General features: G+C 40.5%; 40 protein-coding genes, 1 other RNA gene and 1 other annotated feature. Of the genes, 38 read left to right on the forward strand and 3 right to left on the reverse strand.

Going from position 1 to position 42,551, the window contains the following annotated elements; genetic code table 11:
- Positions 1-17 precede the first annotated feature (17 nt).
- The 5 genes from M5A78_RS25045 to dtd all read left to right on the forward strand — a co-directional run bounded on the left by M5A78_RS25045 (position 18) and on the right by dtd (position 6,200).
- Positions 18-131: an IS3 family transposase gene (locus tag M5A78_RS25045; protein ID WP_406603730.1), complete on the forward strand. Its 114-nt coding sequence runs from the start codon at positions 18-20 to the stop codon at positions 129-131.
- 114 nt (positions 132-245) lie between these two features.
- On the forward strand, positions 246-2,609 hold the full coding sequence (recJ, locus tag M5A78_RS22030) for a single-stranded-DNA-specific exonuclease RecJ (RefSeq protein WP_248737434.1): 2,364 nt from the start codon (positions 246-248) through the stop codon (positions 2,607-2,609).
- The gene (locus M5A78_RS22035) at positions 2,600-3,112 is read left to right on the forward strand and encodes an adenine phosphoribosyltransferase (protein ID WP_248737435.1); all 513 of its coding nucleotides are present in this window, start codon (positions 2,600-2,602) and stop codon (positions 3,110-3,112) included. The genes recJ and M5A78_RS22035 overlap by 10 nt, the downstream gene beginning before the upstream one ends.
- Positions 3,113-3,549: 437 nt before the next feature.
- Complete coding sequence (locus M5A78_RS22040; RefSeq protein WP_248737436.1) at positions 3,550-5,745, forward strand: RelA/SpoT family protein; 2,196 nt, start codon at positions 3,550-3,552, stop codon at positions 5,743-5,745.
- Positions 5,746-5,756: 11 nt separating this feature from the next.
- Complete coding sequence (gene dtd, locus M5A78_RS22045) at positions 5,757-6,200, forward strand: D-aminoacyl-tRNA deacylase (protein WP_248737437.1); 444 nt, start codon at positions 5,757-5,759, stop codon at positions 6,198-6,200.
- Positions 6,201-6,441: 241 nt separating this feature from the next.
- On the opposite strand, the gene M5A78_RS22050 is transcribed toward dtd, so the two are convergent.
- A complete protein-coding gene (locus M5A78_RS22050; protein WP_248737438.1) occupies positions 6,442-8,208 on the reverse strand; it encodes an SH3 domain-containing protein in 1,767 nt (588 codons plus the stop codon).
- A 171-nt stretch (positions 8,209-8,379) separates the two neighbouring features.
- On the opposite strand from M5A78_RS22050, the gene M5A78_RS22055 reads away from it, so the two are divergent.
- The 7 genes from M5A78_RS22055 to M5A78_RS22085 all read left to right on the forward strand — a co-directional run bounded on the left by M5A78_RS22055 (position 8,380) and on the right by M5A78_RS22085 (position 15,443).
- Entirely contained in the window at positions 8,380-8,556 is a 177-nt protein-coding gene (locus M5A78_RS22055) for a hypothetical protein (protein WP_248737439.1), read from the forward strand.
- A 160-nt stretch (positions 8,557-8,716) separates the two neighbouring features.
- Positions 8,717-8,961: a binding site (T-box leader), on the forward strand.
- An 80-nt stretch (positions 8,962-9,041) separates the two neighbouring features.
- The gene (gene hisS / locus M5A78_RS22060; RefSeq protein WP_248737440.1) at positions 9,042-10,313 is read left to right on the forward strand and encodes a histidine--tRNA ligase; all 1,272 of its coding nucleotides are present in this window, start codon (positions 9,042-9,044) and stop codon (positions 10,311-10,313) included.
- Between the two features lie 12 nt (positions 10,314-10,325).
- Positions 10,326-12,095 (forward strand): aspartate--tRNA ligase, encoded by a 1,770-nt coding sequence (gene aspS, locus M5A78_RS22065; protein WP_248737441.1) that lies wholly within the window; start codon positions 10,326-10,328, stop codon positions 12,093-12,095.
- Between the two features lie 67 nt (positions 12,096-12,162).
- Positions 12,163-12,360, forward strand: a non-coding RNA gene (gene ssrS, locus M5A78_RS22070) — 6S RNA.
- Between the two features lie 161 nt (positions 12,361-12,521).
- Positions 12,522-13,289: a tRNA threonylcarbamoyladenosine dehydratase gene (locus M5A78_RS22075; protein WP_248737442.1), complete on the forward strand. Its 768-nt coding sequence runs from the start codon at positions 12,522-12,524 to the stop codon at positions 13,287-13,289.
- Positions 13,290-13,579: 290 nt separating this feature from the next.
- Positions 13,580-14,506: an ABC transporter ATP-binding protein gene (locus M5A78_RS22080; protein ID WP_248737443.1), complete on the forward strand. Its 927-nt coding sequence runs from the start codon at positions 13,580-13,582 to the stop codon at positions 14,504-14,506.
- Positions 14,499-15,443: an ABC transporter permease gene (locus M5A78_RS22085; protein ID WP_248737444.1), complete on the forward strand. Its 945-nt coding sequence runs from the start codon at positions 14,499-14,501 to the stop codon at positions 15,441-15,443. Before M5A78_RS22080 ends, M5A78_RS22085 begins: the two co-directional genes overlap by 8 nt.
- 70 nt (positions 15,444-15,513) lie before the next feature.
- On the opposite strand, the gene M5A78_RS22090 is transcribed toward M5A78_RS22085, so the two are convergent.
- Positions 15,514-16,788: a replication-associated recombination protein A gene (locus M5A78_RS22090; protein WP_248737445.1), complete on the reverse strand. Its 1,275-nt coding sequence runs from the start codon at positions 16,786-16,788 to the stop codon at positions 15,514-15,516.
- A gap of 146 nt (positions 16,789-16,934) precedes the next feature.
- Between M5A78_RS22090 and cymR the strand changes: the two genes are divergently transcribed.
- The 21 genes from cymR (at position 16,935) to M5A78_RS22195 (ending at position 37,955) form a co-directional block, all read left to right on the forward strand.
- Positions 16,935-17,354 (forward strand): cysteine metabolism transcriptional regulator CymR, encoded by a 420-nt coding sequence (gene cymR / locus M5A78_RS22095; RefSeq protein WP_248737446.1) that lies wholly within the window; start codon positions 16,935-16,937, stop codon positions 17,352-17,354.
- A gap of 45 nt (positions 17,355-17,399) precedes the next feature.
- Complete coding sequence (locus tag M5A78_RS22100) at positions 17,400-18,542, forward strand: cysteine desulfurase family protein (RefSeq protein ID WP_248737472.1); 1,143 nt, start codon at positions 17,400-17,402, stop codon at positions 18,540-18,542.
- 39 nt (positions 18,543-18,581) lie between these two features.
- Entirely contained in the window at positions 18,582-19,700 is a 1,119-nt protein-coding gene (mnmA, locus tag M5A78_RS22105) for a tRNA 2-thiouridine(34) synthase MnmA (RefSeq protein ID WP_248737447.1), read from the forward strand.
- Positions 19,701-19,993: 293 nt separating this feature from the next.
- A complete protein-coding gene (locus M5A78_RS22110) occupies positions 19,994-20,647 on the forward strand; it encodes a tetratricopeptide repeat protein (protein ID WP_248737448.1) in 654 nt (217 codons plus the stop codon).
- 33 nt (positions 20,648-20,680) lie between these two features.
- Positions 20,681-23,095, forward strand: a complete 2,415-nt coding sequence (gene recD2 / locus M5A78_RS22115) for an SF1B family DNA helicase RecD2 (RefSeq protein WP_248737449.1) — start codon at positions 20,681-20,683, stop codon at positions 23,093-23,095.
- Positions 23,096-23,127: 32 nt separating this feature from the next.
- Positions 23,128-23,640, forward strand: coding sequence for a PRC-barrel domain-containing protein (locus M5A78_RS22120; protein WP_248737450.1), 513 nt, complete (start codon positions 23,128-23,130; stop codon positions 23,638-23,640).
- Between the two features lie 78 nt (positions 23,641-23,718).
- Positions 23,719-23,910, forward strand: coding sequence for a hypothetical protein (locus M5A78_RS22125; protein WP_248737451.1), 192 nt, complete (start codon positions 23,719-23,721; stop codon positions 23,908-23,910).
- A 57-nt stretch (positions 23,911-23,967) separates the two neighbouring features.
- Positions 23,968-24,102, forward strand: a complete 135-nt coding sequence (locus M5A78_RS22130; RefSeq protein WP_248737452.1) for a YrzQ family protein — start codon at positions 23,968-23,970, stop codon at positions 24,100-24,102.
- A gap of 108 nt (positions 24,103-24,210) precedes the next feature.
- Positions 24,211-25,290, forward strand: a complete 1,080-nt coding sequence (locus M5A78_RS22135; RefSeq protein WP_248737453.1) for an AI-2E family transporter — start codon at positions 24,211-24,213, stop codon at positions 25,288-25,290.
- A gap of 336 nt (positions 25,291-25,626) precedes the next feature.
- The gene (gene alaS / locus M5A78_RS22140) at positions 25,627-28,263 is read left to right on the forward strand and encodes an alanine--tRNA ligase (protein WP_248737454.1); all 2,637 of its coding nucleotides are present in this window, start codon (positions 25,627-25,629) and stop codon (positions 28,261-28,263) included.
- Positions 28,264-28,338: 75 nt separating this feature from the next.
- Positions 28,339-28,605, forward strand: a complete 267-nt coding sequence (locus M5A78_RS22145) for an IreB family regulatory phosphoprotein (RefSeq protein WP_248737455.1) — start codon at positions 28,339-28,341, stop codon at positions 28,603-28,605.
- 3 nt (positions 28,606-28,608) lie between these two features.
- A complete protein-coding gene (gene ruvX / locus M5A78_RS22150; protein WP_248737456.1) occupies positions 28,609-29,025 on the forward strand; it encodes a Holliday junction resolvase RuvX in 417 nt (138 codons plus the stop codon).
- Between the two features lie 12 nt (positions 29,026-29,037).
- Positions 29,038-29,343: a DUF1292 domain-containing protein gene (locus M5A78_RS22155; protein ID WP_248737457.1), complete on the forward strand. Its 306-nt coding sequence runs from the start codon at positions 29,038-29,040 to the stop codon at positions 29,341-29,343.
- Positions 29,344-29,539: 196 nt separating this feature from the next.
- Positions 29,540-30,676, forward strand: coding sequence for an endolytic transglycosylase MltG (gene mltG, locus M5A78_RS22160; RefSeq protein WP_248737458.1), 1,137 nt, complete (start codon positions 29,540-29,542; stop codon positions 30,674-30,676).
- 416 nt (positions 30,677-31,092) lie between these two features.
- Positions 31,093-31,743, forward strand: a complete 651-nt coding sequence (locus M5A78_RS22165; RefSeq protein ID WP_248737459.1) for an O-methyltransferase — start codon at positions 31,093-31,095, stop codon at positions 31,741-31,743.
- Complete coding sequence (locus M5A78_RS22170) at positions 31,740-32,669, forward strand: peptidase U32 family protein (protein WP_248737460.1); 930 nt, start codon at positions 31,740-31,742, stop codon at positions 32,667-32,669. The genes M5A78_RS22165 and M5A78_RS22170 overlap by 4 nt, the downstream gene beginning before the upstream one ends.
- A 47-nt stretch (positions 32,670-32,716) precedes the next feature.
- Positions 32,717-33,958, forward strand: a complete 1,242-nt coding sequence (locus M5A78_RS22175; RefSeq protein ID WP_312474021.1) for a peptidase U32 family protein — start codon at positions 32,717-32,719, stop codon at positions 33,956-33,958.
- Between the two features lie 4 nt (positions 33,959-33,962).
- On the forward strand, positions 33,963-34,595 hold the full coding sequence (udk, locus tag M5A78_RS22180; protein WP_248737462.1) for a uridine kinase: 633 nt from the start codon (positions 33,963-33,965) through the stop codon (positions 34,593-34,595).
- A 156-nt stretch (positions 34,596-34,751) separates the two neighbouring features.
- The gene (greA, locus tag M5A78_RS22185) at positions 34,752-35,228 is read left to right on the forward strand and encodes a transcription elongation factor GreA (RefSeq protein ID WP_248737463.1); all 477 of its coding nucleotides are present in this window, start codon (positions 34,752-34,754) and stop codon (positions 35,226-35,228) included.
- Positions 35,229-35,304: 76 nt separating this feature from the next.
- Entirely contained in the window at positions 35,305-37,068 is a 1,764-nt protein-coding gene (locus M5A78_RS22190) for a peptidoglycan D,D-transpeptidase FtsI family protein (RefSeq protein ID WP_248737464.1), read from the forward strand.
- 206 nt (positions 37,069-37,274) lie between these two features.
- Positions 37,275-37,955, forward strand: coding sequence for a YrrS family protein (locus M5A78_RS22195; RefSeq protein ID WP_248737465.1), 681 nt, complete (start codon positions 37,275-37,277; stop codon positions 37,953-37,955).
- A gap of 102 nt (positions 37,956-38,057) precedes the next feature.
- On the opposite strand, the gene M5A78_RS22200 is transcribed toward M5A78_RS22195, so the two are convergent.
- Complete coding sequence (locus M5A78_RS22200; protein WP_248737466.1) at positions 38,058-38,261, reverse strand: DUF2536 family protein; 204 nt, start codon at positions 38,259-38,261, stop codon at positions 38,058-38,060.
- A gap of 151 nt (positions 38,262-38,412) precedes the next feature.
- Here M5A78_RS22200 and M5A78_RS22205 point away from each other — a divergent pair, with 151 nt between their 5' ends.
- The 5 genes from M5A78_RS22205 (at position 38,413) to M5A78_RS22225 (ending at position 42,421) form a co-directional block, all read left to right on the forward strand.
- On the forward strand, positions 38,413-39,051 hold the full coding sequence (locus tag M5A78_RS22205; protein WP_248737467.1) for a class I SAM-dependent DNA methyltransferase: 639 nt from the start codon (positions 38,413-38,415) through the stop codon (positions 39,049-39,051).
- Between the two features lie 202 nt (positions 39,052-39,253).
- Positions 39,254-39,949 carry a 5'-methylthioadenosine/S-adenosylhomocysteine nucleosidase gene (gene mtnN, locus M5A78_RS22210; RefSeq protein WP_248737468.1) on the forward strand — a complete coding sequence of 232 codons (696 nt, stop codon included), beginning with the start codon at positions 39,254-39,256 and terminating at the stop codon, positions 39,947-39,949.
- An 18-nt stretch (positions 39,950-39,967) separates the two neighbouring features.
- The gene (locus tag M5A78_RS22215) at positions 39,968-40,891 is read left to right on the forward strand and encodes a PLP-dependent cysteine synthase family protein (protein ID WP_248737469.1); all 924 of its coding nucleotides are present in this window, start codon (positions 39,968-39,970) and stop codon (positions 40,889-40,891) included.
- A 1-nt stretch (position 40,892) separates the two neighbouring features.
- Positions 40,893-42,026 (forward strand): bifunctional cystathionine gamma-lyase/homocysteine desulfhydrase, encoded by a 1,134-nt coding sequence (locus M5A78_RS22220; protein WP_248737470.1) that lies wholly within the window; start codon positions 40,893-40,895, stop codon positions 42,024-42,026.
- 134 nt (positions 42,027-42,160) lie between these two features.
- Positions 42,161-42,421, forward strand: coding sequence for a YrhC family protein (locus M5A78_RS22225; protein WP_248737471.1), 261 nt, complete (start codon positions 42,161-42,163; stop codon positions 42,419-42,421).
- The last annotated feature ends 130 nt before the right edge of the window (positions 42,422-42,551 follow it).

Below are 42,551 nucleotides of genomic sequence, written 5' to 3' on the forward strand. Positions count from 1 at the left end.
AACAGTGTAAATCAGAAGTGGAGATACGACAAGCGATTGAAGATTATATTTATCACTACAATTACAAACGTATTCAAAAGAAACTAAAACAACGCGCGCCGATTGAATATCGACACGCGTTAGCAGCTTAGCTTTTTTATGTTGTCTACTTGACAGGGATAAGACCAAACCTGCGGTTTTTTCTTTTGATTGAAAGACGTTTCACACTCCTGTATAATAAGAAGGTCTGAGGGGTGAACAAACAAATGCTAAAGTCAAAATCAAGATGGATTGTTCCCAGTTCTGATCACCATCTAGTGAAAATGCTGGAAAATGAATTGAAAATTACACCTCTAGTTGCGTCATTGCTTGTCAACCGTGGCTTAGATACCGTAGAATCTGCACGGTATTTTTTATTTGGAACGGATGAATTCCACGACCCCTATCTGTTAAAAGGGATGGATATTGCGGTAAAGAGAATTCGTGAAGCCATCGAAACGCAAGAACCGATTCTCATTTTTGGTGATTATGACGCTGATGGAGTAAGCAGCACCGCAGTGTTAATGATCACTTTGCTTGAACTGGGCGCAAATGTACAATTTTACATCCCTAATCGTTTTACAGAAGGCTATGGGCCGAATGAACCTGCCTTCCTTCAAGCAGCAGAAAATGGAATCAATTTGATAATAACGGTGGATACCGGAATATCCGCTATTCATGAAGCATCCGTTGCGAAAGAGCTCGGAATTGAACTAATCATTACAGACCATCATGAACCTGGGCCAATCTTACCGGAAGCACTTGCAATTATTCACCCGAAGCTTCCTGATAGCACCTATCCGTTTCGGGAACTGGCAGGAGTAGGAGTGGCCTTTAAACTTGCCCATGCCCTATATGGTGAAGTTCCTGAGCATTTACTTGAAATTGCCGTAATTGGAACGATTGCTGACTTAGTTTCATTAAAAGGTGAAAATCGTCTGATTGCCAAAAAAGGGCTTGAAAAGCTGAAAGTTACGAAAAATATTGGCCTTAAAGCCATTTTAAAATTGGCTGGAGTTGAACCGTTGTCAATTAATGAAGAAACCATTGGGTTTACCCTTGCACCCCGGATCAACGCTGTGGGTCGATTAAAAGATGCAGACCTTGCTGTAGAGCTTATCCTGACAGAAGACCCAGAGGAAGCCCTGCAATTAGCGGAAGAAATGGATGCATTAAATAAGACAAGGCAAGCGATAGTCAATTCAATTACTAACGAGGCAATCGAAGAAGTCGAAAAGAATTATCCCATTGCGACCAATAAGATTTTGGTTATTGGCAAGGAAGGATGGAATGCCGGTGTTATTGGCATCGTTGCTTCCAGACTTGTTGAGAAATACTATCGGCCAACAATCGTTTTAAATTTTGATCCAGAAAAAGGTGTGGCAAAGGGCTCTGCCCGGAGTATTGCCGGTTTTGACCTTTTTAAAAATTTATCGACCTGCCGGGACATACTGCCCCATTTCGGCGGTCATCCTATGGCTGCAGGGATGACCTTGAAGATTGAGGATGTTTCGGAGCTACGGACAAGATTAAATAAACTTTGTGAAGAACAACTAACGGATGAGGATTTGATTCCCGTTACCTATCTTGACGAGGAAATCCGTCTGGAAGACATCAGTTTATCGTCATTAGATGAAATGAGTCAGCTTTCTCCTTTTGGTATGGACAACCCTAAACCAAAGGTTTTAATAAATAATGTTGAAATTGCCAATATGAGAAAAATTGGCAGTGAGCAAAACCATCTCAAGGTTTTAGTAAATGAAGCTGGAACAAACCTTGATGGAATAGGTTTTGGGTTGGGACATTTAGTGGACCAGATTTCACCTGCATCAAAAATTTCATTCATTGGAGAATTATCTATAAATGAATGGAACAATATGCGGAAACCACAAATTTTTATCCAAGATATTGCGGTAGATTCATGGCAGTTATTTGACTATCGCGGGCAGAAACGAATTAACAGTATTGCTCAATCGGTACCTGTTGAAAACCAGAAATTCATTATTTTTAACGAAAACTATCTTGAAAAGTTTAACTCTGCAAATGGGTATGATACAGTTTTTATTCAAAATCTTGAAGAGGCAAAAGCATTCAATGGTTACCTAGAAAATATTGTTTTAGTTGATTTCCCGCCATCAAAGGAAATTCTTGAAGGTTTAATAAAGGGGAAACAGCCGGCTAGGGTTTATGCTTATTTTTATAAGGAATCCAGTGATTTCTTTAGCACCGTTCCAAACCGTGATCATTTTAAATGGTTCTATGCCTTTTTACTAAAAAAAGGTCCAATTGACCTTAAACGGTATGGAGAAGATATAGCCAAACATCGCGGCTGGTCACAGGAAACGATTAACTTTATGTCAAAGGTGTTTTCTGAACTGGATTTTGTTACAATAAACAATGGATTTATTACTTTGAATAATCAAGCGCAAAAGCGTGATTTAAGTGACTCTAGAACCTATCAAACCAAACAGAAGCAATATTCTCTTGAACGGGATTTATTGTTTTCGTCCTTTCAGGAATTAAAGGACTGGTTTGATCAAGTCATTCAAGAGTCGGTTGAAACTGAGGAGGCAATAACAGAATGGATTTAAAGCAATTTATTACAATCGTACCCGATTGGCCGAAGCCTGGAATTAAATTTAAAGATATTACCCCTTTAATGAATGATGGTGAAGCATACAAATATGCAACAGATCAAATCGTTTCTTATGCAAAAGAGAAACAAATTGATCTTATTGTTGGACCTGAGGCTCGTGGATTCATTATTGGCTGTCCCGTTGCTTATTCGCTTGGAGTGGGCTTTGCTCCTGTCCGTAAGGAAGGAAAGCTCCCACGTGAAACCATTAAAGTAGGATACGGCCTGGAATATGGAAAAGATGTTTTAACTATCCATAAGGATGCGATTAAACCGGGACAACGCGTTTTAGTTACTGATGATCTGTTAGCTACAGGCGGTACGATTGAAGCAACCATTCAATTAGTTGAACAACTTGGCGGTGTTGTCGCTGGTATCGCTTTCTTAGTTGAGTTAAGTTATTTAGAAGGCCGGAAAAAGCTTGACGGCTATGATATTTTAACACTAATGCACTATTAAATGATGCTAGAGGGCACTCCTGAAGAGTGCTCTCTTTATAATATTAGAAATATTATCTTTGGAATTTGAAAACTGTCTAGCTTCAGAGCCCAGCGGCTAGTGTACTTCGCCCTTTTCCCTACGATAAGTCAACATCGGTTCACTTCGTTTACCATGTTCCCTTTATCTCAGTCGGTTCAGTCCAGCCCTTACGTCGCTGAACAGGGCGCTTTTCTAATTTTTCGACACAAATTTCGTAATTTGCAGAAAAAACTTCATAATTACTTTACATCTGTGCTTTTTTTTTCGATAATAGTAACAATCATTCTAATTTAGGAACGATTTTTTTACGAATGACATTGTATATAGAAAACTCGGTGAAGGGCAAGGACCTTTATCGGTAGTTCATGGCAAAGTTTTTCTTGATAATAAAATGAGATGAAAATAAAGGTGATTTCATGGCGAATGATCAAGTGTTAACAGCCGACCAGGTCATCGACAAGACTCGGAGCTACTTAAATGAAGAGCATGTTGATTTAGTGAAAAAAGCGTATGAATTTGCTAAACATGCTCATCGTGAACAATATAGAAAATCGGGTGAGCCGTATATTATTCATCCTATCCAGGTGGCAGGGATACTAGCAGACCTTGAGATGGATCCGGCTACGGTTGCAGCTGGTTTTCTTCACGATGTCGTTGAAGATACGAATATATCCTTAAAGGATATAGAGTTAGCTTTTAACGATGAAGTGGCCATGCTTGTCGATGGGGTAACTAAACTAGGAAAATTTAAATATAAATCGCACGAGGAACAGCAGGCGGAGAACCACCGGAAAATGTTTGTGGCAATGGCACAGGACATCCGCGTTATTCTGATTAAGCTTGCTGATCGTTTGCATAATATGCGGACATTGAAACATCTGCCTATTGAAAAACAGCGCCGGATTTCAAATGAAACACTTGAAATTTTTGCCCCTTTAGCACATCGTCTTGGTATCTCAAAGATTAAATGGGAGCTAGAAGATACCGCATTAAGATATTTAAATCCGCAGCAATACTACAGGATTGTTAACTTAATGAAAAAGAAACGTGCGGAACGTGAGCAATATTTAGAGGATGTCATCGTAGAAGTTAAGAGTCGGATGAATGAGGTTTCCATTAAGGCTGAACTTTCAGGCCGTCCAAAGCATATCTACAGTATTTACCGGAAAATGGCGTTACAAAATAAGCAATTCAGTGAGATTTATGATTTACTAGCTGTCCGAATCGTGGTCAACAGTATTAAAGATTGCTATGCTGTTTTAGGAATAATTCACACTTGTTGGAAGCCGATGCCTGGCCGCTTCAAGGATTATATTGCGATGCCAAAGCCGAATATGTACCAATCTCTGCATACAACGGTTATTGGACCAAAGGGCGACCCGCTTGAGGTACAAATTAGAACCTATGAGATGCACCAGATTGCAGAATTCGGGGTCGCAGCCCACTGGGCATATAAAGAAGGAAAAGCCATTAGTGACAGCTCTTCTTTTGAACAAAAACTAACCTGGTTTAGAGAGATTCTTGAGTTCCAAAACGATACAGCTAATGCTGAAGAGTTTATGGAGTCATTGAAAATTGACCTGTTCTCAGATATGGTGTTTGTGTTTACGCCAAAAGGCGATGTGATTGAACTGCCGTCCGGTTCTGTCCCAATCGATTTTGCTTACCGAATCCATTCAGAGATCGGCAATAAAACAATCGGGGCCAAAGTGAACGGCAAAATGGTCACACTTGACTATCGTCTCAAAACTGGTGACATTATTGAAATCTTAACCTCCAAACATTCATATGGACCAAGTCAGGATTGGTTGAAGCTTGCACAAACATCCCAAGCGAAAAACAAGATTCGCGCCTTCTTTAAAAAGCAGCGCCGTGATGAGAATGTTGTTAAAGGGAAAGAGCTAGTCGAAAAAGAAATCCGTAATATGGAGTTCGAGCTTAAAGAAATTTTAACATTAGACAACCTGAAGAAGGTTGCGGATAAATTTAATTTTTCCAATGAAGAAGATATGTACGCCGCAGTTGGCTATAATGGTGTAACAGCCTTACAGGTTGCTAACCGCTTAACTGAGAAATGGCGTAAAAAGCGCGACCAAGAACAGTCAGCAAGCATTACCAATGTGATTTCGGATATAAAATCCTTTCCAGCAAATAAGAAGCGGGAATCTGGAGTCCGCGTTCAAGGAATTGATAACCTGTTAATTCGCTTATCCAGATGCTGTAATCCAGTTCCAGGCGATGAAATTGTCGGTTTTATTACGAAGGGGCGTGGTGTCTCTGTTCACCGATCTGATTGTACCAACATTGATTCGAATGATGCCCAGTCAAGATTGATTCCTGTCGAGTGGGAATCTTCCTTAAATGATCGGAAGGAATATAACGTCGATATCGAAATCAACGGTTATGATCGTCGAGGACTGCTAAATGAAGTTCTTCAAGCGGTAAATGAGACGAAAACAAATATTTCGGCCGTTACCGGAAAGTCTGACCGTAATAAAATGGCTACCATCAGCATGTCGATTGCGATTCACAATGTTAGCCATCTGCAAAAGGTCGTCGAACGAATTAAACAGATCCCAGATATTTATTCGGTTCGCCGGATTATGAATTAAGGAGCTTTAAGATGCGTGTAGTTGTTCAAAGGAGTAAAGGAGCCAAGGTTACCGTTAATGGTGAAGTAACAGGGCAAATTAGCAAAGGACTTGTTTTGCTTGTAGGTGTGACCCATGAAGACAAGGAAGAGGATGCCGCATACTTAGCGGATAAGATTGCTAATTTAAGGATTTTTGAAGATGCGGATGAAAAGATGAATTTATCTTTATTGGACGTTGGCGGAGAAATTCTATCTGTTTCCCAGTTTACCCTTTACGGTGATTGTCGAAAAGGGAGAAGACCTAACTTTATGGAAGCGGCTAAACCCGATAAGGCTCTGGAGCTTTACGAGGCTTTTAATAGGCTGCTTCGTGAGAAAGGCATCCAGGTTGAAACCGGTATTTTTGGCGCCATGATGGATGTTGAATTGACCAATGACGGTCCAGTTACGTTAATTTTGGAAAATAAAGTGTAAAAGGCTTGGCACTCGGATTTAAGTGCCAAGCCTTTTACTTTATGGCTCATTTCTGAAAGATGGTTGCTAACTTTGATCCGCTGATAAAACGCCAAAATCCGTTGATAAATCATTAAAAATCGCTGATAAAGTGTATTTTTATTTTAAGCTATAACTTTTTAAGCCTTTGAACTAAGTTAAAAACAAGTGCACCCTCGAAAAAAGAGCCCTAGAGGTTTGTAGAAACCTTCTAGAGCTCAACCTAGTTCTTTTTAAAATATCTTGCTAATCCATCAAACAAACCTGAAGCAGCATTTTCCTGGAACTGACCTGAATTTAGGGTCAGTTCTTCTTCTGGGTTACTCAAATAGCCAAGCTCCATCAAGACAGCTTTTTGACTATTTTCTCGAATCACGTGGAAATCCCCTAATCGCACTCCACGATTTTTTAATTTCGTCTGTCCTACCATTGAGGCATAAAGCGTTTCGGCAAGTGACTGCTGAAAGGAATGATAGTAATAGCCAGTCATACCACGAACAGACCGATCTACATTGCTGTCATAATGCAGGCTAATAAAGGCATCAGCACGGTAAGCAACTGCCGTATTTACTCGTAACGGAAGCGAAAGGTAAGAATCATTATTTCTAGTTAAGTAAACATTTGCACCGGCAGCTCTTAATTTATCATACAAAAGCAGGGCTGTTCGAAGTGTTAGATCTTTTTCTAATGTTCCGGAAGCGCCTGTTGTTCCGTTATCCCCGCCGCCATGTCCAGGGTCGAGAACAATGGTTTTATTTTTTAGATAGCCTTCAGCACCAGACTTCTCAATCTGCTGTTTAGCACCGTTAATCGAAACAATCCAGCCGGCTACCCAGCCTGATTTTCCATTCTTCAGGGTAATTTCATACCAGTCATTTGCTATACTTTTTACAGAAAAAGTATCTCCCTCATCAGCCAGTTGCGCGACATCTGACTGAACATTCGGTGCTTTTCGGATATTTGTTCCATTATGTAAGATGGTAACGGTATTTTTCTTTACGGCTTGTCCGGTGTTGGTCTGTGCAGTTGATTTATCAAGATACCAGCTTGCAACCCAGCCAAAACTACCAGTCTTAAATTCTATTTTTGCCCAACTATTATATTCTTCTAAAATGGTAAATCTTTGCCCTTTTGACACAGACCCGATGATGTTCGAATTCAGTGATGAGCTTGAACGGACACTTAGACTGCTCGCAGTTACCATTCCCTTTATATCGCTAGATTCTTTCTTTGAGGTGTCCTTTGATTGACTCGTCGATTCGTCGATAAACTTAGCACTCACCCAGCCTTTAAGATTTGAAAAACCAACCTCTAGCCAATTATTTTGTTTCGAATAAATCGTTACGGTTGTGCCCCTTGTCAGTTTTCCAATCACAGCGCCTGTTGTGGATGGCTCCTTTCTAAGATTTAAAGTATCACCATTCACTACGCCAGTACTTGCGGTATTCGTGGAAGGACCCGTTGGTTTGTTCTTCTGTTTACCAGTTTTCAACTCCAAAAAATCTCTGGCAACCCAACCGTCACCGAAGGTTGAACTGATTTTATACCAGTTTTCATTTTGCTCAACCACCATAACGTCTTGTCCTTTATTCAAGAAACCGACGATTCGAAAGCTTGTCCCAGGTCCGGATCGAACCCTTAATTGGTCGGTGTTAGCGGTGGCGATAGTGCTTTTTGCACCGGCAGATGTCGAGGCTTTGGCTGTTTTAGTCTCATTCTCTTTGGTGACCAGCCAATTGACCACCCAGCCTGTTTTGCCAGACGATAGCTGAATCTTGATCCACTCACCTTGTTCATTTACAATCGAATACTTTTCGCCACGATTAGCTACTTTTACAAGGGGATAGCTTAAGCCTGGACCGCCGCGAACGTTGATAGTATCGGTGGAAATGGTAATTGAACTAGTTGCTGCGATACTTTTCTTCTGCGGTAGGAAGGCTCCGAAAATAAGTATGATAGATAATAGCAGTAGAGTAAACTTTTTGCCCATTAACACCCTCCATTGTCATTTATCTACTATTTTAACGTAAAAGAAACTGAAAATCATTCCTAAATTACTAAAAATGACCAATAAATCAACGAAATCCTCATCTTCCATGCAAGTTTTTCACCATTGGGGGAAATAATAAGATTATCGAAGAAAGGGTTGAGGTGATTAAATATGAGATCGAGTGAAAAAGGAATGAACGTACAGTCAATGGATGGACGTTTATTTGGAGTTGATTTTCATGATTTTATTCAAAAAGAGCAGCAGGCAACATCATTGGAACTTGCATCTGAATTCGGCTTATCAATAGGGGATGTCAGAAAGTTAAAAAAACATTTGGAGAGATCGTAAAACACACTTGACAATAGCAGGGATGCTCCTTATTATTATATAAATGGAAACTTGCTGACTGGCCAGCACTAAATGGCAGTTCTCGAGGTTCAGTTGAATTTATGCGTTCAGAATTTTACGATAGTAAATACTGATTAGCGAAGTAAAATGTAATATACGGATATAACCATTTGATGGAGCATAGTAGTTAAGCTAACCCATGAAAAGAGAGGAGATGCCTAGGCTGAAAGCATTTCCACATGTGACTTAACGAATGAACACTCCGTAGGCTTCTCTCTGAAAAAGCTTCAGCTTTAGTAGGAGAAGAACGTAGCAGGCGTTAACTGTTAAAGAGGAATAGCTATTTTATTTTTTAGGCTATTCAACTAGGGTGGCACCGCGGGATTATTAACTCTCGTCCCTTGTATTATACAAGGGATGGGAGTTTTTTTATTTTCACTAAAAATCTATTTACATAAAAATATGAAAAAAAGGAGGTTTCCGCTATGTCTATTAGCATTCCGAGAGGCACACAGGATATATTGCCAGGAGAGGTAGAGAAGTGGCAGCTGATTGAAAAAAAAGCGAGAGAACTTTGTGAGAAATATCAATACCAGGAAATTCGCACCCCCATTTTTGAATCAACTGAACTATTTTCAAGAGGCGTTGGTGACACAACTGATATTGTTCAAAAAGAAATGTACACATTTGAAGACCGGGGGAAACGCAGTATTACGCTTAGACCTGAAGGAACTGCGGCGGTCGTTCGCTCATTTGTCGAGAAAAAAATGTTTGGTTACGCCAACCAGCCTGTAAAGCTTTATTATATGGGGCCGATGTTCCGTTATGAACGTCCGCAGGCAGGTCGTTTCCGCCAGTTTGTTCAATTTGGAGTCGAAGCTTTAGGCAGTAACGATCCAGCGATTGATGCGGAGGTTATCTCCCTAGCGATGAACCTGTACAGAGAAATGGGTCTTACCCAGCTTAAGTTGATTATTAATAGCCTTGGTGATAAGGAAAGCCGAAACGCTCACCGCGAGGCGTTGGTGAATCACTTTAAACCAAGAATCGGCGAGTTTTGTCATGATTGTCAGAACCGCTTGGAAAAGAATCCGTTGAGAATTTTGGATTGCAAACAGGATCGTGATCATGAATTAATGAAATCTGCACCGTCCATTCTAGAGTTTTTAAACGATTATTCAAAAACTTATTTTGAAAAATTACAGCAGTATTTAACCCAATTAGATATTCCCTTTGAAGTCGATGCCAACTTGGTGCGAGGCTTGGATTATTATAATCACACCGCCTTTGAGATCATGAGCAACGCAGAGGGATTTGGGGCCATCACCACATTATGCGGCGGCGGCCGTTATAATGGTTTAGCAGAAGAAATTGGCGGGCCGGAAACGCCTGGTATCGGCTTTGCTTTAAGTATTGAACGGTTTATTGCAGCCCTTAATGCAGAAGGTATCGAGCTTGATACGAGTCAAGGGATTGATTGTTATCTGGCCTCACTTGGGGAGGAAGCGAAGGATTACACCGTTGGCCTGTTGCAACAACTTCGGATGGCTGGTTTTTCAGCAGAAAGAGATTATCTAGATCGAAAAATTAAGGCGCAATTTAAAGCGGCTGACCGCTTAAAAGCAAAATATGTGGCCGTTCTCGGTGATGAAGAGCTTAAAAACAACCATATCAATGTGAAAAATATGGCTACAGGTGAACAAGTAGAAGTGGAGCTTGGTTCTTTGGTTCACTATTTTCAGGGGTTACGAGGATAAAGGAGGATTAACATGTTTGGCAGATCGTATTTTTGTGGTGAAGTACCAGAATCAGTAGTAGGGGAAAAGGTAACATTAAAAGGCTGGGTTCAAAAACGACGCGACCTTGGCGGATTAATCTTTATCGATTTGCGCGACCGTTCAGGAATAGTCCAAGTAGTATTTAATCCTGATTTATCAAAGGAAGCACTCAAAACTGCAGAAAAAATCCGCAACGAATTTGTTCTTGATGTTGTGGGAACTGTCGTTGCCCGTGAACCTGGAACCATTAATGAAAATCTAAAAACGGGTAAAATTGAGGTTCAAGCGGAAACCGTAACGATTATCAATGAAGCGAAAACTCCTCCGTTTACGATTTCTGATAAAACAGATGCTTCAGAAGATGTACGTTTGAAATATCGTTATTTAGATTTCCGTCGTCCGGTTATTTTTGAAACCTTAAAAATGCGTCATCAGGTGACGAAACAAATTAGGGATTTCCTTGACGGCGAAGGCTTCTTAGATATCGAAACACCAATTTTAACAAAAAGCACTCCTGAAGGGGCGCGTGATTATTTAGTCCCAAGCCGTGTCCACCCCGGTGAATTCTACGCGCTGCCACAATCGCCGCAGTTGTTTAAGCAATTGTTGATGGTGGGTGGAATAGAACGGTATTACCAAATTGCTCGCTGTTTCCGTGACGAGGACTTACGTGCAGACCGGCAGCCTGAATTCACGCAAATAGATATAGAAACAAGCTTCTTAAGTCAAAAGGACATTATGGGCATGATGGAAAAAATGATGTCACAGTTGATGAAGGAAGTAAAAGGTGTGGAAGTTCCTGAGGCTTTCCCGCAAATGACTTATGATGAAGCGATGAGCCGCTATGGTTCCGACAAACCGGATACTCGTTTTGGGCTAGAGCTTGTTGACCTCTCCGAAATCGTCAAGGAATCCGGCTTTAAGGTGTTTGCCGCCGCGGTTGCGAGTGGTGGTCAAGTTAAAGCGATAAACGTTAAAGGTGCTGCAGACAAGTACTCACGTAAAGATATCGATGCCTTAACTGAGTTTGTTGCCGTTTATGGTGCCAAGGGTCTTGCTTGGTTAAAAGTTGATTCTGAAGGCTTAAAGGGACCAATTGCGAAATTCTTCTCTGAAGAGGACGCACAGGCACTGAAAGTCACACTAGAGGCCAATGCAGGGGATTTGCTCCTATTTGTAGCTGATAAGAAAAGTGTAGTGGCTGATTCCCTTGGCGCACTAAGACTTAAGCTAGGAAAAGAATTGGGATTAATCGATCAAAGCTTGTTCCATTTCTTATGGGTGACAGACTGGCCGTTATTGGAATACGATGAAGAGGAAGGGCGTTATTACGCTGCTCACCATCCGTTTACAATGCCATTTAGGGAAGACCTTGAATATTTGGATTCTGATCCAGGGAAGGTGCGTGCCCAAGCCTATGACCTTGTTCTGAATGGATATGAGCTTGGCGGCGGTTCACTTCGGATTTTTGAGCGACCAATCCAAGAAAAAATGTTTAGTGTTCTTGGATTTTCACCAGAAGAAGCAAAGGAACAGTTTGGCTTCTTAATGAATGTTTTTGAATATGGGACTCCTCCACATGGCGGCATTGCTCTTGGACTAGACCGCTTGGTGATGCTACTTGCCGGAAGCACCAATCTAAGAGATACGATTGCATTTCCAAAAACAGCGAGTGCAAGCTGCTTGTTAACAAATGCACCAAGCGAAGTTTCTGAGGCGCAATTGTTAGAGCTAAGTTTGTCATTAAATGTTAAAAAATAACAAGAATTCGCTTTCATGAAACCTTGAATGAAGCATCATAATATGGTATTATAAAAGCAATTAAAGAAGAGTCCTGAAATGTACGTTGTGTGACCTGAAGTTTTGACCGAACATTATTTATTCGGGAGTCTGGAGTTTTCTGATTGCGTAAATGCCCCACCTATTGACAGGTAAGGGGACTTACAATACCGGGAACAGGACACCCCCCTGCTGAGTGCGGGATCAAAACTAAGGATGAAGAAGCAACGGCACCATTGGGACTCTTTTCCTTTTTACAAAAATCAACCTCTTGCTACGGCAAGAGGTTTTATTTTGCTGTTTATCTTCCTAATTCCTATAAAAATACTTGTTTTTATAAGCGGGTATGATATATTTTTATGGTGAAAAAATAATAGATAATTGAATTTAAATTTGGAGTGAATATAAATGCTACATCAATTTTCGCGAAATGAGCTTGCTATCGGTAAAGAAGGACTTAATATCATGAAAAATAGCACGGTCGCTGTTTTAGGAATTGGCGGTGTCGGTTCATTTGCTGCCGAGGCCCTTGCACGCTCTGGTGTTGGTCGGTTAATTTTAATCGACAAAGACGATGTTGATATTACAAACATTAACCGTCAACTAATTGCGCTTCTTTCAACCGTGGGTAGACCAAAAGTAGACATAATGCAGGAGCGGATTAAGGATATTAATCCTGATTGTGAAGTGATTGCACTGAAGATGTTTTACACAGAGGATACTTATGAGGAGATTTTTGGCTACAACTTAGATTTTGTCGTGGATGCCTCTGATACGATTATTTATAAAATTCATTTGATGAAAGAATGTTTAAAAAGAAAGATTCCGATTATTTCGAGCATGGGGGCTGCTAATAAAATGGACCCAACCCGGTTCCAAATTGCCGATATTTCGAAGACTCATACGGATCCAATTGCAAAAGTCATCCGCACGAAACTTCGTAAGGAAAGAATTCATAAGGGCATACCAGTTGTTTTTTCTGATGAAAGCCCGATTGTCATTCGTGAGGACATTAAAAAAGAGGTAGGAAATGAAAATGCCCCAATCCGTAAAGCTCAAATGCCGCCTGCGTCAAATGCCTTTGTCCCATCTGCAGCAGGTTTAATTATGGCAAGCTATGTTGTGAGAGAATTACTAAAAGATATCAAAATCCAACGTGTTTCAGATGAAAAATAATTGTTGAGCCCTAAACTTTTGGAGTTTAGGGTTTTTATTATTCTGTTTTCAAGGTTGGTAATACCGACTGGCTTTTAGAACCTGAAAAGTGGAAAAGTGTACAATTGAAAAAAAGGTTTGATATTTTGTTAACATGATTGATTATCAGCCTTTAGCCCTAGAATTGATTCCATCCACAGCCGTTATTAAGGAAAGGGTTTGTAAGGTTATAATATAAAAGGAATATTAGTTAGGAAAATTTTGCCGAAATAAGGTAAAATTGTGTGTGACTAATAGAGAGGAGAGAGAATTTGGAAACAATCGTTGAACTAAAAGACGTAACAAAAGTGATTAAAGGAAGAACGATTATTGATCATATCAGCTTCCAAGTGAATAAGGGTGAGGTATTTGGGTTTCTAGGTCCAAATGGTGCGGGGAAAACAACGACCATCCGGATGATTGTCGGCTTGATGGGGATTACTTCGGGAGACATTAGTATTGGCGGGGCAAGCATCAAAAGTGAGTTTGAAGATGCTGTAAGCCATGTTGGTGCCATTGTTGAGAATCCGGAGATGTATAAATTTTTGTCTGGATATCAAAATCTGGTTCATTATGCAAGAATGTCAAAAGGCATCACTAAGGAAAAGATTGCTGAAACCGTTGAACTCGTTGGCTTAACAGACCGAATCAATGACAAAGTGAAAACCTACTCACTTGGAATGAGACAGAGGTTGGGATTAGCACAGTGTCTTTTGCATGACCCAGATGTGTTGATTCTAGATGAGCCTACGAATGGCCTTGATCCCGCTGGAATAAGAGAAATTCGTGACTATGTCCGCCTCTTAGCACGTGAAAAAAATATGGCCGTTATCGTTTCCAGCCACTTGCTTTCTGAAATGGAAATGATGTGTGACAGAATCGGGATCATTCAAAAAGGCAAGTTGATCGATGTTCAGCTTGTCCAGGAATTTGTCCATGGCTCTGAAGTGACGTATGAGTTAGAGGTAGTTCCGAGTGATAAAGCTTTGTCACTAATAGAAACCAACTATCCAGATGTTAGAGCGAACAGCTCAAGAAATGGAATATCCGTTGAATTTTCTAAAGAGGAAATCCCGAATCTAGTTAAAAAGTTTGTTGCCGCAGATATTCAAGTTTTTGGGATAAAAGAAGTGGCGAAAACATTAGAAGATCGCTTCCTTGAAGTGACATCAGAAAAGGAGGCAGAAGCACGTGCTTAATTTAATCAAAAATGAATGGATGAAAATTTTTAAACGCCCAGGAACTTATGTCATGATTGCCATACTTATCGTTATTATCTCGATTGTCGGTACTTTTTCTAAGTATCAGGAAAAGGATTACAAAGTCGATAAAAAATGGGAGCAAACATTACAGGAGGAAAATAAAGCATTAAATCAACAGATGGCCCAAAGTCGTGCGAAGATGGAAAAGCAATTTTTAAAAAAAGAAATCGCCATTAATGACTATCGGATTAAGCATAATCTTCCACCAAATGAAAAATATAATGTTTGGTCATTTGTTAAGGATGCTTCACAACTTATCATCTTAGCGGGATTATTTACAATTATCATTTCTGCTGGGATTGTCGCGAGTGAATTTAACTGGGGAACCATTAAGCTGTTATTGATACGGCCAATCAATCGTACCAAAATCTTAGCATCGAAATATTTGACTGTGTTATTGTTTGGGCTGTTGATGCTGGCCATTCTGTTTGGTTTCTCAACCGTACTTGGTAGCATCCTTTTTGGAATGCCTGAACAAGCCGTTCCATACTTAAATTATTCTAATGGAGTCGTAACCGAGCAAAATATTGTAACTCACCTGTTGGTTTATTACGGGTATAGTTCAATCGACATGATTATGCTTGCGACTATGGCGTTCATGATTTCGTCCGTTTTCCGGAACAGCTCCATGGCAATCGGCTTATCACTGTTTTTATTGTTTACCGGGGCCCAATTTACTACCTTGTTGTCATTAAAATATAGCTGGGCAAAATATATCTTGTTTGCCAATACGAATTTATCACAATACTTTGAAGGTACGCCGATGGTAGAAGGAATGACAATGACATTTTCGGTCATCATGCTGCTGATTTACTTTGCCGTTTTCCAATTTTTCGCCTTCTACGTCTTCAAAAAACGAGACGTTGCCGCTTAACTGTTTCCATAAATTAAAAAAAGGTGTCAGGCACCATGTGAAATTTTCACATGGTGCCTGACACCTCTATTTATTTTTTCGAGCGAGTTAATTTTTCATAAACAATGGCAAGTGCCTGTTCAAATTTTCCGGTTTTCTTTGGTTGATAGTATTGTTTGTTTTTTAATTTGTTCGGTAAATATTGCTGCGGGACCCAGCCATTTTCAAAATCGTGAGGATATAGGTAGCCAATTCCTCTACCAAGCTCTTTTGCCCCTTTGTAGTGGGCATCACGTAAATGATCTGGTACTTCACCGACCATTCCTTTTTGAATATCATCAAGTGCTGCCTGAATGGCTAAGACGGCAGAATTGGACTTAGGCGAAAGGCATAATTCAATAACGGCATTGGCAAGTGGTATCCTTGCCTCTGGAAAGCCAATTCTCTCTGCGGTTTCAATCGCAGCCAACGTGCGAGCTCCAGCTTGTGGATTGGCAAGTCCAATATCTTCATAAGCGATCACAATCATACGACGGCTAATACTTGGCAGGTCTCCAGCTTCAATTAATCTTCCGAGATAGTGGAGAGCGGCATTGACGTCACTACCACGAATCGATTTTTGAAAAGCCGACAGGACATCGTAGTGCTCGTCTCCATCTTTATCGGCAACTAAACTTTTCTTTTGCAAACATTCCTCCGCTGTTTTCACATCGATTTGGATCATGTCATTGGCATCTTTATCCGTGGAAAGTACCGCTAATTCCAGGGCATTTAAGGAGCTTCGTACATCCCCGTTCGATCCTTGGGCAAAATGCTGTATAGCTTCCTCAGAAATCTCAATTTTCAGCCGTCCAAATCCCCGTTCTTCGTCTTCTAGGGCGCGAGTTAGAGTTTGTTTTACTTCATCAGGTGTTAACGGCTTCAATTCAAAAATTTGACAGCGACTACGAATCGCTGGATTAATGGCATGATAGGGATTACTTGTGGTGGCCCCAATTAATACAATCATCCCATTTTCTAAATAAGGCAGTAAAAAATCCTGCTTTGCTTTATCTAACCTATGGACTTCATCAAGAAGCAGAATTACTTTCCCAGACATTTTCGCCTCTGCAGCGACTATTTCCATATCTTTTTTATTGTTTGTAACGGCGTTAAGCGTCCGAAAGGCGTATTTTGTGCTCCCTGCAATTGCACTGGCAATCGAGGTTTTTCCAATGCCCGGTGGTCCATATAAAATCATGGATGTCAGCTGTTTTGCTTTTACCATTCTGGCAATTATCCTTCCATCACCAACCAGATGCTCTTGGCCTGCGACTTCTTCTATCGTTCTTGGGCGCATCCGAAAGGCTAAAGGCTTTTGCTGCATATTCATCTCTCCAAACAAAATTCGTTCTTTATCTTACAATATCATTTTCCTTACAAAAAGCATATTAAAGAAGAATGTGATATAATTCTAATGCCTATCAAATTACTGAGAATATTTTTATATAGATTAGAACAGAGGTGCAGGTTATGAAAATTTCTACTAAAGGACGATATGGTCTAACGATTATGATTGAGCTTGCCAAAAAACATGGTGAGGGTCCTACTTCATTAAAAGCGATTGCCCAGGCAAATGACCTATCTGAACATTATTTAGAGCAATTGATTGCCCCATTACGGAATGCTGGATTAGTTAAAAGCATTCGAGGAGCATACGGAGGGTATATTCTGACTAATGAACCATCCAAAATTACCGCAGGCGATGTAATTCGTGTCCTTGAAGGCCCGATTACTCCTGTTGAAGGAATAGAAGATGAAGAGCCAGCAAAGCGCGAGCTGTGGATTCGCATTCGCGATGCCATCAAGGATGTTCTCGACAATACGACACTAGAAGATTTAGCTAGTCATAGTGAAGACAATGAGCATGAGGGTTATATGTTTTATATTTAATGTAAAAGGTAATAAAAGCGAATTATTTTGATTGAAGGTGTAATGATGGAACGAATCTATCTTGACCATGCAGCGACGACTCCGATGCATCCAAGGGTAATTGAAAAAATGATGGAAGTCATGAGTTTATCTTTTGGAAACCCTTCGAGTATCCATTCATATGGGAGGGAAGCTCGTCATCGTATTGATTTAGCCCGTGCAGAATTAGCTAGGAGTATTGGCGCAAAGGAAAACGAGATTATTTTTACAAGCGGGGGAACAGAAGCGGATAATCTGGCTTTATTTGGGGCTGCCGAAAGCTATCAGCATCAAGGCAAACACATTATTACCACTCAAATTGAACATCATGCAGTGCTTCATGCTTGCAAAAAATTAGAAAAATTAGGTTTTGAGGTCACCTATTTGCCTGTTGATGAAACGGGGCTAATTTCTCTTTCAGAGTTAAATGAGGCTTTACGAGAGGATACTATTTTAGTTTCTATCATGTATGGAAATAACGAGGTTGGCACCATTCAACAAATTACGGAAATTGGGCAGCTGTTAAAAAATCATCAAGCCGTTTTCCATACCGATGCTGTTCAGGCCTATGGAGCTGAAAAAATAGACGTCAATGAGAGCTTCATCGATTTATTATCGGTAACCGCTCATAAAATTAATGGCCCGAAAGGAACTGGCTTTCTCTATGCCCGGTCAACTGTGAAGCTTGCACCACGTTCCTTCGGTGGTGATCAAGAAAGAAAAAGGCGGGCAGGGACTGAGAATGTTGCATCGATTGCGGGATTCCATCAAGCAGTAATAATTGCCAATGAAGAGCGTTCTGCAAAAAGAGAAAAATTCTTTGAATATAAAGAAATTTTTCAAGAAAAGCTACGTGAACGAGAAGTTGATTTCAAGGTAAACGGAACGCTTGAATATTCACTGCCACATGTATTAAACTTAAGCTTTCCGGGGACAAGTGTGGAGGCGATGCTCGTAAATCTTGATTTGGCAGGAATTGCTGTTTCGAGCGGATCGGCCTGTACTGCAGGTTCAATTGAGCCTTCCCACGTCCTTGTGGCTATGTTTGGTAAACAATCAGAGCGATTGATAAATTCGATACGTTTTAGTTTCGGTTTTAACACGACAAAAGAAGAAATCATAAAGGCAGCCGAAGAAACGGCAAGGATTGTTTCGCGTCTGAAAAAATAAATGCTTGAAGAAGTTTTAGCAAGAGAGAGGTGAATATCAATGGAAAGAAAAGATCCACAAAACACACGTGTTGTTGTTGGGATGTCAGGCGGTGTAGATTCATCTGTAGCTGCGCTTTTATTAAAACAGCAAGGCTATGATGTCATCGGAATTTTTATGAAAAATTGGGATGATACCGATGATAATGGTTTTTGTACGGCGACGGAAGACTATGAGGATGTCATTCGTGTCTGCAATCAAATTGGTATTCCCTATTATGCGGTTAATTTTGAAAAACAATATTGGGACAAGGTGTTTACCTATTTCCTTGAGGAATATAAAGCGGGCAGGACTCCTAATCCTGATGTCATGTGCAATAAAGAAATTAAATTCAAGGCGTTTTTGGAGCATGCCGTGAATCTGGGAGCAGATTATTTAGCGACTGGTCACTATGCACAAGTTGAGTACCGTGACGGAGAATACAAAATGCTTCGCGGTTTAGATGAAAATAAGGACCAAACGTATTTCTTAAATCAATTGACACAGGAACAGTTAAGTAAGGTCATGTTCCCAATTGGAGATCTTGAAAAATCAAGAGTTCGGGAAATTGCCCGGGAAGCGGAGCTTGCCACCGCGACGAAAAAGGACAGTACTGGAATTTGCTTTATTGGGGAACGGAATTTTAAAGAGTTCTTAGGTCAATACCTACCTGCGCAACCAGGAAACATGGAGACATTTGATGGCGAGGTAAAAGGCAAGCATGAAGGCTTAATGTATCATACGATTGGCCAACGCCACGGTCTTGGAATCGGTGGTTCTGGTGAACCTTGGTTTGCCATCGGTAAGGATTTAAAAAGGAACGTCCTTTATGTCGGACAAGGCTTTCACCATGAAAAACTATATTCTGACTCGATTACCGCTGTTGGGGTGAGCTGGGTTTCCAATCAGGAAAAGCCAAAGGAATTTGAATGTACGGCTAAATTCCGCTACCGTCAAGAAGATCATAAAGTAACCGTTCGTCTTTTAGATGGAGATAAAGTTGAGGTTGTTTTCCACGATCCGATGCGTGCCATCACTCCTGGACAAGCTGCTGTTTTTTATAATGGCGACGAATGTCTAGGTGGTGGAACTATCGACGAAGTTTATAAAAATGGTGAGCGTCTAACGTATGTAGGTTAATATTTGACCCTGATTCCAGTTCTGGAGTCAGGTTTTTTTTGAAGAAATTGCTGTTTAGCGAAAAAAAGCAAGAAATTGGATGAATTTCCCAGCTAGTGAAGTAAGTAATTGCTGTTTGGTGGAATAAATCGGGAAGTTGGCGGAATTCTTACTCAGTTTGGCGGAATCCATCTAAAGTTTGCGGAATTCCCCTAAGAACGGCAACCCCAAACTGTGCTGAAACCTAATCAAGCTCTTAAAGTAATTTTAAAATAAAATATGGTATACTTTTTCTTAGGATTGGAGTGGAAACAATGGATAAAAACCAATTAGGTGTTAAATACATGCAAGATGGTAAATGGGAAGAGGCAGCAAAGCTTTTTAATGAAGTAATTGAAGAAATTCCCCAAGATCCTATTGCCTATATTAACTTTGGAAATGTACTTTCTGCTGTCGGAGACGACGAAAAAGCATTGAAATTTTATGAAAAAGCTATTCAATTGGATGAAAAGGCAGCTGCTGCTTACTATAGTGCAGGAAATATCTATTTCAGTAATGATCAATTTGATCAAGCAAAAGCAATGTTTGAAACAGCTATGAAAAATGGGCTCAACACAAGCGACAATTATTTTATGTTGGGCCTCACACTAGTACAGCTTAATCAAGGGCGATTTGCCCTTCCCTATTTACAACGAAGCGTTGAACTGAACGAAAATGATCCGGAAGCACGCTTTCAATTTGGATTATGTCTGGCACAGCTCGAACTTATCGATCAAGCAATCCTTCAATTAGAAAAATGTATCGAGCTAGACCGAACCCATTCGGATGCTTATTATAATCTCGGTGTTTCCTATTCATTTAAAGAAAATTCTCAAAAGGCAGTTGAAATGTTTAATAAAGCCCTCGACATTCAACCGGACCATCTGCTTGCAGGTCACGCGAAAAAACTCATTGAGAATAATCATTAATAACATTTTTTAGCCGAAAGGAGGGAGGACAAAATGGAAAAACAGGACTCACTTGATTTATTTGCCGAGCAGGGAAAGTTCGTCAAAGGACGGCCGATTGTGACGATTTTTCATAATGAACAGAATCTATACACGGTATTGAGGATTCGCGTTGATGAAACAAATGATCAATACGATGACAAGGAAGCAGTTATTACCGGTTATTTTCCAAAAATTCATGAACAGGAAACCTATGTCTTTTTCGGGGAGTTTAAGGATCATCCAAAGTTTGGCGTTCAATTTCACACGAATCATTTCCGAAAGGACATGCCACAAACAAAACAAGGCGTTGTTGCCTATTTATCAGGTGAAATGTTTAAGGGGATTGGAAAGAAAACCGCAGAGAACATCGTGGAAACTTTAGGTGAGAACGCCATCTCCAAAATTCTGAATCAACCGTCGTTGCTGGATTCCATTCCCAAGCTTCCTCCTGAAAAGGCAAAAATGCTTTACGATACACTGATGGAGCATCAAGGGCTCGAGCAGGTAATGGTGGCCCTAAATCAATATGGCTTTGGACCGCAAATTTCGATGCGGATTTATCAAGCCTATAAAGAGGAAACACTCAATACTATTCAAAAAAACCCTTATAAGCTTGTTGAGGATATCCAAGGAATCGGTTTTGGTCGGGCCGATGAGCTGGGCTACCAGTTAGGGATCTCTGGAAGCCATCCTGACCGGGTAAAAGCAGCCCTACTTTACACACTGGAAAACGAAAGTATGCAGACGGGTCATGTTTACATAAACGCTGAGGACTTACTTGAGCAGGTAAAGGTACTTCTCGAAGAAAACAAACGCGATCAAATTGACTACGATGACATATCCAATGAAGTCATTAAACTTGAAGAAGAGGGAAAAATAATTGGTGAAGAAAAACGCGTTTATTTGCCTTCCTTATTTTTCGCGGAAAAAGGCCTAGTTACGAGCATTAATCGAATAGTCAAACAAACGGAATACAAGGACCAATTTCCAGAGTCTGAATTTTTATTGGCATTAGGAAGTTTAGAGGACCGGCTAGGTGTACATTATGCTCCAACACAAAAAGAAGCGATTCAAACAGCGCTAATGTCACCAATGCTTATTTTAACCGGTGGCCCTGGAACTGGGAAAACAACGGTCATTAAAGGGATTGTTGAATTATATGCGGAATTGCACGGTTGTTCATTAGAACTGAAGGATTATCATAAAAAGGATGAGCCTTTTCCATTTTTGCTGGCGGCACCAACAGGGAGAGCAGCCAAAAGGATGAGCGAATCGACAGGCCTTCCGGCGGTGACCATTCACCGGCTCCTCGGATTTAACGGAACGGAAGGATTTGACCGAGACGATGCAAGTCCATTAGAGGGAAAAATTTTAATTGTGGATGAGACATCGATGCTCGATATCTGGCTTGCCAATCAATTGTTTAAAGCACTTCCGGAAAATATTCAAGTCATCTTTGTTGGGGATGAGGATCAGCTTCCGTCCGTTGGCCCTGGGCAGGTTTTAAAGGATTTGCTTCAATCTGAACGGATTCCGACCGTTCGATTAACAGATATATATCGCCAGGCAGAAGGTTCTTCCATCATTGAACTGGCCCATGATATAAAAAAGGGGTATCTGCCTCCAGATGTTACCACGAAGCAAGCTGACCGTTCATTTATCAAATGTTCAACCACACAGGTTGCTCAAGTGGTCGAAAAAGTGGCCTTAAATGCAAAAAATAAAGGCTATTCGGCAAAGGATATTCAAGTGCTGGCGCCGATGTACAGAGGTCCTGCCGGGATTGACCGCCTCAATGTGTTGCTGCAGGAAATCTTTAATCCGAACCCTGACGGCAAGCGCAAGGAAATTGCTTTTGGTGATGTGAAATACCGCATCGGTGATAAGGTCCTTCAACTCGTCAACCAACCGGAAAGCAATGTCTTTAACGGGGATATTGGAGAAATTATCTCAATCATTTATGCAAAAGAAAATACTGAAAAGCAAGACATGATTTATATTTCCTTTGAAGGAAATGAAGTGGAGTATACAAAGCAGGACTTAAATCAAATCACCCATGCATATTGCTGTTCTGTTCATAAATCTCAGGGCAGCGAATTTCCGATTGTTATTCTTCCAATTACAAGAAGTTACTACCGGATGTTACAGCGAAATTTAATTTATACGGCCATTACGAGAAGTAAACAATCGTTAATCATATGTGGGGAAGAAGAGGCGCTCAGAATGGGTGTCCAACGAGCGGACGAGCTCTCGAGACAGACGACTCTTTGTCAAAAACTTCAGGAAAGTATTTTGATTAATGTCATTAGTTCTGCAGCTCCTGAAATTTCGGCAAATGGATTGTCCTATGAGGATGAATTCATGCAAGTCCATCCACTGGTAGGAATGGAAAACGTTTCACCTTATGATTTTATGGTAAATGACTGAAACTATAAATGTTCGAGGAGGTGGGACACTCTTTGCGAACATTTTCTTTATTGAAAGGACAACCTATTTTTGAAACGAGAAATGGGACTAAAATCGGTGAGATAAGTGACCTATGTATTTCAAGCAATGGTCAGGTAAAAGGTCTCTTGGTTAAAAAAGGCGTTTTCTTCAAACAATCATTCTTTCTGGATATACAAAAAGTGACTTCTTTTGGCTGGGATGGGGTTATGATTGAGAATCCCTTATGCTTGGAAAAGCTGAAAGAGCATTCGGAATATACGCTTAAGCATCAACATTCCATAGACGGGATGTTGATGCTCTCGAAGAATGGGAAAGCTCTTGGTTTACTAAAAGATGTATATTTTCATGAAGAAGTGGGCACAATCGTAGGGTACGAAATCACGGATGGCTTCTTTTCGGATATCACGGAAGGTAAACAAGTCATTCAATCCGAGAAGCCCTTAGCGATCGGAAAGGATGCCATTATCGTAGATGTAAATGAAAACTCGCCGACTGGCCGAGAGCCCTTAAAGGGTAGGTCTTAAGGTGCGGTTGAATTTATGCGTATCAGAATTTATCAAGATAAATTCTGTATTGCTAAATGATACGTGAGGTGTCCTTTCATGTTTAAGTGTCCCAATTGTCAAAGCAAGGATATCGGCAAAATTGGTATCAACCAATATTATTGCTGGAACTGTTTTATTGAGCTCTCAGTTTGTGAAGGAATAATCAACACCCATCAAGTCGAAGAAGACGGGTCACTTAGTTCATTAGATGATTTGTTTGAAGAAGAAGAGCGTCGTTACACCCTATAGATTAAAAGAGCGGCCGCACGTGCTAGCGCTTGACAATTTAAATAAGAGGTGAGACGTATGAATAAATTGATGACGTCGATGATTGTTTTGGGTGCAGGGATGGCAGCATATAATATTGCCCAGCGAAATAATATGATGTCTGCCCGCAATATGAGAAGAATACAACGAAAAGTAAAACGAGCGATAATGTAAATAATGCCTGAATCCCCCTCATGATCCGAGGGGGATTTTGAATTGAAATCGGTCAAAATGTATAAATCCACCAACTGTCTCCAAAACTAATCAAAAGGAGGCGTGGACGTGGATATTCGAATGAAATGGTATTACCGAATCGGTTTTTTGCTCCTTTTATTGATCGCAATTTATGTTTTTCTGAAAATCAATTTCGTGTGGATGCCAATCCTCCGAGTAGCTGTGATCATTATCCTCCCGTTTATCATTGGTGGATTTATTACTTATTTGCTTCATCCGATTGTTGAAAAATTACATGAAAAAGGGCTTCATCGTGGACTTGCCATCATTCTCATTTATGTTATTTTTTTTGGCGGAATTGGTTTCGCTCTTTACAAAGGAATACCGGCAATGATTGACCAATTAAAAGATCTGTCTGAAAGTGCGCCTTTTTTTGCCGAGCAATACCGGGAATGGATTGATAAGCTGCAGTCCCAGACAAGAGCATGGCCTGATGGTCTTCAAGGAAGATTAGATGAAGGAATAGACACTTTTGAAAAAAAGCTGGACTCTCTATTAACGATCCTCGTGAACATTCTAATGAAATTTTTTAATTCGGCGTTAATCATGATGATTATCCCATTTATTGCTTTCTATATGTTAAAGGACTTTCAACTGATTAAACGGGCTGCCTGGTACATAACCCCAAAAAAATGGCGTAAAAAGGGGACACTCTTTCTTAAGGATGTAGATGAATCCCTTGGGAGTTATATAAGGGGGCAGCTATTAATATGTATCATTATCGGCAGTATTTCAGCCATGCTATTTTGGGTTTTTCACTTAAGATATCCTTTACTATTAGGTTTGATTGTTGGGGCAACAAATGTAATCCCCTATTTTGGACCGATCATCGGGGCGGTGCCAGCCGTAATCATCGCTGCAACATCATCTGTTAAACTGGTCATCATTACCTTAGTGATTGTTTTTGGCCTGCAATTTCTAGAAGGGAATATATTATCCCCGTATATCGTAGGAAAAAGTCTTCATATGCACCCATTAATCATTATGATTGCGTTAACAGCTGGTGGAGAGATTGGCGGGATTTTAGGGTTGATAGTGGCTGTCCCAGTCCTTGTTATACTTAAAGTAGCGATCCTCCATGCAAAAAATCATTTCATGAACGGGAAATCTAATGAATCATCACCATAAGAAATTGACAAACGTTTTTTTGGTAGCTATAATTCCTCATATAGAATATTTGGATCACGAAGAAGGATTGAGTATGTTATAGTCCATCTGAATCGCGCTAAGCGAAAAAGAGAGGAGCTTTCATGGCTGAAAGAAGCTCTAGATGAAGGATGACAGAAAGCTAATCCGGAGTGCAGCTAACCACTGCCGTTTGCCAGCGTTAAGGGCATTTTTGAGAGATGGATACAGTTTTTTGTTTCCATAATCAGGGTGGTACCGCGAGACAAGCTCTCGTCCCTGCTATAGGGATGAGGGCTTTTTTGTATGCTTTTTTACAATTAAAGGAGGGTCTAAACGATGAAAAACTTAACTGGGTCACAAATTCGCAAGATGTTTTTACAGTTTTTTAATGAAGAAAAAGGACACACGATTGAACCAAGTGCACCACTGGTCCCGCATGATGATCCATCGTTATTGTGGATTAACAGTGGAGTGGCAACCTTAAAGAAATATTTTGATGGCCGTGTCGTTCCTGACAATCCAAGAATCACCAATGCGCAAAAATCAATCAGAACGAATGATATCGAGAATGTCGGCAAAACAGCGCGCCATCATACATTTTTTGAGATGCTTGGTAACTTTTCCATCGGAGAATATTTCAAAAAAGAAGCGATTGAGTGGGCATGGGAGTTTTTAACCGCTGAAAAGTGGATTGGCTGGGATCCAGAGCGTTTGTCCGTTACCGTCCACCCAGAGGATCATGAAGCCTATGAAATTTGGCATCAAACCATTGGTCTTCCAGAGGAACGGATTATCCGTCTTGAAGGAAACTTCTGGGATATTGGTGAAGGTCCAAGCGGCCCAAATACTGAAATTTTCTACGACCGCGGTCCGGAGTATGGGGATGATTCATCAGATCCTGAACTATACCCAGGCGGTGAAAACGAGCGTTACCTGGAAGTGTGGAACCTTGTATTTTCACAATTTAACCATAACCCTGATGGCACCTATACACCGCTGCCTAAGAAGAATATTGATACGGGAATGGGATTAGAGCGGATGGCGTCTGTCGTTCAAAATGTTCCCACCAATTTTGATACCGATTTATTTATCCCGATCATTCGGGCAACAGAAGAAATTTCCGGAGAAAAATATGGCACCAATAAAGAATTCGATGTAGCCTTCAAAGTCATTGCCGACCATATTCGTACGGTAGCCTTTGCAGTCGGCGACGGGGCGTTGCCATCAAATGAAGGCCGTGGCTATGTATTGCGCCGCTTGTTGCGCCGTGCTGTCCGTTACGCCAAACAAATTAATATCAATCGTCCGTTTATGTTTGAACTCGTTCCTGTCGTAGGAGGAATCATGAATGACTTCTATCCAGAAGTAAAGGACAAAACTGATTTTATTCAAAAGGTTATTAAGAATGAAGAAGAGCGTTTCCATGAAACCCTTCATGAAGGCTTAGCTATTTTAGCAAGTGTTATCAAGAAGGAAAAAGAAAAAGCCAGTAATACCATCACTGGTGCCGATGTGTTCCGTCTTTATGACACCTATGGTTTCCCAGTAGAATTAACCGAAGAATATGCAGAAGAAGAGGGCATGAAGGTTGATAATAAAGGCTTCGAAGTAGAAATGGAGCAGCAACGTGAACGAGCACGAAGAGCCCGGCAAGATGTCGATTCGATGCAGGTTCAAGGCGGTGTTCTGCGCGATGTGACTGTTGAAAGTAAGTTTGTCGGCTACGATCAACTTGTGACAAGCTCTACCGTTTTAGCGATCATTAAAAACGGTGGACTAATTGATGAAGCTTCAATTGGTGACGAAGTCCAATTAATTCTTGATGTGACACCATTTTATGCTGAGAGTGGTGGACAAATTGCTGACTTCGGTGTTATCGAAGGCGAAGGTACAAGCATAGCTGTTAAAGATGTCCAAAAGGCACCAAATGGCCAGAATCTTCATCAAGTGGTTGTGCTGAGCGGCAATTTGAAAACAAACCAACAGGTAACAGCAAAGGTCGACGCTACCAATCGGGTGAAGATAATCAAAAACCATACAGCTACCCATTTGCTCCATCAAGCACTTAAAGACGTTCTTGGCGAGCACGTTAACCAAGCAGGATCTCTTGTCGAGCCTGATCGACTTCGTTTTGATTTTTCGCATTTTGGTCAAATAAGTCCAGAAGAACTTGAACAAATCGAAAGAATCGTTAATGAAAAAATCTGGAGAAACATTGAAGTGGACATTAGCTTAAAACCAATTGCTGAAGCAAAAGCACTAGGGGCCATGGCGCTTTTCGGTGAAAAATATGGTGATATTGTCCGTGTTGTAAGGGTTGGCGATTACAGCCTCGAGCTTTGCGGCGGCTGTCACGTTCCAAATACATCCGTGATTGGTTTATTTAAAATTGTTTCTGAGGGTGGAATCGGTGCTGGGACGAGAAGGATTGAAGCAGTAACAGGTGAATCAGCGTACATGTCATTAAATGAGCAAGTAGGTTTGTTAAAGGATGCTGCTGAAAAACTAAAATCGAATCCAAAAGATATCGGTAGCCGTATCGAAAGTTTACTTGTTGAAATGAAACAGCTGCAACGGGAAAATGAATCCCTTGCTTCAAAGCTTGGAAATATTGAAGCTGGGAGCCTCGTTTCTAAAGCAAAGGAAATTGATGGCGTAACCGTCTTAGCAGCGAAGGTTCAAGCTGCCGATATGAATAACTTAAGAAATATGGCTGATGATTTAAAGCAAAAGCTTGGTTCTGTTGTGCTTGTATTGGGTAGCTCCCATGAAGGAAAAGTGAATTTAATTGCAGCAGTGACGAAGGATTTAATCGAAAAAGGCTATCATGCTGGGAAGTTAATAAAAGAAGTAGCCTCTCGATGCGGCGGTGGAGGCGGTGGTCGTCCTGACATGGCCCAAGCTGGCGGGAAAGATCCTGAAAAACTTGATTCAGCACTTCAATTTGTTGAGGATTGGGTAAAATCGGTTTGATAATAGGATAGATTAGTGTAAAATGTAGGTAACGATAACAATTCTCTCCTCTAATAGAAAAGCGAGGTGCGTGAAATGAGTTCATTTGACAAAACGATGCGATTTAATTTTCCTGAAGAGCCTTTTGAACATGATGTAAATGACGTTCTTCTTCAAGTTTATGAAGCACTGCAGGAAAAAGGGTATAATCCGATAAATCAAATAGTCGGCTACCTATTATCTGGAGATCCTGCCTATATTCCACGTCACCGCGATGCTCGTAACATTATTCGTAAGTTGGAGCGCGATGAGATCATTGAGGAATTAGTCAAATCCTATTTAAAAAAGCAGCGAGAGGGTTAAGGAATGCGAGTAATGGGTTTAGATGTAGGCTCAAAGACTGTTGGAGTTGCCGTAAGTGATGAACTTGGGTGGACAGCCCAGGGCCTAAAAACCCTCAAAATCAACGAAGAGAAGAATGAGTTTGGTTTTGAGGAAATTGGTCAATTAATAAAAGAGTATACGGTCGATACGGTGGTCATCGGTCTTCCCAAAAATATGAACGGGACGATTGGTCCACGCGGTGAGGCAAGTCAACAATTTGCAGCTGAAATTGAAAGTAAATTTGCTGTACCTACTGTTTTATGGGACGAGCGGTTAACAACGATGGCAGCAGAACGCGTTTTACTTGAGGCTGATGTAAGCCGAAAAAAGCGTAAGAAGGTTATTGATAAAATGGCAGCAATGATGATTCTCCAAGGTTATCTTGATAGTAAAAATTAATGAGGTGAAGAAATGACACACGAGCACGAACATGATCATGAGGAACGCTATATTACACTTATCGATGAAAACGGCGATGAACAATTATTTGAAATTCTTTTTACATTTGACTCAGATGAGTTTGAAAAGTCCTATGTATTCTTTTATCCAGTAGGAGCGAATGAAGACGAAGAAGAGGAAATTGACATTCTAACGTATGCCTATATTCCTACAGAGGACGGCGGATTCGGTGAGTTAATGGAAATTGAAACCGACGAAGAATGGGACATGGTTGAAGAAGTCTTTAATACCTTCAATGAGGACCAAGAGGAAGAATAGAAGTAAGGGGAACCGGCTATTATGAGGCTGGTTCCTTTTTTTGTGGAGGAATAAATTGACATATTCATGGTTAAATTGACATTTTTCTCACTATATGCTGAAATAATTACGATGTCTAATTTCGCTAACTAGTTAATTTTTTGGAAAAATTAGTGAAAAATATCGTGTTACATTGGTCAGAGGGAAGGGGAAGAAGATGACAACTGACGAAAAAGGCGCAAAAAAAGCTGTAATCCGGCAAAAAATGCTTGAACATCAAAGTGAAGCAAAAATTGTCAGGAAGATTGTTTTAATTATTTCGATTTTAATGCTATTATTCATAGTCGTTATTGGCGGCGGAGGTTATCTCTACATACAATCAGCACTTAAACCACTTGATTCAAAAAGTAAGAGTCAGAAAACAGTTGACATTCCGATTGGCTCAACAGTGACGGGAATTGCTGAAACTTTAGCACAAAACGGAATTATAAAAAATGCAAAGGTGTTTAAATATTATGTAAAGCTTAAAAATGAAGGCGGGTTTATGGCAGGGGAATATCAGCTTAGTCCATCCATGGATGTTCCTGAAATTGTCAGTCGCTTAAAAACGGGCAAGGTTCTCGCAAAGGCTAGTTTAAAAATCACGATTCCAGAAGGGAAGCAGATTAGGGAAATTGCCGCCATCATGGCAAAGGCTACAAATCAAAAGGAAGATGATGTGTTAAATAAATTAAATGATAAAGAGTTTATTAAAACATTAATGATTAAATATCCTGATGTGTTAACCGACGAAATCTTGAATGGTTCCATAAAATATCCACTAGAAGGGTATCTATATCCGGCAACATATCCATTTTACAAGCCGAACCCATCGGTCGAAGAGATGGTCACGGTAATGCTTGACAAAACCCGGACGGTATTAGCGGATTACTCCGAAGTAAGCAAAGATAAAAAGCTGTCAGTCCATCAGTTGTTAACCATGGCTTCTTTAATTGAAGAGGAAGCAACCGTAAAGGCAGACCGTAAAAAAATTGCCAGCGTTTTCTATAATCGTATAAAGAAGGGAATGCCGCTGCAAACGGACCCAACCGTCCTTTATGCGCAAGGAAAGCATAAAGAAAAGGTTCTATATAAGGATTTAGAAGTGAGCTCCCCTTATAATACTTATCAACATACCGGTCTTCCTCCAGGACCGATTGCCAACGCTGGAAAGATTTCTATAGAAGCGGCACTAAATCCTGAGGAAACAGATTATTATTACTTCCTGGCAACAGCTGAAGGTGAGGTTATTTTTACCAAAACATTAGAGGAACATAATCAGGAAAAAGCAAAGCATATTTCCAATAAAAAATAAAACATAAATAAGGGGGGAAAGTTCGCATTCCCCGCTTATTTATGATAAAATGGTACAAGTGTTTTAAAGGTAATCTATAGCGTAACTCACAGTAAGGTAATTTGCGGCATCGTCTGCTCGAAACGTACCCGAGTCGAAATTCATTCAGCTCGTAACGTCCGTATCTGTGAACGCTATTTTTTCATGTCTAAAGAGCATTTTTTGTATGGAAAAGAGGCGGAGCGCCGCAAAAACGAATCAGAATAGCCAAAATGAGTGATAAATATACGTTTTTTACTCTGAATAGATGAAGCTAAAGCCTTGCACACACCGCCTTTATTTAGGTTGGCCCTTCGGATAAGATTTCCAATATCGATGGTGGAACGCTATTTCCGTTTTTTTGATAGATGCTTCTAAAGGATTGAGGTGACGGCAGCTTGTTAAATGAGAAGCTGCATTTTTATATTGAAGGTTTAATTCCAGCTCGAAATCCATTGTTTATGGAAATGGAGAGCTATGCAAAAAAGCATAATGTCCCGATCATGGAGCTTGCAGGAATTGAAACAATGCTGCAATTACTGCGCATTCACCGTTCAAAAAAAATTCTTGAGGTTGGAACCGCGATTGGTTATTCAGCTTTAAGGATGGCAAGTGCAATTCCAGAAACGCATATCGTTACAATTGAGCGTGACGAGGAACGAATGAACCTTGCCAAAGAATTTATCCAACGTTCCGGGAATGGTGAGCAAATTGCCTTAATCGAAGGGGATGCGCTAGAGGTTGAAGAAACAGTAAGTGGATATGCCCCGTATGATGCAATCTTTATTGATGCAGCTAAAGGTCAATATAAAAAGTTCTTTGAAATATATGCTAAATATCTTACTGAAGACGGAATGATTATTACCGACAATGTTTTGTTTAAAGGACTTGTTGCCGAAACAGAAATTGAATCAAAGAGAACCCGAAATCTAGTGAAGAAAATTGATGGATTTAACCGCTGGTTAATGAATCATCCGGACTATGATTCCGTGATTCTTCCTGTTGGGGACGGGGTTGCAATCAGCAAAAGAAGAGGTGGGAGGAAATGAAGAAGCCTGAAATACTTGTTACACCATTGACAGTAAATGATATTTTACCTTTAGCAGAAGCGGGAGCAGATGCGTTTGTCATTGGTGAGCAGAGATATGGTTTACGGCTTGCAGGGGAATTTAACCGCGTAGATGTCCAAAAGTCGGTTGAACTGGCCCATTCCAAAGGAAAAAAAGTTTATCTCGCCATGAACGCGATTTTTCATAATGAGAAAATTGCTGAATTGAGTGAGTATATTCAATTTGCAGCGGCGGCTTCAGTGGATGCCATCATTTTTGGCGATCCGGCTGTATTAATGATAGCAAAAGAAGTGGCTCCTGATATGAAGCTTCATTGGAGTACTGAGACAACCGGAACGAACTGGTACACTTGCAACTATTGGGGCAGAAAAGGGGCAAAAAGAGCGGTTCTAGCACGTGAAATTAATATGGATGCAATTGTGGAAATAAAGGAAAATGCAGAAGTAGAAATTGAAGTGCTCGTTCACGGTATGAGCTGTATGTTCCAATCAAAGCGTTCATTGCTTGGTAACTATTATGAGTACCAAGGAAAAGTCATGGAAGTCGAAAATCGCAAGATGCAAAAAAATATGTTCTTACACGATAAAGAACGTGAAAACAAATATCCGATTTTTGAAGATGAAAATGGCACCCATATTATGAGTCCGAATGATATTTGTATCATTGATGAGCTGCAAGATATGTTAGAAGCCGGGGTTGATTCTTTTAAAATTGATGGGATTTTAAAGAGCCCGGAATATATTTTAGCTGTGACAAAAGCGTATCGGGAGGCCATTGATTTATTTTTTGAAGATGCAGACGCTTATGATGATAAAAAAGGCGAACTGTTAGCGACCATCGAGGAAATTCAGCCAGCTAATCGCTCGTTGGATACGGGATTCTTTTTCAAAGAAACAGTATATTAAGAGGGAGGAGTTCAATCGTGAATACAGTAAAAGATAAAATTTCTGAGATGATCGACGGAAAACGTGTCATTGTCAAGAAGCCTGAACTCCTTGCTCCAGCAGGCAATCTTGAAAAATTGAAAATCGCTGTTCAATATGGTGCAGATGCCGTATTTATTGGCGGCCAAGAATATGGCCTTCGTTCAAATGCTGATAACTTTACATTTGAAGAAATGAAAGAAGGTGCACGGTTCGCCAAAGATTACGGTGCAAGGATTTATGTTACAACCAACATTTTTGCCCATAATGAAAATATCGAAGGCTTAGAGGAATATATCCTTGGTTTAAAGGAGACGGGGATAGCGGGAATTATTGTCGCAGACCCGCTTATTATTGAAACTTGTCGCCGCCTCGCACCAGAGATTGAAATCCATATAAGTACACAGCAATCACTGTCAAACTGGAAAGCTGCTCAATTTTGGAAAGAGGATGGGGCAGAACGTGTGGTTCTAGCACGTGAGGTTAGTGCAGAAGAAATCAGAGAAATGAAAGAAAAGGTGGATATAGAAATTGAAACCTTTATTCATGGCGCTATGTGTATTGCCTATTCTGGTCGCTGTACCTTGAGTAATCATATGACTGCCAGGGACTCAAACCGAGGCGGTTGTTGCCAGTCGTGCCGATGGGATTATGATCTCTACCAATTAGAAGGTAGCGAAAAGGAAGTAGCTCTTCACGATGAAAAGGATGATCCATTCGCGATGAGTCCAAAGGACCTCAATTTAATTAAGGCAATTCCGCAAATGATTGAGCTTGGCATTGACAGTTTAAAAATTGAAGGCCGAATGAAATCGATTCATTACATCGCAACGGTCGTAAGTGTTTATCGTAAAGTGATTGACACCTATTGTGCGGATCCAGAGAATTTTGTGATTAAGCAAGAATGGTTAGAGGAACTTGATAAATGTGCCAACCGGGAAACAGCACCGGCATTTTTTGAAGGGGTTCCAGGGTATAAAGAGCAAATGTTTGGTAATCATAGCAAGAAGACAAAGTTTGAATTTGTCGGTCTTGTCTTGGATTATAACGAGGAAACACAAATGGTAACACTGCAGCAGCGAAACCATTTTAAACCAGGAGAAGAAGTGGAATTCTTCGGACCGGAAATTCAAAACTTTACTCATGTGATTGATAAAATTTGGGATGAAAAAGGTAATGAACTGGATGCAGCTAGACATCCACTTCAAATTGTACAATTTAAATTGGACAAACCGGTATACCCTAACAACATGATGCGAAAGGAGAACTAGAAAGATGCGCAAACCAGTTGTTATAGGTGTAACGGGCGGCTCAGGCTCCGGAAAAACCAGTGTAACAAACGCTATTTATGAAAGTTTGAAAGATCATTCCATTTTGGTGCTTGAGCAGGATTATTATTATAAGGATCAGCATGATGTGCCCTTCGAGGAACGATTGAAAACAAATTATGATCACCCACTTGCATTTGACAATGATTTACTCATTGAACATATTGAGAAGCTTTTACGTTATGAAGCAATTGACAAACCGGTTTATGATTATGCCATCCATACCCGTTCAGACAAAGTCATTCCGATAGAACCGCAGGATGTAATTATTTTAGAAGGAATCTTAGTACTCGAGGACGAGCGTCTCCGCAATTTAATGGACATTAAATTGTACGTCGATACCGACGCCGATTTAAGAATCATCCGTCGCATGACGCGTGACATAAGCGAACGCGGTCGGACGTTTGATTCCGTTATCGACCAATATCTAAATGTGGTCCGTCCAATGCATAATCAGTTTATTGAACCAACGAAGCGTTATGCTGATGTGATTATTCCAGAAGGCGGCCAAAACCATGTTGCCATCGATATAATGGTCACAAAAATTCAAACAATTCTTGAACAAAAATCATTTTTGTGACACAATAGCAAAGAAAAGCTTATTTAATATTATTTTATTGCGCGCCCTGATTCAAGGACGCGCTGCTATGTATTTATGTTAAATGACATTAATACCTACATATACTACATACACAAGTCTATTCGAGGATTGTGAAGACTAGAAGGAGTGAGGATTTTGGCTACAGAGAAAGTATTTCCAATGACACAAGCAGGAAAAGACAAATTAGTCCAAGAGCTTGAGTATTTAAAATCAGTGAAACGTAAAGAAGTGGTGGAAAGAATTAAAATCGCGCGAAGCTTCGGTGACTTATCTGAAAACTCTGAGTATGATTCCGCGAAAGAAGAGCAGGCATTTGTAGAAGGCCGAATTACAACTTTAGAAAATATGGTTCGCAATGCCAAAATTATTGCTGAAAGCGAAATTGTCGGTGACTCTGTTATTTTAGGTAGATCCGTTACCTTTGTTGAACTTCCAGATGGTGATGAAGAAACGTATACGATCGTTGGGAGTGCCGAGGCAGATCCATTTGAAGGAAAGATTTCAAATGACTCGCCGATTGCCAAGAGCCTGTTAGGAAAAAAAGTAGGCGATCAAGTCTCTGTTCAAACGCCTGGCGGTGAAATGAGCGTTCGAATCGTTAATATTAAATAATTGTCTTTATAACTTTCATTTGAATCATTGTTTGAAATTAGCAAACCTCGTCAAAACTTTTGACGAGGTGTTTTTTATGTGGAGAAGACGGGCGATTGCATGGTTATTTATTTGTATAACAGGTTTGCTATTGCTTTTAATACGTTTAATGCAAATCCAATTGATTGAGACAGAGACCTTTTCTAAGCATAATGTGAATTTACTCGAGGAAAGTGTCAAACAAAGAACCCAAGAGCTGGTAATTGATAATGGCAGGGGGAATTTCCTTGATCGAAACGGGGACATGCTGACGTACAAGAGGGTGTCTGTCCTTGTCCTGTTTCCATTTTTAAAAAAAATCGATTGGGAGATCAAGAAGGTGTCTGAAATTTCCGGGATACCGGCTCATGCACTTCAAATGGCTGTAGAAACGACAAAGAAGCCGTTTGCTTTTGGTGATCCTGACCCTCGTGAACTGACCACATCACAAATGGAAAGAATCAATGCCTTGAAAATACCTGGTGTGTTTGCGATTGAAAAAAAGTTTGAACGTGCCGAGGTACCGGCGGAGCAGTTACTCGGCTTGACAGGAGAAAACCCGGGGGAATTAAAGAAACGCTATCCGAATAAAGAACTTTCGGAGAAAACGCTTCTGGGTGTCTCTGGGCTTGAAGAAAGCTTTGATGAATTCTTGCTTCCTGAAGGGAAATCCAAGCTTGTTTACCATGTAGATGGCTCTGGTGCACCACTATTCGGAATCAACGTTAAGTATATTGACCCAGCCAATCCATTTTATCCTGTGAATGTTCGGACAACGATAGATAAAACTATACAGCAAAAAGCAGAGGATTTAGTTGATCAGTATCAAATTAAAAAAGGCGGGCTAGTACTCCTTGATATTGAGAACAATAGTGTGCTGGCGATAGTTTCACGGCCAGCGATTAATAAGAAGGATCCATACAGTGGGTCAGGAATTACAAATAAAATGTTGAAACAGCAAATCATGGGCTCGGTTTTTAAAACCGTAGTTGCCGCTGCTGCTATCGATCATAATCTTGACAGCCCTACTCGACTTTTTGATTGCAGTAAAAAAATTAACGGGAAACCAGAATTAAGATACGATTATGGGATGCTAGATTTTACGAATAGCTTTGCGAGAAGTTGCAATCGTACATTTGGGGAGCTGGCTAAAGAGATACAAAGAATTGACCTTCACCTTTTAGAGGATTATGCCGCCAAATTATCTTTGACCGGCACTAATGGCTGGCAGGGGGATGTCTATCATACAAGCCATTTCAAGCAACTTGCTGATGAAGATAAGGGCAGAGTATTTTTATCTGATGAGGCGAGAAAGGATGCGAATTTTGTGGCGATGTCCGGAATTGGCCAGAATGAAGTTCGGGCTACTCCTTTAGCTGTCGCCAATATGATGGCGACGATTGCGAGAGGAGGTAAAAAGGAAATGGTCAGAGCGGTAGGGAAAATTGAGTATAAAAACGGTACAACGATGGTTGATTTCCCCAAGCAAAGCTTAAAGGGTGAGACCATTTCTCCTTATACCGCAATGAAACTGCAGAAATTGCTGCGTGAAGTCGTGCTAAACCCCAATGGCACGGGTAGATGGTTTAAGGATTTACCATACGAGGTGGCAGGGAAATCTGGTACAGCAGAAACGGGAAAATATGAAGATGGCAAGCAATTGCATAATAAATGGTTTGCTGGTTATTTTCCTTATCAACATCCTAAATATGCTTTGGTGGCTGTTAATTTGGATGTGTTAGATTCGGAGGGTGGAGTTAATTTGCTGTTTGCCGATATAGTTAATATGCTGTATGAAAACAATCATACGAATGAACAGTGAAAAGGGTTTTCCCTTCAAGTTCTCAGAAAATCATGGTAGAATATTGAGAGCATTATTTATTGTCTAGCGCAAGTAGCCATGAAGCTTGGACTCATAAGCCAATCGGCTTCGGAAGGCAAAAAGCACGCCTTCTATCAGCACTTGTCTGATACTGGTAGCCCCTGAACAAGGCGCTTCCACATTTCTAGTTAGGGAGGAATATAAAATTGAGTAATGATTTTAATTCTAGTTCTCGTTCCGGATACCGTGCGAAAAGGAAAAAAACGAATATCTTCTTAAATAGTTTAATCGTTATTGTGCTGCTATTAATTATTTTTGTCGCATACAATATTTTTGCTTCAGGCAGTGATGAAAAGGCAGCACCAAAGAAACAAGAGCCTAAAACAGAGCAAAAGAAAACGGTACAAAAAGAGGATCAGGATAAGAAAAAAAATGATGACGTCAAAAATGATGACGTCAAAAAGGATGACAACGCTTCAGATGCTGCAACTTCGGGAGACCAATCAAGTGAAGAAGCTTCCACTCCTGAAAAGGCCGACGATTCACAGGCAATGGTGTCAACTGGAGGCAGCTCTTCGAATGTGTTAAAAACCATCGAAAATCCGAGCTGGAAGCCTGTTGGTACTACTCAAACTGGTGATCATACTCCTGTTTATAATGGAGTCGATTGGAATGAGATGCTGAATGCCATTTCCTATGCAACCGGACTTGACCAAGGAAATATGTCGGTTTTTTGGTTGGGCAGTGACAAATCTACGACGAATGCAGCTATTGGAACAGTCTTCTCTAAAGATAAACAGCAAAAGTATAAAGTCTATATCAAATGGGTGGATGGCCAAGGCTGGATGCCTACGAAAGTGGAAGAACTAGCAGAACTTCAAAAATAAATGAGAGGATGGGTCAGAGATGGCCCATCCTCATATTTTTTTTAAGTGGGATTTCATGCCATTGATAAGTGAATCAATAGATCCCCCCTGGTCAAAGTGATCCTATTTCTTTTTAAAATGAACAACAGCCGTAAAGTAAGTTTGTCCATTTTCATTAACATGCATTTGGTGAGATACGGAATGGACTCCAAGCAAGATCGCTCTGTTCTCATCAATTTGAGTTTCAATCTTTTTTTGTAATGCTTTAAGATTATTGGCCTCGAAGAACTCCACTTTATCCTCAATCAAATCAAATTGAAAATTCATCTAATATCATCCTTTCCATAATTCCATTTTAGTTATTTCCTTCTATACTAGCAACGGATTTGAATAAAAGTGTGAACTATGATAACATAATTTCGGACTTATTCATAGTATACTTATAGGAATTATATACTTAGGTTTGAGGAGTGAAATTATGGGAAGGGAATTTCTTGAAATCTTTGAAGAGTGGGCTGATTCATATGATGAGACCGTCGTTGGTCATGATATCGAATATAAAGAAGTATTTTCAAATTATCAGCAAATATTAGAGGCGGTAGCAGCCAGGTCAATTGGTCATGTGGTTGAATTTGGTGTTGGTACGGGAAACCTAACGAATAAGCTGATAGCAAACGGCTTAAGGGTTACTGGAATTGAGCCTTCTCCTTCAATGAGAAAAATTGCCGAAGAAAAGCTTGGCGGTAAAGCAGTGCTTCTTGATGGTGACTTTCTTCTTTTTCCACAAGTAAAAAATATAGAAACCTTTGTCAGTACGTATGCTTTCCACCATTTAACCGATGATGAAAAAGCGGACGCAATTACTTGCTATAGCAAGCACCTTTTAAAAGGTGGTAAAATAGTGTTTGCGGATACGATGTTTGAATCCGCGGAAGATTATAAACAGCAAATCGTAAAAGCAAAACTTGAAGGCTTTCATAACCTGGCAAAAGATTTGGAAACTGAATATTATACAACGATTCCATTTTTAAGAAATACTTTGGAAGAAAACAGTTTTAGTGTTACCTTTACTCGCTTCAACGATTTTGTCTGGTTAATGGAAGGCGTAAAACAGTAAGAAAAGCGAAAGCGACCGTTTAAGGCACGACAGGAGTGGACCGCTCTGCATGTGATAAAGGAAACACGAAGTGCGCAAGCGAATCGATGTTGACTTATTGTAAGGAGGAGAGGACCAATACACTAGTCGCTGGGAGCTGAAGCAAGACAGTCATCGAAGTTTAATGATTAAATTATTAAATTAGTAGAAAGAGGTCAAATCAATGAAAATCGCTATCATCGGAGCAATGGAAGAAGAAGTTACTTTACTAAGAAACAATATCGAGGACAGAACTCAAGAAGAAGTGGCAGGCTGCGAATTTACGTTTGGAAAAATGCATGGAGCGGATGTAATTCTGCTGCGTTCAGGGATTGGTAAAGTTAACGCGGCCATGTCTACCACGATTCTGCTTGAGAAATATAAACCTGATTACATCATTAATACCGGATCAGCGGGAGGTTTTAATCCATCACTTAATGTAGGGGATGCCGTTATTTCAACTGAGGTGCGCCATCATGACGTAGATGTTACCGCATTTGGTTATGAGTATGGTCAAGTACCACAGCTTCCGGCTGCGTTTTTAGCTGATGAAAAATTAATGGCAGTTGCAGAAACAGCTTCAAACGAACTAGAAAACTTCCAAATTGTGAAGGGTTTAATTGTTACGGGAGATTCTTTCATGGAAGACCCAGTCCGTGTCGATTTTGTTCGGTCGAAATTTAAAGATTTACAGGCAGTTGAAATGGAAGCTGCTGCTATCGCGCAAGTGGCTCATCGCTTTGGAGTTCCTTTTGTCATTATTCGTTCGCTTTCTGACATCGCTGGAAAAGAATCAGAAATTTCGTTTGATCAATTTATTGACAAAGCAGCCACAAATTCAGCTACTTTAGTTATGAAAATGGTGGCAGCGATACGTTAGGTTAACAGGGGTGGAGAAATGAAGGTCTACAAGAATGTTCATGAATTAATTGGGTACACACCAATCGTTGAATTGACGCAGTTTCCCTTGCCCATGGGGGTTCGTATTTTTGCAAAACTGGAGTTCATGAATCCTGGGGGAAGTGTTAAAGACAGGCTTGGAATGGAACTGTTACGTGAGGCATTTTCGAGTGGGAAACTTCGACCTGGCGGGACGGTCATTGAGCCTACTGCCGGAAATACTGGGATTGGTTTAGCGCTTGCTGCGATAAATAAAGGTGTTCAGGTGATTTTCTGTGTGCCTGAAAAGTTCAGCATGGAAAAGCAGGAAATCATGAAAGCACTTGGGGCGAAAATTGTTCATACACCAACGGAGCAAGGAATTAAGGGAGCGATTGCTAAAGCAGAGGAACTGCTTAAAGAAATTCCCGCTTCCTATTGTCCACAGCAATTTGCCAACCCCACTAATCCTGCTACCTATTATAAAACACTAGGACCAGAACTCTGGGATCAACTAGATGGCGACATAGATGTTTTTGTTGCAGGGGCAGGTTCAGGCGGTACGTTCATGGGAACTGCCCGTTATTTGAAAGAACAAAAGAAACAGCTAAAAACAGTCATTGTTGAGCCTGAAGGATCTATTTTAAATGGCGGTGCATCAGGTCCCCATAAAACAGAAGGGATCGGAATGGAATTTTTGCCACCGTTTATGGAACCTGACTACTTTGATGCCATTCACACCATTGCGGATGATGATGCCTTTCACCTCGTTAAAGAGTTAGCCGCTAAAGAGGGGTTGCTTGTCGGCAGTTCTTCTGGTGCAGCTTTTTATGCGGCCCTCAAAGAGGCTGAAACAGCAACGGCAGGTACAAACATCGTAGTTATTTTTCCAGATGGCAGTGAACGTTATTTAAGCAAAAAAATCTTTGAGGGGGGTGTTTAGGATGAAAAGAAAGACGAAATTGATTCATGGCGGCATTAGTGAAGATCCAGCAACAGGTGCTGTGTCTTTCCCTATTTATCAAGTAAGTACGTATAAACAGGAGGGTGTCGGTGGCCATAAAGGTTTCGAATATTCTCGCACTGGTAATCCAACAAGACATGCACTTGAGGAGCTTATTAAGGACATTGAGGGCGGTAAAGCTGGATTTGCCTTTGGCTCGGGGATGGCGGCGATTACCGCTGTTATTATGCTATTTAACAGTGGCGATCACGTGATCTTAACTGATGATGTTTACGGTGGAACATTCCGAGTCATGACTAAGGTGTTGAATCGTTTCGGAATTGATTCAACATTTGTTGATACAAGCAATTTGGACAAAATTAAGAGTGAAATCAGACCAAATACAAAAGCGATTTATTTAGAAACACCGACAAATCCACTTTTAAAAATTACTGATATTGAAGCGGTGGCCAAACTTGCTAAAGAACATGAGCTTTTAACCATTGTCGATAACACGTTCTCGACTCCATACTGGCAAAATCCGCTTGAGTTAGGTGCCGATATCGTCCTACATAGTGCGACGAAATACATCGGCGGTCATAGTGATGTTGTGGCGGGATTAGTTGTTGTCAACAGCGACAAGTTAGCCGAGGACCTTCATTTCGTGCAAAACTCGACTGGAGGAGTTTTAGGGCCGCAGGATTCGTGGTTACTCATCAGGGGTATTAAGACATTAGGTATTCGAATGGAAGAAACGGAAGCTAATACTAAGGCAATTGTTGAATTTTTACAAGGTCATGATCAGGTGAAAAAGGTATTTTACCCTGGTATTGAATCACATCCTAATCATTCCATTGCTAAGAAACAAGCGAGAGGCTTTGGCGGTATGGTTTCGTTCGATGTTGGAAGTGCCGAAAATACAGACCGATTACTAAGTAAAGTAAAATATTTTACTTTAGCTGAAAGCCTTGGTGCAGTAGAAAGCTTGATTTCTGTTCCGGCAAGAATGACCCATGCTTCGATTCCGGCAGAACGACGGGCAGAATTAGGCATCACAGACGGCTTGGTTCGTATATCCGTTGGACTTGAGGACATCGAAGATTTAATTGAGGACTTAACCCAGGCATTAAAATAGTGGGAAACGGTGTCAGGCACCATGTGAATTTTTCACATGGTGCCTGACACCTTTTCTAATATTTACATACTGTTTACCGCTCTTTTCTGTAGTAAACTAGTTTAGTAGTCTAAAAGAAAAGCGGGTGATAAGAAGTGAAGCAACAAACGAAAGTGCTGTTTGAAAAAATGGTTGATTATAAACGTTTCGGAACTGTCTTATTGTCTGTCGGTATCGTTTTCTTTCTAGGTATAATCATTCCATTTGAAGCGAAAAGTGAAATGGATGTAAATATTATGATTCTTTCCTCGATGTCCTTCTTAGCTGTATCGATATTATTGTTTATTCAGTCAAAGCAATCCCAGCTCAAGCTACAAGAAATGGAAGTTGACGAGGATTTTTTCATGAAGAAATAGGTGATCCCCAAAAAACTATCATGAGCCTCAACTCCCAACCCAACCATGGAAATAAATTTAGAGAACAAGCCGTAGTCACCTAATAAAGGCGGTGAGAGCAGAGCTAGACTTCACATCTTTCGTCTAGTGA

This window comes from Neobacillus rhizosphaerae, from assembly GCF_937468385.1.
Classification (GTDB): Bacteria; Bacillota; Bacilli; order Bacillales; family Cytobacillaceae; genus Neobacillus; species Neobacillus rhizosphaerae.

Bases quoted from the DNA above. Each gene is read 5' to 3' on its own strand.
- recJ (WP_248737434.1), top strand. From the start codon at position 246: ATGCTAAAGTCAAAATCAAGATGGATTGTTCCCAGTTCTGATCACCAT.
- M5A78_RS22035 (WP_248737435.1), top strand. From the start codon at position 2,600: ATGGATTTAAAGCAATTTATTACAATCGTACCCGATTGGCCGAAGCCT.
- M5A78_RS22040 (WP_248737436.1), top strand. From the start codon at position 3,550: ATGGCGAATGATCAAGTGTTAACAGCCGACCAGGTCATCGACAAGACT.
- dtd (WP_248737437.1), top strand. From the start codon at position 5,757: ATGCGTGTAGTTGTTCAAAGGAGTAAAGGAGCCAAGGTTACCGTTAAT.
- M5A78_RS22050 (WP_248737438.1), bottom strand. From the start codon at position 8,208: ATGGGCAAAAAGTTTACTCTACTGCTATTATCTATCATACTTATTTTC.
- M5A78_RS22055 (WP_248737439.1), top strand. From the start codon at position 8,380: ATGAGATCGAGTGAAAAAGGAATGAACGTACAGTCAATGGATGGACGT.
- hisS (WP_248737440.1), top strand. From the start codon at position 9,042: ATGTCTATTAGCATTCCGAGAGGCACACAGGATATATTGCCAGGAGAG.
- aspS (WP_248737441.1), top strand. From the start codon at position 10,326: ATGTTTGGCAGATCGTATTTTTGTGGTGAAGTACCAGAATCAGTAGTA.
- M5A78_RS22075 (WP_248737442.1), top strand. From the start codon at position 12,522: ATGCTACATCAATTTTCGCGAAATGAGCTTGCTATCGGTAAAGAAGGA.
- M5A78_RS22090 (WP_248737445.1), bottom strand. From the start codon at position 16,788: ATGCAGCAAAAGCCTTTAGCCTTTCGGATGCGCCCAAGAACGATAGAA.
- cymR (WP_248737446.1), top strand. From the start codon at position 16,935: ATGAAAATTTCTACTAAAGGACGATATGGTCTAACGATTATGATTGAG.
- M5A78_RS22100 (WP_248737472.1), top strand. From the start codon at position 17,400: ATGGAACGAATCTATCTTGACCATGCAGCGACGACTCCGATGCATCCA.
- mnmA (WP_248737447.1), top strand. From the start codon at position 18,582: ATGGAAAGAAAAGATCCACAAAACACACGTGTTGTTGTTGGGATGTCA.
- M5A78_RS22110 (WP_248737448.1), top strand. From the start codon at position 19,994: ATGGATAAAAACCAATTAGGTGTTAAATACATGCAAGATGGTAAATGG.
- recD2 (WP_248737449.1), top strand. From the start codon at position 20,681: ATGGAAAAACAGGACTCACTTGATTTATTTGCCGAGCAGGGAAAGTTC.
- M5A78_RS22125 (WP_248737451.1), top strand. From the start codon at position 23,719: ATGTTTAAGTGTCCCAATTGTCAAAGCAAGGATATCGGCAAAATTGGT.
- M5A78_RS22130 (WP_248737452.1), top strand. From the start codon at position 23,968: ATGAATAAATTGATGACGTCGATGATTGTTTTGGGTGCAGGGATGGCA.
- alaS (WP_248737454.1), top strand. From the start codon at position 25,627: ATGAAAAACTTAACTGGGTCACAAATTCGCAAGATGTTTTTACAGTTT.
- M5A78_RS22145 (WP_248737455.1), top strand. From the start codon at position 28,339: ATGAGTTCATTTGACAAAACGATGCGATTTAATTTTCCTGAAGAGCCT.
- ruvX (WP_248737456.1), top strand. From the start codon at position 28,609: ATGCGAGTAATGGGTTTAGATGTAGGCTCAAAGACTGTTGGAGTTGCC.
- M5A78_RS22155 (WP_248737457.1), top strand. From the start codon at position 29,038: ATGACACACGAGCACGAACATGATCATGAGGAACGCTATATTACACTT.
- mltG (WP_248737458.1), top strand. From the start codon at position 29,540: ATGACAACTGACGAAAAAGGCGCAAAAAAAGCTGTAATCCGGCAAAAA.
- M5A78_RS22170 (WP_248737460.1), top strand. From the start codon at position 31,740: ATGAAGAAGCCTGAAATACTTGTTACACCATTGACAGTAAATGATATT.
- M5A78_RS22175 (WP_312474021.1), top strand. From the start codon at position 32,717: ATGATCGACGGAAAACGTGTCATTGTCAAGAAGCCTGAACTCCTTGCT.
- udk (WP_248737462.1), top strand. From the start codon at position 33,963: ATGCGCAAACCAGTTGTTATAGGTGTAACGGGCGGCTCAGGCTCCGGA.
- M5A78_RS22190 (WP_248737464.1), top strand. From the start codon at position 35,305: ATGTGGAGAAGACGGGCGATTGCATGGTTATTTATTTGTATAACAGGT.
- M5A78_RS22200 (WP_248737466.1), bottom strand. From the start codon at position 38,261: ATGAATTTTCAATTTGATTTGATTGAGGATAAAGTGGAGTTCTTCGAG.
- M5A78_RS22205 (WP_248737467.1), top strand. From the start codon at position 38,413: ATGGGAAGGGAATTTCTTGAAATCTTTGAAGAGTGGGCTGATTCATAT.
- mtnN (WP_248737468.1), top strand. From the start codon at position 39,254: ATGAAAATCGCTATCATCGGAGCAATGGAAGAAGAAGTTACTTTACTA.
- M5A78_RS22215 (WP_248737469.1), top strand. From the start codon at position 39,968: ATGAAGGTCTACAAGAATGTTCATGAATTAATTGGGTACACACCAATC.
- M5A78_RS22220 (WP_248737470.1), top strand. From the start codon at position 40,893: ATGAAAAGAAAGACGAAATTGATTCATGGCGGCATTAGTGAAGATCCA.